This is a genomic window from Nonomuraea sp. NPDC050394 (assembly GCF_044459065.1).
In the GTDB taxonomy this organism is placed as follows: Bacteria; Actinomycetota; Actinomycetes; order Streptosporangiales; family Streptosporangiaceae; genus Nonomuraea.
Window position 1 is genome coordinate 672,289 of sequence record NZ_JBITIO010000004.1, and the last position, 56,665, is coordinate 728,953.

Annotated in this window: 49 protein-coding genes (2 of these 49 running past the window's edge); 21 read left to right on the top strand and 28 right to left on the bottom strand. The window is 71.2% G+C overall.

Features of this window, described 5'->3' with window-relative positions:
* From ACIBKY_RS20605 to fxsT, 3 genes are all read right to left on the bottom strand, one after another.
* On the bottom strand, window positions 1–881 hold the 5' portion of the coding sequence (locus ACIBKY_RS20605) for a cytochrome P450 (protein ID WP_397098303.1). It extends 280 nt beyond the left edge of the window; the window shows 881 of its 1,161 coding nt (coding positions 1–881); the start codon lies at window positions 879–881; its stop codon lies beyond the left edge, outside the window.
* 120 nt (window positions 882–1,001) lie between these two features.
* Window positions 1,002–1,844 (bottom strand): RimK family alpha-L-glutamate ligase, encoded by an 843-nt coding sequence (locus tag ACIBKY_RS20610; RefSeq protein WP_397098305.1) that lies wholly within the window; start codon window positions 1,842–1,844, stop codon window positions 1,002–1,004.
* Window positions 1,845–1,991: 147 nt separating this feature from the next.
* On the bottom strand, window positions 1,992–4,475 hold the full coding sequence (fxsT, locus tag ACIBKY_RS20615; protein WP_397098307.1) for an FxSxx-COOH system tetratricopeptide repeat protein: 2,484 nt from the start codon (window positions 4,473–4,475) through the stop codon (window positions 1,992–1,994).
* A 487-nt stretch (window positions 4,476–4,962) separates the two neighbouring features.
* Here fxsT and ACIBKY_RS20620 point away from each other — a divergent pair, with 487 nt between their 5' ends.
* Window positions 4,963–5,868: a class I SAM-dependent methyltransferase gene (locus tag ACIBKY_RS20620; RefSeq protein ID WP_397098309.1), complete on the top strand. Its 906-nt coding sequence runs from the start codon at window positions 4,963–4,965 to the stop codon at window positions 5,866–5,868.
* A 10-nt stretch (window positions 5,869–5,878) separates the two neighbouring features.
* On the opposite strand, the gene ACIBKY_RS20625 is transcribed toward ACIBKY_RS20620, so the two are convergent.
* From ACIBKY_RS20625 to ACIBKY_RS20635, 3 genes are all read right to left on the bottom strand, one after another.
* Window positions 5,879–7,801 carry a PASTA domain-containing protein gene (locus ACIBKY_RS20625; protein ID WP_397098311.1) on the bottom strand — a complete coding sequence of 641 codons (1,923 nt, stop codon included), beginning with the start codon at window positions 7,799–7,801 and terminating at the stop codon, window positions 5,879–5,881.
* A 105-nt stretch (window positions 7,802–7,906) separates the two neighbouring features.
* A complete protein-coding gene (locus ACIBKY_RS20630; RefSeq protein WP_397098313.1) occupies window positions 7,907–9,541 on the bottom strand; it encodes a serine/threonine-protein kinase in 1,635 nt (544 codons plus the stop codon).
* Between the two features lie 9 nt (window positions 9,542–9,550).
* Window positions 9,551–10,366: a TIGR03619 family F420-dependent LLM class oxidoreductase gene (locus tag ACIBKY_RS20635; protein WP_397098315.1), complete on the bottom strand. Its 816-nt coding sequence runs from the start codon at window positions 10,364–10,366 to the stop codon at window positions 9,551–9,553.
* 94 nt (window positions 10,367–10,460) lie between these two features.
* Between ACIBKY_RS20635 and ACIBKY_RS20640 the strand changes: the two genes are divergently transcribed.
* Window positions 10,461–11,708, top strand: a complete 1,248-nt coding sequence (locus ACIBKY_RS20640) for an LLM class flavin-dependent oxidoreductase (RefSeq protein WP_379620565.1) — start codon at window positions 10,461–10,463, stop codon at window positions 11,706–11,708.
* Complete coding sequence (locus ACIBKY_RS20645) at window positions 11,705–12,553, top strand: TIGR03619 family F420-dependent LLM class oxidoreductase (protein WP_397098317.1); 849 nt, start codon at window positions 11,705–11,707, stop codon at window positions 12,551–12,553. Before ACIBKY_RS20640 ends, ACIBKY_RS20645 begins: the two co-directional genes overlap by 4 nt.
* Here ACIBKY_RS20645 and ACIBKY_RS20650 read toward each other — a convergent pair.
* Together ACIBKY_RS20650 and ACIBKY_RS20655 are read right to left on the bottom strand one after the other, a co-directional pair.
* Entirely contained in the window at window positions 12,537–13,073 is a 537-nt protein-coding gene (locus tag ACIBKY_RS20650; RefSeq protein WP_397098319.1) for a hypothetical protein, read from the bottom strand. The genes ACIBKY_RS20645 and ACIBKY_RS20650 overlap by 17 nt on opposite strands.
* Window positions 13,057–13,464 carry a hypothetical protein gene (locus tag ACIBKY_RS20655; protein WP_397098321.1) on the bottom strand — a complete coding sequence of 136 codons (408 nt, stop codon included), beginning with the start codon at window positions 13,462–13,464 and terminating at the stop codon, window positions 13,057–13,059. Before ACIBKY_RS20655 ends, ACIBKY_RS20650 begins: the two co-directional genes overlap by 17 nt.
* Before the next feature lie 64 nt (window positions 13,465–13,528).
* Here ACIBKY_RS20655 and ACIBKY_RS20660 point away from each other — a divergent pair, with 64 nt between their 5' ends.
* The 3 genes from ACIBKY_RS20660 to ACIBKY_RS20670 all read left to right on the top strand — a co-directional run bounded on the left by ACIBKY_RS20660 (window position 13,529) and on the right by ACIBKY_RS20670 (window position 15,544).
* The gene (locus ACIBKY_RS20660; RefSeq protein ID WP_397098323.1) at window positions 13,529–14,068 is read left to right on the top strand and encodes a TetR/AcrR family transcriptional regulator; all 540 of its coding nucleotides are present in this window, start codon (window positions 13,529–13,531) and stop codon (window positions 14,066–14,068) included.
* 274 nt (window positions 14,069–14,342) lie between these two features.
* Window positions 14,343–15,152: a HipA family kinase gene (locus ACIBKY_RS20665; protein ID WP_397098325.1), complete on the top strand. Its 810-nt coding sequence runs from the start codon at window positions 14,343–14,345 to the stop codon at window positions 15,150–15,152.
* Window positions 15,149–15,544, top strand: coding sequence for a DUF3037 domain-containing protein (locus ACIBKY_RS20670; protein ID WP_397098327.1), 396 nt, complete (start codon window positions 15,149–15,151; stop codon window positions 15,542–15,544). Before ACIBKY_RS20665 ends, ACIBKY_RS20670 begins: the two co-directional genes overlap by 4 nt.
* Here ACIBKY_RS20670 and ACIBKY_RS20675 read toward each other — a convergent pair.
* The 4 genes from ACIBKY_RS20675 to ACIBKY_RS20690 form a co-directional block, all read right to left on the bottom strand.
* Window positions 15,530–16,462 (bottom strand): GTP cyclohydrolase, FolE2/MptA family, encoded by a 933-nt coding sequence (locus tag ACIBKY_RS20675; protein ID WP_397098329.1) that lies wholly within the window; start codon window positions 16,460–16,462, stop codon window positions 15,530–15,532. The genes ACIBKY_RS20670 and ACIBKY_RS20675 overlap by 15 nt on opposite strands.
* 25 nt (window positions 16,463–16,487) lie before the next feature.
* Window positions 16,488–17,156, bottom strand: coding sequence for a dihydrofolate reductase family protein (locus tag ACIBKY_RS20680; RefSeq protein ID WP_397098330.1), 669 nt, complete (start codon window positions 17,154–17,156; stop codon window positions 16,488–16,490).
* A 67-nt stretch (window positions 17,157–17,223) separates the two neighbouring features.
* Entirely contained in the window at window positions 17,224–18,075 is an 852-nt protein-coding gene (locus tag ACIBKY_RS20685; RefSeq protein WP_397098332.1) for a TIGR03560 family F420-dependent LLM class oxidoreductase, read from the bottom strand.
* 2 nt (window positions 18,076–18,077) lie between these two features.
* Entirely contained in the window at window positions 18,078–18,449 is a 372-nt protein-coding gene (locus tag ACIBKY_RS20690; RefSeq protein ID WP_397098334.1) for a nuclear transport factor 2 family protein, read from the bottom strand.
* Window positions 18,450–18,533: 84 nt separating this feature from the next.
* Here ACIBKY_RS20690 and ACIBKY_RS20695 point away from each other — a divergent pair, with 84 nt between their 5' ends.
* Entirely contained in the window at window positions 18,534–19,184 is a 651-nt protein-coding gene (locus tag ACIBKY_RS20695; protein WP_397098336.1) for a TetR/AcrR family transcriptional regulator, read from the top strand.
* Here the strand turns inward: ACIBKY_RS20695 and ACIBKY_RS20700 are convergent.
* Genes ACIBKY_RS20700 through ACIBKY_RS20710 form a run of 3 tightly spaced genes read right to left on the bottom strand, consistent with a single transcriptional unit; the run spans window position 19,156 to window position 22,229 of the window.
* Entirely contained in the window at window positions 19,156–19,671 is a 516-nt protein-coding gene (locus ACIBKY_RS20700) for a disulfide bond formation protein DsbA (RefSeq protein WP_397098338.1), read from the bottom strand. The genes ACIBKY_RS20695 and ACIBKY_RS20700 overlap by 29 nt on opposite strands.
* A gap of 50 nt (window positions 19,672–19,721) precedes the next feature.
* The gene (locus ACIBKY_RS20705; RefSeq protein WP_397098432.1) at window positions 19,722–20,564 is read right to left on the bottom strand and encodes a GNAT family N-acetyltransferase; all 843 of its coding nucleotides are present in this window, start codon (window positions 20,562–20,564) and stop codon (window positions 19,722–19,724) included.
* Window positions 20,565–20,600: 36 nt separating this feature from the next.
* Window positions 20,601–22,229, bottom strand: a complete 1,629-nt coding sequence (locus tag ACIBKY_RS20710) for an alpha/beta hydrolase (RefSeq protein WP_397098340.1) — start codon at window positions 22,227–22,229, stop codon at window positions 20,601–20,603.
* A 136-nt stretch (window positions 22,230–22,365) separates the two neighbouring features.
* Between ACIBKY_RS20710 and ACIBKY_RS20715 the strand changes: the two genes are divergently transcribed.
* Window positions 22,366–24,597, top strand: a complete 2,232-nt coding sequence (locus ACIBKY_RS20715; protein WP_397098342.1) for a xanthine dehydrogenase family protein molybdopterin-binding subunit — start codon at window positions 22,366–22,368, stop codon at window positions 24,595–24,597.
* Here the strand turns inward: ACIBKY_RS20715 and ispG are convergent.
* Genes ispG through ACIBKY_RS20730 form a run of 3 tightly spaced genes read right to left on the bottom strand, consistent with a single transcriptional unit; the run spans window position 24,581 to window position 28,173 of the window.
* Window positions 24,581–25,753: a flavodoxin-dependent (E)-4-hydroxy-3-methylbut-2-enyl-diphosphate synthase gene (gene ispG / locus ACIBKY_RS20720; RefSeq protein WP_397098344.1), complete on the bottom strand. Its 1,173-nt coding sequence runs from the start codon at window positions 25,751–25,753 to the stop codon at window positions 24,581–24,583. The two genes, ACIBKY_RS20715 and ispG, sit on opposite strands and share 17 nt — an antisense overlap.
* A gap of 10 nt (window positions 25,754–25,763) precedes the next feature.
* Window positions 25,764–26,996, bottom strand: coding sequence for a 1-deoxy-D-xylulose-5-phosphate reductoisomerase (dxr, locus tag ACIBKY_RS20725; protein ID WP_397098346.1), 1,233 nt, complete (start codon window positions 26,994–26,996; stop codon window positions 25,764–25,766).
* A gap of 34 nt (window positions 26,997–27,030) precedes the next feature.
* Window positions 27,031–28,173 (bottom strand): mandelate racemase/muconate lactonizing enzyme family protein, encoded by a 1,143-nt coding sequence (locus ACIBKY_RS20730; protein WP_397098348.1) that lies wholly within the window; start codon window positions 28,171–28,173, stop codon window positions 27,031–27,033.
* 146 nt (window positions 28,174–28,319) lie between these two features.
* Between ACIBKY_RS20730 and ACIBKY_RS20735 the strand changes: the two genes are divergently transcribed.
* From ACIBKY_RS20735 to ACIBKY_RS20775, 9 genes are all read left to right on the top strand, one after another.
* On the top strand, window positions 28,320–29,291 hold the full coding sequence (locus ACIBKY_RS20735; protein ID WP_397098350.1) for a LacI family DNA-binding transcriptional regulator: 972 nt from the start codon (window positions 28,320–28,322) through the stop codon (window positions 29,289–29,291).
* A 70-nt stretch (window positions 29,292–29,361) separates the two neighbouring features.
* Window positions 29,362–30,720, top strand: a complete 1,359-nt coding sequence (locus ACIBKY_RS20740; RefSeq protein ID WP_397098352.1) for an ABC transporter substrate-binding protein — start codon at window positions 29,362–29,364, stop codon at window positions 30,718–30,720.
* Window positions 30,717–31,583 (top strand): carbohydrate ABC transporter permease, encoded by an 867-nt coding sequence (locus tag ACIBKY_RS20745; RefSeq protein WP_397098354.1) that lies wholly within the window; start codon window positions 30,717–30,719, stop codon window positions 31,581–31,583. The genes ACIBKY_RS20740 and ACIBKY_RS20745 overlap by 4 nt, the downstream gene beginning before the upstream one ends.
* The gene (locus ACIBKY_RS20750; protein ID WP_379620524.1) at window positions 31,580–32,428 is read left to right on the top strand and encodes a carbohydrate ABC transporter permease; all 849 of its coding nucleotides are present in this window, start codon (window positions 31,580–31,582) and stop codon (window positions 32,426–32,428) included. The genes ACIBKY_RS20745 and ACIBKY_RS20750 overlap by 4 nt, the downstream gene beginning before the upstream one ends.
* 21 nt (window positions 32,429–32,449) lie before the next feature.
* Window positions 32,450–34,711: a hypothetical protein gene (locus tag ACIBKY_RS20755; RefSeq protein WP_397098356.1), complete on the top strand. Its 2,262-nt coding sequence runs from the start codon at window positions 32,450–32,452 to the stop codon at window positions 34,709–34,711.
* The gene (locus ACIBKY_RS20760) at window positions 34,711–36,903 is read left to right on the top strand and encodes an FAD-dependent oxidoreductase (protein ID WP_397098357.1); all 2,193 of its coding nucleotides are present in this window, start codon (window positions 34,711–34,713) and stop codon (window positions 36,901–36,903) included. The genes ACIBKY_RS20755 and ACIBKY_RS20760 overlap by 1 nt, the downstream gene beginning before the upstream one ends.
* Complete coding sequence (locus ACIBKY_RS20765) at window positions 36,903–37,775, top strand: NAD-dependent epimerase/dehydratase family protein (protein ID WP_397098359.1); 873 nt, start codon at window positions 36,903–36,905, stop codon at window positions 37,773–37,775. The genes ACIBKY_RS20760 and ACIBKY_RS20765 overlap by 1 nt, the downstream gene beginning before the upstream one ends.
* A 121-nt stretch (window positions 37,776–37,896) precedes the next feature.
* Entirely contained in the window at window positions 37,897–38,886 is a 990-nt protein-coding gene (locus tag ACIBKY_RS20770; RefSeq protein ID WP_397098361.1) for a peptidase, read from the top strand.
* Window positions 38,887–38,941: 55 nt separating this feature from the next.
* On the top strand, window positions 38,942–40,066 hold the full coding sequence (locus ACIBKY_RS20775) for a trypsin-like serine peptidase (protein WP_397098363.1): 1,125 nt from the start codon (window positions 38,942–38,944) through the stop codon (window positions 40,064–40,066).
* A gap of 13 nt (window positions 40,067–40,079) precedes the next feature.
* On the opposite strand, the gene ACIBKY_RS20780 is transcribed toward ACIBKY_RS20775, so the two are convergent.
* Together ACIBKY_RS20780 and ACIBKY_RS20785 are read right to left on the bottom strand one after the other, a co-directional pair.
* The gene (locus ACIBKY_RS20780) at window positions 40,080–40,721 is read right to left on the bottom strand and encodes a DNA alkylation repair protein (RefSeq protein WP_397098434.1); all 642 of its coding nucleotides are present in this window, start codon (window positions 40,719–40,721) and stop codon (window positions 40,080–40,082) included.
* Window positions 40,722–40,777: 56 nt separating this feature from the next.
* Window positions 40,778–41,353 carry a TetR/AcrR family transcriptional regulator gene (locus tag ACIBKY_RS20785; protein WP_397098364.1) on the bottom strand — a complete coding sequence of 192 codons (576 nt, stop codon included), beginning with the start codon at window positions 41,351–41,353 and terminating at the stop codon, window positions 40,778–40,780.
* 127 nt (window positions 41,354–41,480) lie between these two features.
* On the opposite strand from ACIBKY_RS20785, the gene ACIBKY_RS20790 reads away from it, so the two are divergent.
* Entirely contained in the window at window positions 41,481–42,389 is a 909-nt protein-coding gene (locus ACIBKY_RS20790; RefSeq protein ID WP_397098366.1) for an alpha/beta hydrolase family protein, read from the top strand.
* An 8-nt stretch (window positions 42,390–42,397) separates the two neighbouring features.
* Here ACIBKY_RS20790 and ACIBKY_RS20795 read toward each other — a convergent pair whose 3' ends face one another.
* The 4 genes from ACIBKY_RS20795 to ACIBKY_RS20810 all read right to left on the bottom strand — a co-directional run bounded on the left by ACIBKY_RS20795 (window position 42,398) and on the right by ACIBKY_RS20810 (window position 49,087).
* Window positions 42,398–43,018 (bottom strand): LysE family translocator, encoded by a 621-nt coding sequence (locus ACIBKY_RS20795; protein WP_397098367.1) that lies wholly within the window; start codon window positions 43,016–43,018, stop codon window positions 42,398–42,400.
* Window positions 43,018–44,547, bottom strand: coding sequence for a B12-binding domain-containing radical SAM protein (locus ACIBKY_RS20800; RefSeq protein ID WP_397098369.1), 1,530 nt, complete (start codon window positions 44,545–44,547; stop codon window positions 43,018–43,020). Before ACIBKY_RS20800 ends, ACIBKY_RS20795 begins: the two co-directional genes overlap by 1 nt.
* Before the next feature lie 254 nt (window positions 44,548–44,801).
* Entirely contained in the window at window positions 44,802–47,639 is a 2,838-nt protein-coding gene (locus ACIBKY_RS20805; RefSeq protein WP_397098371.1) for an NACHT domain-containing protein, read from the bottom strand.
* Between the two features lie 20 nt (window positions 47,640–47,659).
* Window positions 47,660–49,087 (bottom strand): aldehyde dehydrogenase family protein, encoded by a 1,428-nt coding sequence (locus ACIBKY_RS20810; protein ID WP_397098373.1) that lies wholly within the window; start codon window positions 49,085–49,087, stop codon window positions 47,660–47,662.
* Between the two features lie 398 nt (window positions 49,088–49,485).
* On the opposite strand from ACIBKY_RS20810, the gene ACIBKY_RS20815 reads away from it, so the two are divergent.
* Window positions 49,486–50,118 carry a TetR/AcrR family transcriptional regulator gene (locus ACIBKY_RS20815; protein WP_397098375.1) on the top strand — a complete coding sequence of 211 codons (633 nt, stop codon included), beginning with the start codon at window positions 49,486–49,488 and terminating at the stop codon, window positions 50,116–50,118.
* Here the strand turns inward: ACIBKY_RS20815 and ACIBKY_RS20820 are convergent.
* The gene (locus ACIBKY_RS20820; RefSeq protein ID WP_397098377.1) at window positions 50,108–51,475 is read right to left on the bottom strand and encodes a PucR family transcriptional regulator ligand-binding domain-containing protein; all 1,368 of its coding nucleotides are present in this window, start codon (window positions 51,473–51,475) and stop codon (window positions 50,108–50,110) included. The genes ACIBKY_RS20815 and ACIBKY_RS20820 overlap by 11 nt on opposite strands.
* 119 nt (window positions 51,476–51,594) lie before the next feature.
* On the opposite strand from ACIBKY_RS20820, the gene gabT reads away from it, so the two are divergent.
* Together gabT and ACIBKY_RS20830 are read left to right on the top strand one after the other, a co-directional pair.
* Entirely contained in the window at window positions 51,595–52,911 is a 1,317-nt protein-coding gene (gene gabT, locus ACIBKY_RS20825; RefSeq protein ID WP_397098378.1) for a 4-aminobutyrate--2-oxoglutarate transaminase, read from the top strand.
* Window positions 52,912–53,088: 177 nt separating this feature from the next.
* Window positions 53,089–53,304 carry a hypothetical protein gene (locus ACIBKY_RS20830; protein ID WP_246509588.1) on the top strand — a complete coding sequence of 72 codons (216 nt, stop codon included), beginning with the start codon at window positions 53,089–53,091 and terminating at the stop codon, window positions 53,302–53,304.
* 4 nt (window positions 53,305–53,308) lie between these two features.
* Here the strand turns inward: ACIBKY_RS20830 and ACIBKY_RS20835 are convergent, their stop codons facing one another.
* The 3 genes from ACIBKY_RS20835 to ACIBKY_RS20845 form a co-directional block, all read right to left on the bottom strand.
* A complete protein-coding gene (locus tag ACIBKY_RS20835; protein ID WP_397098380.1) occupies window positions 53,309–54,514 on the bottom strand; it encodes a saccharopine dehydrogenase family protein in 1,206 nt (401 codons plus the stop codon).
* 160 nt (window positions 54,515–54,674) lie between these two features.
* Window positions 54,675–55,799, bottom strand: coding sequence for an extracellular solute-binding protein (locus ACIBKY_RS20840; protein WP_397098382.1), 1,125 nt, complete (start codon window positions 55,797–55,799; stop codon window positions 54,675–54,677).
* Window positions 55,800–55,865: 66 nt separating this feature from the next.
* Window positions 55,866–56,665, bottom strand: the 3' portion of a protein-coding gene (locus tag ACIBKY_RS20845) for a CoA-acylating methylmalonate-semialdehyde dehydrogenase (protein ID WP_397098384.1). It continues 706 nt past the right edge of the window; only the last 800 of its 1,506 coding nucleotides appear in the window; its start codon lies beyond the right edge, outside the window — the gene reads right to left on this strand; its stop codon occupies window positions 55,866–55,868.

Below are 56,665 nucleotides of genomic sequence, written 5' to 3' on the forward strand. Positions count from 1 at the left end.
TCACCCGCGCGGATCCTGGCCGCACCCAGGTCGATGCCGGCCGTCGCGTACCGGGGGATCCAGCTGCCACCCGGCACCGCCACCCGCATGATCTCCTCGACCGTGGAGGGGACCAGGCCGGGATCGCCCACCAGCCGCCGCCGCTGTGCCTGATCGGCCAGCAGGTACAGCAGCCCGTAGCCGATCCGCGCCGCGACCGTCTCGTACTCCACCAGCCCCACGTGGCCGCACAGGACGTCGGTGGCCGCCTCGGTGCCGAGCGCGGCCAGCCGGGTGATCGCGTCCTCACCCGCCCTGCCCCGCTCCCGCTCGACCATCCGGCTCATCGCCGCGCGCACCCCACCGGGCTGTTCCGCCATCCGTCCCGGCGCGCGTAGCCAGTGGGAGCGCCACCGGCAGAGCTCCCACTCCTGTTCCGGTACGCCCACGAAGCCGAAGACCGCCCGCATGGCGTACGGCAACGCCAGTTCCGCGTACAGGTCGGCGGTCGAGTCTCGGGCCACGAGCTTGGACAGGATCTCATCGAGCACGGCCTGGGCCCGCGCCCGCTCCGCGGCCACCCGGCGCCTGCCGTAAGCCGGTAAAAGCAGCGCGCGCAGGCGCCGGTGGTCGGCCATCTCGCCGTGAACGTCGCCCGGCGGGTCGAACAACCGCGCCGGCCACAGGCGCGGGGCGCACGCGGGATCGGGGTGCGCCCGGCCGATGCGCCGGTCGGCGCAGAGCGCGCGCACGTCGGGGTAGCGGGTCACCAGCCAGCCGGCCTGCCCGGCGGCGGTGCGCACGCGGACGGGACCCTCCCGAGCGCGAAGACGCTCGAACTCGGGAGGCTCGGCGAAGGGAGAGGGCGCCGTGAAGGGCATCGGCCCGAACTCCTCTGACACGGCGCGGTCCCCCTGGCTGGAAGATTCCTCTGGCGCGGTCGCTCAGCCCTGTCGCTCAGCTCTGTTGCTCAGCCCTGTCGCTCAGCTCTGTCGCTCAGCTCTGTCGCTCAGCTCTGTCGCTCAGCTCGTACGGCCGCTCCCCGCCGGCCGGAGCGCCTCGGCGACGTCCACGATCGCCTCGACGAACGCGGGAATCGAGTCCTTGTGGAAGCGCAGATAGAGGCCGGGTTCAACCAGTTCGAGCTCGGTCAGGATGGGGTTTCCCGCCGCGTCGTCGGCCATGTCGACCCGGGCGTACAGGAGCTTGTCCGCGTCGGGCACGGTGCTCAGCACCCGGTCGGCGAGATCCCGTTCGGCGGCGGTCGGCTGCCAGGGCTCGGTGCCGGGGTGCGCGTCCCTGGGCTCGTCGTAGCGCAGGCCGGGCGCGAGGACAGCCCGCTTGCGGATGGCGTGAAGGAAGCGGTTGCGGACGAAGACCAGCGCCCGCTCCCCGCTCACGTCGATACGCGAGAGGTACGGCTGGACCATCGCGGTGACCCCGTCTGCATGGATGCGTTCGACGTGGGCGGCGGCGCGGTCCCGATCGGCGGGGGTGTAGCGGGCCGCGAAGCGCGCTCCGGCCCCCACGGCCGGTTTGACCACGAAGTCGTGCCCGGCGGGCAGGTCGGCCGCCGAACCGGGGACCAGGTAGGTGGTCGGCACCACGGGCACCTTCTGCTCACGCAGTTCGAGCAGGTACTCCTTGCGGGCGTTCCAGTGGATGATCTCCGGTGGATTGGCCACGCGGGTGCGCTCCGCGCAGCGGTCGACCCACGCCAGGAACTCGGCCGAACGCCAGGAGTAGTCCCACGGAGAGCGGACGACGGCGAGATCGAAACAGGACCAATCGATTTCTGGATCGTCCCAATGGGTGATTTCCGCTTCGGCTTCGACCTCGTCGAAGGCCGCGTGCAGCAGCGGCATATCCAAATCCGGATTGACTTCTGGTCGCGGTCTGGCGGTCACCAAGGCAATGCGCGCATGAGCCATGTGCACCCGTCCTTTGGAAATCGGCCGCCCTTATAGAACCATGACAATTGGGCGCGGGCAACGATTCTCTAGGGCAGATGTCTATGAGGAATGGCGGAGGGACTCCTGGATGTTAGTAAGGTTTCGGCTCGCGTGCAGGGAGTCCGGATGATGCGCGCCCAAAACCTTGATGCTGCGGTCGCGGGTTTCCTTCTGCAGGCGGAAGGCCTCCTCGGAACGGCCCATCGTGTGGAGGGTCTCGGCCAGGCTCGTGGCCGACTGCAGCGTGTGCGGGTGATCTTCACCGAGTGTCCGGCGCCGGCGGCTCAGCGCCTCGATCTGCAGGGTGTGCGCCCGGTCGTGGTCGCCCAGGGTCCGCAGGTCGACCGCGAGGTTGTTGGCCGAGCGCAGGGTGTCGGGGTGATCGTCGCCCAGCACCTCCCGGTAGCGGGCGTGGGTCTCTTCGTGCAGGTCGCGGGCTTCCTCGAAGCGGCCGAGCGCGTGAAGCGCCACCGCCAGGTGGTTGGCGGAGTGAAGGGTGTGCGGGTGCCTCGGGCCAAGGACGCGCTCATAGCGCTCGAAGGCGTCCTTCTGTAACGCGTAGGCCTCCCGGTCGCGGCCCAGCAGGTGCAGGTTGATCGCGGATCCGTGCTTGAGCCGCAGGGTCAGGGGGTCGTCGGCGCCCAGTTCCGCCTCCGCCTCGTGCGTCGCCTGCCCGTAGAGACGGGCCGCGTCCGCGTAGTCGCCCTGTTCGCGCAGCGCCCTGGCCAGGTCGCGGGCGGCGGCGAGGGTCTGCGCGTGCCGGGGTCCGAGTGTCTTCTGCCACTGCGAGTAGAGCTGGGCGGAGAACCTGGCGCTGGCCTGGGCCTCGCCCCGCTCGATCAGGTACCAGCCGGCGTCGCAGGCCATCTCCCGCAGGTCGTGGTCGCCGGAGGCGTCCGGGGCGACGGCGAACAGGTGCGGAACCATGCGTGACCAGGCGGCCCAGCCGGCGGGATCCTCCGGGTCGCCGGGCCGGTAGCGGGCCAGCAGCGCCCTGGCGTGCTCCAGGACGATCTCCTGCTCGGCAGAGGGCAGGTGGTCGCGGATGATGCTCTGGGTGAGCCGGTGCAGCCGGAGCCCGCCGCGCGCGCCGACCGCCAGGCCGAAGCGGCTCAGCGAGCCGACGCCCCGGCGCAGGGCGAGCGCGTCGTCCTCGGCCGCCGTCAGGCCGTCCAGCGGGCCCTTCCCTGTCGCGGCCGGGTGTGCGCCGACCAGCCATTCCACGGGGATCGTGTCCGGGGCGAGGAAGGAGCAGATCCGGGCCAGCGCCAGGCCGACCGGTTCGTGCCTGGCCAGCCGTTCGATGGTCAGGCCCACGGCCGCGGCCAGTGAGTGCGGGTACTCGCCCGCCGCGCCCTCGCTCAGCACTTCCTTCGGCCGTGAGCGCAGCAGCCCCAGGTAGTCGCCCGGGGCGGTCGCGGTCTCGGCCAGAAAGGTGCCGGCCTGCACCAGCGCGAGCGGGAGGTCGCCGAGTTCGGCGGCCAGCGCCGCCGCCTCGGAACCCCCCAGGTCCGGGCCGTGGCTGCGGATCAGCTGGACCGACTCGGCACGCTCCATCACGTTCACCGGGACGGTGACGGCCAGGTGCTCCCAGCCGCCCACCCGGGAGGTGATCACCACGTGTCCCGGGCCTCCGGGCAGCCACCGGCGGACCAGCCCGGGATCCTCGGCGTTGTCGATCAGCAGCAGCCAGCCGGAGTGCTGGCGCAGGTGCGCCTTGAGCAGGGCGACGGCGCTGCCCGAGTCGACGTCGGGGATCGCCAGCCCCAACTGGACCGACAGCTCCGCCAGTTGCTTGCCGATCAGCATCGGGTCCTCGGCGTCGATCCACCACACGACGGAGTAGTCGGCGGCGAACTGGTGCGCGTACTCGATCGCGATCTGTGTCTTGCCCACGCCGCCCCAGCCGCGCAGCACCTGGACCTTGGCCAGGCCGCCGGTGCGGAAGCGGCGGCCCAGTTCGGCGATGACCTCTTCCCTGCCGGTGAACTCGGGGTTGCGCGGCTCGACGTTCCAGACGGTGGGCAGCATGCCGGTCGCGGGCGGAGCACCGGTGGCGTAGCGGGCGAGCGCGGCCTCCACCGTGGCGGTCATGGGATCGGCGTCGCCGAGCGTCTCCCTGCAGTCGGCCAGCAGTTCCCCCAGCAGCGACGGGGCGGAGGGGGCGCCGCGCCGGGCCAGGATCATCGCCCGCTCGTGTCGCAGGCTCAGGCACGCGGACGACTTGTCGCAGGCGGCGCCCCGGCACAGCTCCACGACACCGCCGGAGACCTGCTCGGCCAGTTCGTGTTGTCCGGACTCGGCGAGGACGGACACCGCCTGATGCAAGATCGGGACAATCTCCTCCAGCCGCGCGCCGTGCTCGGACATCCGCCGCCGTTCCCGGACCAGGTCCTCGCCCAGGCGGTCGGCCAGTTCCCTGGCCTCCCTCAACGGCAGCTCTCCGCCGGCCGCGCGGGCCACGTCCGTGACGGCGCCCGCGTTGTACTCGGCGGCCAGCCGATTCCACACCTGAAGCCAGGTCACCTGCTCGGTGGCCGGCACGTCACAGACGTTGAGAAAGGTAATCAGAAAGGCCTTCGTTGGGAACTTACGCCCGTTGAGTACTTCCCCCAGTGTTGTGCGGGGCAGGGAGCCGCCGGCGGAGACCGCACGTTTCTCCAGATCTCGATAGGCCGGCATATCCGCGCGCGCACGCAGTATCCGCATAAGTCGCGCCAAGTCTTCCTTTGTCGCAACCTTTGTCACGGCGGAGGCAAGGTCGGCCGACTCTTCTCCCATAACGCCTCATTGAGCTGTCCGCGATTGTCCAAGCTTGTCCGCAACAGTACGCGAATTGTCCGCCCATTAGCACCCACTCCACATTTATGTGACCGCTATCGCGGGGAAAAGCCTGACCTATTCTCCGCGAACGCGTCCCCGCGTGTCCTGTCCCATCCGCGAGTGGCGCGGATCCAGCACGATCTTGTCCACCGCTCTGGCGGGACAGTCGCGCGCGAGCGTTCATGGACGCAGGTAAGGAGGTTCCGGGATGGATCTGAAGCACGTGTTCGACGCCCTGGGCGGCAGCTCGGGATATCTGGTCGCGGGGGTCGCCGCCATTGTTCTGGTCGTCCTCGTCGGCGCGTACCGGCAGGGCAGGTCGATCGAGTTCTGGCCGCCGCGGGTGGGACCGCGCGAGGAGGCGCTCGCCCCGGCGGCGGCGAACGACGACGAGGCCGTCCAGCTCTTCGAGACCACGCAGGCGCGCGACTTCTACCAGGCGATCGCCCCCAACTACGACCAGCGCAACTCCGCCAACCTGCTGGAGACCCACCGGGCGGTCATCAGGCTGCTGGTCGGCCTCCGCGACGCCAAGCCCAGCCTCCGCGTCCTCGATCTGGGCGGCGGTTCCGGCAAGAACGTCGCGACGCACTTCTTCCTCGACACCTCGATGCGCTGGACCTACGTGGACTTCTGCCCGGGCATGGCCGAGCAGTTCCAGCGCCATCTGGCGGGTCAGCCGCTCTACGAGCGCACGAAGATCCTCGTCGAGGACATCAACCGGGTCCGCGACCGCATCGCGCCCCGGTCGCAGGATGTGATTCTGCTCAACCTCGTCCTGTCCTCGATGCCGGAAATGCCGGACTTCGGGCGGCTGGCCGGTCTGCTCGCGCCGGGCGGAACGCTGATCGTCTGCGACATCGACCCCGGCTACACCGAGGCTCACCCGCTCTACCAGGCCACTTCCACCAGTGGCGCCAAGGTCGGTCTCCGCACCCGGGCCGTCCCGCCGCTCGCCGTCGGCGCCAGGGCGGACGAGGCCGGACTCCAGCTCAGCGCCATGCGGCAGGTCTACGCCGACCGCCTCTACTCCTTCGTCGCCGTGTTCGTCAACGGCACGCGCGTACGCGGCGGGATCACCGAGCGCCCCGCCGTCGAGGCGCCCGCCTCGTGAGGAGCGGGCGTCATGACGGGGTGGGCGTGGGATCCGGATCGGGTTCGCCCGGATCCGGGCCGGTCTGCCCCTCGACGCCCACGGTGATGACGATCGTCCGGCCGGGCTGGGCACACCGGCCCGCCGGCACGTTCTGCGCCAGCACCGTGTCCACCTCGCCGGGCTCGGTCACGATCTGTACCCGCTGCTCCACGGCGAACCCCGCCGCCTTCAGCCCCGCGACCGCGCTCTCCCTGCCCTTGCCGACCACCGCGGGAACCTCGGCCCCGTGCTGCGTGACGACCAGCGCCACCGCGCTGCCGCCCGCCACCCGGCTGCCCGCGGCGGGCTCCGAGGACAGCACCCGCCCGCCCGGCTGCGCCGAGCAGGCCCGGCTCACCACACCGGTCTCCAGCCCGGCCCGCCCGAGCGCGAGCTCAGCCGCCTTCCTGCTCAACCCCTTCAGCTCCGGTACGGCCAGCCCCGCCGACACGTCCAGATCGACCTCCGCCCCCTTGGCCAGCAACGCACCCGCGGCGGGACGGCTGGCCAGCACGCGGCCGATCCGCTGCTTGGAGTCCACCTCGTTGAACGTCCCCGCGCTGAGCCCGGCCCGCCTGAGCGCCTTCACCGCCGCGGAACGATCCAGCCCCACCACGCTCGGCACCCCCACCCCTACCGGCTCCACCCTCGGCGGTGGTGGAGCCGGTTCGGTGGCGCCCCCTCGTACCTTCTGCTCCTGCCGTTCCCGCGACGGGGAGGGCTCGGCGAGTTGCGGCAGCAGCAGCGCGGGCGCGGAGCCGCTGGGCTGCGCGGCCGCCTGGGGAGCCGGGCCGTCGCCGGAGCGGAAGGCCGGAACCAGCAGCGTCACCAGCACCGCCGCGCTCACCAGCAGCGCGCAGGAGACCGCGAGGCCCGCGCGGTTGGCGGCGCTGGCCCGCCGGCCGGCGCGCACGTCCTGTGTGTCCTGGCTCACCGCCACCGGACCGCTCGCGGCGGCGACCGGCGCGGCGGGCAGGTGGTAGACGGCGGAATCGGCCCCGACGGCCGCCCCCGTCGTCTCGGGCTCGGCCATCGGGACCGCCCCCGAGCGCAGCAGGTGCGGCGGAGGTGAGCGCAGCACCTCCGCCGGCACCTCGTCGGACGCCGGCGCCCCGCCGGAGTCGCCGAGCAGCGCGTACAGCAGGTCGCGGCTCGACGGCCGGTTGCGCGCGTCCTTGTCGAGGCAGGCCGCCACCAGATCGCGCAGGTACCCGTCCAGCCGCCCGAGCTCCGGCGGCGCGGTGAGGATGCGATGCAGCACCGGCGCCACGGAGTCCTGCCCGAACGGCGCGCTGGCGTTGGCCGCGAAGCACATGGTGGCGCCCCACGAGAACACGTCGGCCGCACCGGTGACCAGCGCGGCGGTGATCTGCTCCGGCGCCATGTAGGCGGGCGTGCCCACCCCGCGCCCGCTCTGCGTGGCCGCGGCGTCCAGCACCCGCGCCAGCCCGAAGTCGATCACCCGGGGTCCGTCCGGGCCGAGCAGCACGTTCTGCGGCTTGAAGTCGCGGTGCACGATCCCGGCGCGGTGGATGGCCGCCAGCGCTGTCGCGGTCCCGACCGCGAGCCGCTCCAGCGCGCCGCCGCTCTTGGGCCCGGTGAGCGCGACCTCCCGATACAGCGAAGGACCGTCGACGAACTCACTCACGATGTACGGCCGGCCCTCGTCGAACCCGGCGTCCGCCACCTGGGCGGTGCAGAACCGCGCGACGTGCTTGGCCAGCTCCACCTCGCGTAAGAACGCCGCCTGCTCGTCCCCCACCGGACCGTGGAGCAGTTTGATCGCGTATCGTTCCTCGCCCCTCATCCCGAGGAACACCACGCCCTGGCCGCCTTCGCCCAGCCGGCCGGACAGTGTGTAGTCGCCCAGTTGCCGCGGGTCCCCCGAATTGAGCGGCTGCGTGTCAGGCACAAGGGCCTCCCCTCGCCGCCACCCGGTACTCATTCCACTGAAAGCAACCAATGCCGGACAGTCAACGCGGGGGGCCCAATCGGCACACGACCGTGACACATCCGGTCAGGACGGGCGGCTTACCTTGCCCGAATAGGTGACATCGGTGTCACCACGGCGAGTCACCCTGATCACCGCCTGGTCGGTGTCGCCGCCGCTGGGGAACATCCGGAGGGTGCCGGGGTAGCACTCCTCGCCGCGTACGTTGTCGAGGGTGTAGACCATCGCGCTGGAGGTCCTGGCCAGGCGGCCGGAGCAGCGCAGGTCGGCGCCCCACCGCATGGCGGAGTCGCCCTCGCCCGCCAGCTTGATCTCCACCGGGAACACGCGGCCCGCGCTGGGGTGATCGGCCGACCCGGTCCAGGTGCCCGCCAGCCCGGGACTCTGCGCGCCACGCAGCCACAACCCGAACCCCGCGACCCCGGCCAGCACCCCCAGGACGGCCACGGCGACCTGCCACCTCGCCACCCGCCGCCGGCCACGCCCCTGCCCAGCACCCGCACCCGCACCCGCACCCGCACCCACGACACCGGAACCCGGAACGCCCGCAACCGTCAGCCCCGCACCCTCGATGCCGGAACCCGAAACCCCCGCACTCGGCACCCCCGCACTCGGCACCCCGGCACTCGGCACCCCGGCGCTCGGCAGACCCGCGTTCGGGTGGCCCGCCCCGAGGCCGGGCCGGGGTACATCCCCCGGTCCGGGTGTCGTCGTGGTGGAGTCCTCCGGGCCGGGAGGTCCGGGTGCCGTCGTGGTGGAGTCCTCCGGGCCGATCGGGAGGGTGTCGCCCTCTCCCGTGGCCGAGACGTTCCCCGCGGGCACGCCGGCCCGCGGGTCGGTGGTGTCGACGGCGGCCCTGGCCCCCGAGGTCAGGACGTCCCGGACGTCCAGCCCTTCCTGGTCCAGCAGGAGGCTCAGGACCTCCTCCGCCCGGGGCCGCTCGCCGGGCGATCGGGCCAGGCACGCCTCCACGATCTCGCGCAGCCGCCCGGTCAGCGTGCCCAGGTCGGGCCGGCCGTACAGGATGCGGGCGAGGATCTCCTGGTAGGTGTCGGCGCGGTAGGCGTGGCGGCCGTTGGCGGTGTAGGCGAGGGTGAGGGCCCAGGCGTACAGGTCGGCCGGCGGGCCGGCGGACTCGCCCTCGATGCGCTCGGGCGCCAGGTACGCGGGCGTGCCGACGGGGATCTGGTTGGTGGTGGCGGCGCTGTCCATGAGGCGGGAGACGCCGAAGTCGATGACCCTCGGCCCGTCCAGGCTGAGCAGGACGTTGCCCGGCTTGAAGTCGCGGTGCACGACCCCGGCGCGGTGGATGGCGCTCAGCGCGGTGGCGGTGCCGATGGCCAGCCGGTCGAGCGAGCCGCCGGTCCTCGGCCCCTTGGCCACGACGTGGTCGCGCAGGGACACGCCGTCCACGTACTCGCTGACGATGTACGGCCGGTCGTCCTCAAGGGAGGCGTCGAGCACCTGCGCCGTGCAGAACGGCGCCACCCGGCGCACCGCCTCCACCTCGCCGAGGAAGCGCCGGCGCGCCTCGGGGTCGGCGGCCACGCTGGCGTGCAGCAGCTTGATCGCGACCTGCGCGCCCGCCCGGGTCTGGCCGAGGAAGACGACGCCCTGCCCGCCCTGGCCGAGCCGCCCCGCCAGCAGGTAGGAGCCCAGCCGGCGCGGGTCGCCCGCCCGAAGCTCCGCCAATCGCGACATAGCGCGTAATTATGACAGGAAGCGTTCCGCGTAGGAGTCGAGCACCGGCAGCACCCGGCCGGCCGGACCGCTCGGCAACGTGGCCACAACCTCCTCGATGCCCAGCTCGGCGAAGTAGCCGAGCTTCTCCGGGGTGGGCAGGGTCCCGATCGGGATGACCTCGGCCATGGGACGCCCGGCCTTCTCGCAGGCCTCGCGCAGCGCGGGCAGTGCCGCCTTGATGCCCTTGCCGCCGATCGGCATCCACCCCTCGGCGTACTCGGCGACGTGCGCGAACATCTTTGGCCCCGCCGCGCCGCCCACGTACACGGGCGGCCCCGAGACGGGCTTGGGCCACGACCACGACGCCTCGACCCCCTCGAAGGAGGCCACCTCCTCGCTCCACAGCGCGCGCATCGCCAGCACGTTGCGCCGCGCGACCTCCCGCCTGTCCCGGTACGGCACGCCGTGGTTCTCGATCTCCTCGACGTTCCACCCGAACCCGATCCCGAGCATCACCCGCCCGCCGGACAGGTGGTCGAGCGTGGCCACGGCCTTGGCGGTGACGATCGGCTCGCGCTGGGCGGCGAGCAGGATGGCGGTGCCGAGCCGGATCCGCGTGGTCACCGCGGCCGCGGCGCCGAGGGCGACGAGCGGGTCCACGGTGCGCTTGTACTCCTCCGGCAGCACGGCCTGCCCGCCGGCCGGCGGCGTACGACGCGAGACGGGGATGTGCGTGTGCTCGGGCAGGAGCAGCGAGGCGAAGCCGCGCTCCTCGGCGGCCCGCGCCAGCTCCGGCACCGGCATCGCCAGATCGGTGGAGAACATCGTGACGCCCAGCCGCATTGCCGACCTCCCATGTCAACCAAGCGATTGCTCGGCTAAGATTCTTAGAGTAGCTTGCCGGTCAGAGAAACGCCCCGCGGAAAGAGGACTCCCGGTGAAGTTTTCCATCTTCCTGAACCCGCAGATTCCAGGCTCCGGATATGCCGCCGAGGAGAACGCCAAAGCCAAACGGCCCATCGGACGGGACACCGAGTCATACCAGCGACTGCTGCACGAGGTGCGGGAGATCGCCGTCCACGCCGACCAGATCGGCTTCGACGCGCTCATGATGACCGAGCACCACTTCCATTCGGAGGGGATGGAGTTCTCGGTCAACCCGCTGATGTTCCTCACCGACCTCGCGGCCCGCACCGAACGCATCCTGCTGGCCCCCCTCGGCATGGTCCTGCCCGCCTGGGACCCGATCAGGGCCGCGGAGGACGTGGCGCTGCTCGACCAGTTCTCCAAGGGACGGCTGCGCCTGGGCGTCGCCCGCGGCTACCAGAACCGCTGGATGAACGTCCTGGGCCAGCGCTGGCACGCCGCCGCGGCCCGCTCGGACGGCTCGGCGTCGGACACGCGCAACTTCGACGTGTTCGGCGAGGTCCTGAAGATCATGAAGATGGCCTGGACCCAGGAGACGCTGCGCTACAAGTCCGACGTGCTGGACTACGAGGTGCCCTTCCCCTTCGACGGCATCGAGGGCTGGCCGGCGCAGGAGTGGACGAAGACCTTCGGCGCGCCCGGGGAACTCGACGACGACGGCAAGGTCCAGGCGGTCTCCGTCTGCCCGCGGCCGTACCAGAACCCCCACCCGGAGCTGTGGCAGCCGTTCACGATCTCCGACCGCTCGGTCATCCGCGCCGCCCAGGAGAACATCCTGCCCTGGATGTTCACCCCCAACCCCGACGACCACGCCGCCAAGGCCAAGCTCTACCAGGAGGAGTCCGCCCGGCAGGGCCGCGACTACAAGCTGGGCGAGCACACCGGCATCCTCAAGATCGTCGGCATCGCCGACACGACCGAGGAGGCCATCAACACCTTCGGCCGCAGCATCCCCAAGGACTTCGCCGCCTTCTTCGGCCCCTTCGGCTACCTGGAGGTGCTGCGCAAGAAGGAGGACGAGAAGCACAAGCCCATCTCCCCGGAGAAGGGCGACGCCAAGCGCATGAACGACGTCGAGATGGCCCTGTTCGGCACCCCCGACGACGTCAAGCGCGGCATCCAGCGCATGCTCGACCGGATGCCCGACCTGGAGTGGTTCGGCCTGTACATGCAGGGCCAGCAGGGCGTGCTGCCGCTCGACACGGTCAAGCGCAACCTGGAGATGTTCGCCACCAAGGTCATCCCGGAGTTCCAGTGAGGTTCTGGCTGGGGGCCTCGTTCGTCCCCACCGACCAGTTCGTGGAGCTGGCGCGGGCCGCCGAGCGCTGCGGGTTCGACACGCTGACGCTCTCCGACCATATCTTCTACGCCGACTTCGCCTCGCCGTACCCCTATTCCAAGAGCGGCAGGCCGCGCTGGAACGCCGGCACCCACTGGCCGGACACGTGGGTCACGATCGGCGCGATGGCGGCGGTGACCAGCACGCTGCGCTTCTCCCCCAACGTCTACATCGCGCCGGCCCGCGACCTGTTCACCGTGGCCAAGCAGGTCTCGACGGCGGCGGTGCTGTCGGGCGAGCGGGTGACGTTCGGGGTCGGGGTGGGCTGGTGCAAGGAGGAGTTCCAGGCGACCGGCCAGGACTTCCACACCCGGGGACGGCGGCTGGACGAGATGATCCCGGCCCTGCGGGAGCTGTGGACGGGCTCGGCGGTCAAGCTGGACGGCCTGCCCGAGCTGTCCATCTGCCCGACGCCGTCCGGGAACATCCCGGTCTACGTCGGCGGTGACAGCGAGGCCGCGCTCACCCGCGCCTGCCGGCTCGGCGACGGGTGGATCGGCAACCGGATCTACACCGAGGAACAACTCGACCCCGTCCTGGCCAAGCTGCCGAAGGACCGCCCGTTCGAGGTCGTCGCGCCGCTGGCGGTGATGCCGGACGCCGCCGTCTACCGGCGCTTCGCCGCGAAGGGCGTCACCGCCACCATGGCCGCCCCGTGGTGGCTGGCCACGCCCGAGGAGAAGGCCGAGTACGGCGAAGGCACCCTGGAGCTCAAGATCGCCACCATGGAGCGCTTCGCCGAGGAGGTCATCGCGAAGTTCTAGCCTTGATCGACGACAGGATGGCCCAGCGCACCAGCCCGCTGCCCAGCCGGATCACCGCCCAGTAGCGCAGGAAGGCCCGGCGGGCGTCCGGGCTGGTGGCCGCCACCCTGGTCTCGGTCACCAGCCTGATACGCCCCGGCCCGGCCTCTTCCAGCACGAAGCTGAAGGTGCCCTTCGCGTACCCGGGGCGGTCGAAGGCGGTGAACTCCTCGGCGGTGCCGACCGAGTCGACGCCCTTCGAGCGGCCGAGCCTCCACCACTGGCCGACGGTGCCGAGCACGACCTCGCGGCCCGTCTCCTCCGCGAGCGGTGTGAAGGCGGGCATGTCCCGCTGCTCGTGCCCGTTCAGCAGCCTGGAGACCAGGTTCCGGAGCGCGAACAGCGGTTTCGCCAGGCGGATGTCGGAGGGGTCCGGCCGCCTGATGGCCTCCCACACCCGCTCGCGGGGCGCGGTGATCACGATCGCGTGCCGTTCGGACGCGTCCGGAACCGGGATGAACCCCTCAGCCAGCGTCGGCATGTGCGACCTCGCGCTCAAGGTTGTCGAGAAGCCCTTCGAGCGCCTTGTCGTGATGGCGGCGGATGATCAGCGGCCAGAGCAGCGCGAACATCCCCGACAGCCGCCCCTTGAGGTGATGGCGCACCAGCGTGCCGCCCTCTACCGGGAACAGCTCGAAGCCGTGCCCGCCGCTGATCGTCTTGCCGAGGTCGAACCAGAGCTTGCGGCCGGGCTCGACGACCGCGACCCGGTAGCGGGCACGGTCGTGCCGTACCGGCGCGCCCTCGAAAAGCCCCTCGGGCAGCTCGAACGTCCCGCTGCTCGCCGGGTAGATCCGCCCGACGTCCGCGAGCTTCGCCCACACCTCATCGACCGAGCCGGCGATGACCCGTTCATGCACGTTGTAGACCATGTCACGACCTCCATACGGCTGCGTATGGTGCCGACTATACGCCACCGTATGGCAGGCTGTGCGGGTGGGTAAGTTGAACGCCGACGACTGGGCGCGCGCCGCGCTCGCGGCCCTCGCCGAGGGCGGCCTCGCCGCCGTCGCCGTCGAACCTGTCGCGGTACGGCTGGGCGTCTCCAAAGGCAGCTTCTACTGGCACTTCGCCAACCGGCGGGCCCTGGTCGAGGCGGCGCTCGCCTTCTGGGAACGCGCCACCGAGCAGATCATCCAGGGCCTGGAGAAGATCCCCGATCCACGCGAACGACTCCGGACCCTGCTGGAGCTGGCGTTCGCCGACGCGGCGGAGGCGGCGGTGTCGTTCCGCCTGATCAGCGAGGCCGACGACCCGGCCGTGGCCGAGGTGGCCAGACGGGTGAACGAGCGCCGCCTGGCGTTCATGACGGCGACGGTCGCCCAGACGGGAATCGGCGAGGAGGCCGCGGAACGCCGCGTGCTGGCCGGATACGCGAGCTACCTGGGGGTGGCGGCGCTGCGGCGGCTGGGCATCATGCACGAGGACACGGCGGCCCTGGTCGACCTGGCGCTGGCGGAGTTGCTGGGTGAGTGAAGGATTTCGCCCACGCGTGCCAGGGGCGAGCGATCTTGTGCCGCCGCGTGCCGGGGGCGGAGTCACCGGGCGAGCGATCTTGTGCCGCCGCGTGCCAGGGGCGAAGCTGCCGCCGCGGCGTGCCCAGGGCGGAGTTGTCACGGCGGGCGGCCCGTGAGCCCTCACGACCATCGCTCGACGGGCGCGCGCCGGGGGCGGCGGTGCGGGTGGGCCGGCGGGAGCCGTAACGGATGAGAGGACAGGCACGGACGGAAACAGCGGTAACCTCGATCACGTGCTGGAGAGAGCCACGGCGACGAGGTATGTGACGCCGCTGCGGGAGGGCGGGTCGCTGCCCGGGGTGGTGGAGGCCGACGATCTCGGCACGTATGTCGTCAAGTTCCGCGAAGCCGGTCAGGGCAGGCGGGTTCTGGTAGCCGAGATCATCTGTGCCGAACTGGCCAGGCGGCTCGGGCTGCGTACCCCCGAGCTGAAGCTCATCGACCTCGACCCGCAGTTCGGCGACCGCGAGCCCGACGAGGAGGTCCAGGAGCTGCTGCGCAAGAGCGCCGGGCTCAACCTGGCCGTCGACTTCCTGCCCGGGGCGCTGGGTTTCGAGCCGCTGGCCTGGCCGCCCGACCCCGGGTTCGCCTCGCGCGTGGTCTGGTTCGACGGCCTGATCCACAACATCGACCGCAGCTGGCGCAACCCCAACCTCCTGGTCTGGCACAACACCGTCTGGCTGATCGACCACGGCGCCGCGCTCTGGTTCCACCACAACTGGCGCACCGCCGACCCGCAGCGGCGCTTCGACGCGAGCGACCACGTCCTGGCCGCCTACGCCACCCAGCTCGACGCGGCCGCCGCCGACCTGTCGGCCCGCATCACCCCCGGCCTCCTGCGCGAGGTCACCGCCCTCGTCCCCGACGAGTGGCTGGACGGCGAGCCCGGCTTCGACGCGGCGGCCGACGTCCGCCAGGCCTACGTCGACCACCTCCTCCAGCGCGCCCACGGCCCCGGCACCTGGCTGGTCCGCGGCGAGGAACCCAAGGCGAAGCCCGGCCCCGCCTCGGTCGGCGAGTTCTGGCGAGGAAGCGAACGATGAGCAGGGACGCCTACGAGTACGCCGTCATCCGCGTGATCCCCCGCGTGGAGCGCGGCGAGCAGATCAACGTCGGCGTACTCCTGTACTGCCAGCCCCGCTCCTACCTCTGCGCCCGGATCGACCTGGACGAATCCCGCCTGCACGCCCTGGACCCGTCCGCCGACATCCCCGCCCTCCGCCGGGCGCTGGCCGCCTACCAGCTCACCTGCGACGCCTCCTCCGGCCCCCTGTCCAGCCAGCCCCTGGGCGCCCGCTTCCGCTGGCTGACCGCCCCCAGAAGCACCATCGTCCAGACGGGCCCCGTCCACGCCGGCCTCACCGAAGACCCGGACACCGAACTCGACCGCCTCCTCACCACCTTGGTCCACACCTCCCCCTCACTTCAGCAGTGAGAGGTCGGCGAGCAGGGCGGTCGCCGGGATTCTGAGCCGGGCGCTGATGTCGTGGCCGTGGATCGACTCGTAGCTCTCCGCGGACACGTCCAGTTCGACGCCTTCAAGAACGGCCGCGCTCTGCGCGAGCCCGCGTGCCAGCCCCTCCGCCACGCCGCGCACCACGTCCTCGACGAACTGCGGCCGCAGATGGGAGCGCCGGACGAGGTCGTACTCGTCGGGCCGTTTGAGGAGTTCCTGCGTCAGCGTCGTCTGGCCATCGACAAGGCGGTGGAGGAAGGCGTAGTCGGGCAGCCGGCCGGCGTCCGGCGCGGTGACCTCCACGCGCACCCGTCCCTTCTGGCTGTGCGTGGCGATCGGCACACGCTCCATGAGCCGCCGGCCCTCGTCGGGGCTGAGACCGAGCTCGCCGACCAGCTCGCTCAGCGCGTATCCCTGCATGCAGGGACAGGCGGTGATGTTGGTCGCCGCGAGGGACAGCCCGGCGGACGGCTGCGGCCCGGCGACCGCGACCGCCGCGACCTCGACGGTGTCCGGTGAAGCCAGCCCGGTGACGCGGGTGCGGGTGCGCAGCGGCGCGAACGCCCGCAACGTCACCCGCGCCGACTCCTGCGTCTGCGTGTCGCGGACCTCCCTGGCGATCGCCGAGGCGATCTCCGCCAGCGGCAACGCCCCGGGGGCGTTCACGAACGCGCCCTCGATCCGCGACATGTGGATCCCCCGCTGGCCCGCGGCCAGCGACACCTCCGCCCGCGCGTCGCACAGGAGCTCCCGCACTCCGCCGAACAACTCGTCGGCCACGTCGAGGAGCACGCGCTGGCCGTGGACACCGACCCGGTCCAGCGCGATGCTGACGGCGGGTTTCTGTGCGGGGACATCGTAAAAATCGTCGGCATAGGGGTGCTTCGTCAGGGTCATGCGTGTGCGTCCTCTCGCCGGCGGCCTAGCCGGGAACCGCGCAGGTCGTCCAGACTCGGCCGCTTGGGGTGCGATATCGAAGGAACACTTCCTGATCGGCGGTGGTGGCCGACACCAGTGTGTAGCGCTGCGGCGGCAGCGGCCGCGCGGTGACCGGGGCGGCGTCGCTGCCCATCAGCCACGGCGTGACCGTGTAGAAGAGCTCGTCCACGAGGTCGAGCCGGCACAGCGACGCGTAGAGCCGGCCGCCGCCCTCGTACAGCACCCTGGAGTGGCCGAGCGCGCCCAGCCGGTCGAGCACACCGGGCAGATCCGGCACGTCGGTGATCACCTGGACGTGGCCGGGAATCCCCTCCGTACGCGCCTCGCCCAGGAGGAACAGCGTCTTGTCCGTGGGAGTGGTCCAGAACGGATCCTCCCAGTCGAAGTCCGCCCGGGTGGCCACGACGGCCAGCGGCGGGACGGACCCGCCGCCGCGTTCTGCGTAGTGCGAGCGCAGGTCGGGGAAGGTGAACCGGATGCGCCGCCGGTCGACGCGTACGGTGCCGGCCCCGTAGAGCAGCACGTCCGCCCGGGCCCGCAGCCACTCCAGCATGTACCGGTCGCGCCGGCTGCCGAGGATCGGCTGATCACGGTGCCAGATGTGGCCCGTGAACGAGCCGCCGAAGCTCGCCGCCAGTAAAGGCCTGCGCATGGCTCCCTAAGGGTGGGAAACGGGCTGCCGATCGACTACGAGCATGCCGTCGCCCCGCCCGCCCTGTCTACCGCAACTGCCGGACGGCCGTGGTGAGGGTTTTCAGGTTTGCGGGGGTCCAGGGGCCTGCGGTGATGACGACGGCGTGGTCGATGCCCCATGCGGCCGCCTGTTCGCAGCGGCGGGTGAAGGAGGTTGCGGATTCGCCCGGGTTCAGGCGGGTGGATAGGGTTTTTTCGATCTCTTCGTAGGGGCGGGCTATCTTCTCGCACTCCCTGGCCAGGACGGACAGCTTCCTGCGTACGGTGTGACCGTCGTCGGGGATGTCGAAGACGTTGCACGCGTCGGCGTACCGGGCCACGAGGGGCAGGGTGCGGCGTTCCCCGGTGCCGCCGATCAGTACTCTCGGGCGGGTCTCGGGGCGTGGGTGGCTTGTGGGGCGGGCCAGGTGGTAGTGGGTGCCTTCGTACGGGGACTCGTCGCCGGACCACATGTGCCGGGCGATGCGCAGCGTCTCCTCCAGGCGGTCGAAGCGCTCGGCGACCGGCGGCAGCGGGACGCCCATCGCGTGCGCCTCCTCCTCGTGGTACCCGGCGCCTATGCCCAGCCACGCCCGGCCGCCGGAGAGCGCGTGGACCGTGGTGACCGCCTTGACCAGCAGCGCCGGCTCGCGGAAGGTGACGGCGGTGACCATGGTGCCCAGGCGTACGCGGCCGGTGTGGGCAGCCAGGTAGCCGAGGGTGGTGTAGGCCTCGTACATCTCGCGCTGGTCAGGGGTGGCGGTCGGGTCGGCCTGCAGGAGGTGGTCGGGCACCCAGAGGGTGTCCACACCGCCGTCGTCGGCGGCCTTGGCGACGTCGGCGAGCCGGCCCGGCCCCTCCGGCCACGAGTAGTTGGTCAGCCCGATGCTGACGCGCATGGCTAGCCGCCCATCTGCCGCAGCGGCCCTAGGTGGACGCTCGCGATCCTCCACCCGGCCTCCTGGCGCACGGCCGACAGTGTGAGCCGGAAGCGGCCGGAGTTGTCGCGCCCGCCGAACGTGGTCTCCTGCGCGTCCACGCCGACGACGACCGCGGCGGAACCGTGCTCGTGCACCTGTGGCTCCTCCACCACGAAGGCGCTGTTGACCAGGCCGTTGTCGAACCGGACCAGCCACTGTTCGCGCGTGAGCACGAACCCCAGCGGGCCCACTCCGACGAAGCCGTCGGCCAGGAGCGCGTCGAGGGCCGTGGCGTCGTTGGCCTGCTCGGCGGCGGCCCAGCGGTTCACCAGATCGAGAACTTCCGCGGACATGGTGGTCCTCCTCGCTCGAATCGTGTACTTACTCTCAATCTAGAGTTACTATCGACTTATAGCAACTCTAAGTTTGGAGCGAGGGTGGGGCTGCGGGAGCGCAAGAAGGAGCTGACGCGTCAGCAGATCATGGAGACGGCCTGGCGGCTGTTCTCCGAGCGCGGCTTCGACCGGGTGACGGTCGCGGAGATCGCACGGGAGGCGCAGGTGGGGCCGGCCACCGTCTTCAATTACTTCCCGGGCAAGGAGGACCTTTTCTACTCGGGCCTGGACGAGTTCGGGGCCCGCCTGGTCGCCGCCGTTTCCGGGAGGGCGGCGGGCGAGCCCGTGATCGCGGCCGTGCGGCGCTTCCTGCTGGAGTCCGGCGGCCTGCTGGAGGCCATCGCCGAGGGCGACGAGGAGGCGCTCTCCCGCGCCCGCACCGTCCATCGGGTCATCTCAGAGAGCGCCGCCCTGCAGGCCAGGGAGGCCCAGGCCTTCACCCGGCTCACCGCCGACCTGGCCCGCGCGATCGCCGCCGACACCGGCGACGAGACCACGGCCCGGGTGGCGGCGGGCGCGCTGGTCGGGGTGCACCGGGCGATGGTGGATCTGGCCCGCGTCCGCGTGCTGTCCGACGATCGGGTGCGCGAGCTCGCGGGCGACGTGCGCCGGTACGGCGAGCGCGCCTTCACCCTCCTGGCCCGCGGCCTCCAGGACTACGCGCCTAGATCTCGGCGTGCGGAGCGCCCTTGAGCTCGTGGAAGCCGGGCGTCGCTGCCATGACCACCGCGGCGTCCCACAGGGCTCCGGCGGCCTGTCCCCGCGGGATCTGGGAGATCACGGGGCCGAACCAGGCCGGGCCGTTCTCGACGGCGATGATGGGGGTGCCCACGTGCGGCCCGACCTTCGCCACGCCCTCCGCGGTCGAGGCGCGCAGGTGGTCGTCGTGTTCGGTGCTCTCCGCCGCCGCGGCCAGTTCGGGCGGGAGCCCGGCGGCTTCCAGGGCCGGCGTCCAGTCCCAGCCGTCGAGCTTCCGCATCTCCTCGTAGAAGCGGCCCAGCGCGGCCGAGCCGTGGGCGAGTTCCACGGCGGCGCAGACCCGGGCCGGCAACCACAGGTACCCCTCGGTGTCCCCTTCCGGGTCCACCTCCAGGTGCTCGTTCAGGGCGGCCAGGCTGAGCAGCCGCCAGCGGATGTCGAGCGGGCGCACGTCTGCGGCCTCGACGAGCCACCGGGACACAATCCACGTATACGGACAGCTCGGGTCAAACCAAAAGGACACCAACATAACTAGAAAAGTACCGACATGAAGGTGTCCACTTCGTGGAACCCGACCTTCCGGTACACCGCCCGCGCCGAGCGGTTGAAGTCGTTGACGTACAGCGTCACCACCGGCGCGAAGCAGGCCAGCGCCGCCTCCACCACGGCGGCCATCCCGGCCACCGCGTGCCCCTGCCCCCTGAGCTGCGGGTCCACCCACACGCCCTGGATCTGGCAGGCCTGCGGCGTCACCGCCCCGACCTCCGCCTTGAAGACGACCCGGCCGTCGTCGATCCGGGCGTAGGAGCGCCCGATCCGGATGAGCTCGGCCACCCGGGTGCGGTAGAGGGCGCCCCCGTCACCGGCGTTGGGCGAGACACCCACCTCCTCGGTGAACATCGCCACGCAGGCGGGCAGCAGCCGCTCGAACTGCTCCGGCCGCACCCGCCGTACCAGCGGATCGGCCGGAACCGACGGCTTCTGCGCGGTCGCCATCACCGGCTGCGCCCAGCGGATCGCCCGCGCCCGCCCCCAGTGCGGCTCCAGCCGCTCCCACAGCAGCGACACCGCGCCCTGCGGGCCCACGATGGACGAGCACCGCCGGCCCTGTTTGCGCGCACGGTCCGCGAAGGCGTGCACGGCTTCGGGGCCGGCGTTGACGGGCACCAGGTTGGCACCGGCATAGCAGAGCGAGACGAGACCGCCGCGCGGCCCGAAGCCCCACATCTGACCACCCAGCCGTGCCGGATTGAGTCCGACGGTCCGCACCCGGGAGGCGACGAAGACGTTGGCGACCGGATCGGTGTCCAGGAGGTCGAGCACCTCATCGCGATCGCTGTCATCGAGCACGCGCGACGCCGATGTACGCAGCATCACACGGTCAGACTACGCGAACGCCCCCCGATTGGCTCATCTCGCAATGACGTCGGTGAGCCTTTCGTGACCCTGGGGCAAACCGGACGCCATGCGAGCCGCTGGGCGCGGCGCGGGCAGACTCGGGCAAGTAGCGCCGAACTTGGGCACGGTGGTGTCGGCGAGATACGCGGCCAGTGCCTTGTCCACACAGCGGTTGCCCGCCAGCGAGATGCCGTGGTTGCCGCCGGACTCGGTGAGCATGCGGGCGGTGGGGAAGAGCTTGCGCATGTTCAACGCCCCCACGTACGGCGTGGCCGCGTCGCCCTTCGACTGCAGCATGAGCACCGGCGGCAGTTCCTTGGCCCCCTGGATCCTGGGCGGCTTCCCGCCGGGTACGGACCAGTAGGCGCACGGCGCGTTGTACCAGGCGTTGGGCCAGGTCAGGAACGGCGCCTTGCGGTGCAGCTGGCTCATGTCGGACTGCCACACCTTCCAGTCGCGCGGCCAGGCGGCGTCGCGGCACTGCACACCCAGGTAGACGGCGTAGCCGTTCTCGTCCTCCGCGTCCTTCTCGCCGTGGCGCCTGAACGCCGCGACCAGGTCCTTCGTCTCGCCCTTGCGGACGTAGCTCGCCCAGGCCTGCGCCAGCGAGGGCCAGATGGTGTCGGTGTAGCCGCCGACGGTGAAGATGTCGTCGAGCTCGCTCGGGCCGACGACGCCCCCGGCGGGCCGCCCACGCAGGCGCGAGCGCATCTCGTACCAGGCGAAGCTCGTCTGCTTGGCGGTACGGCCCAGCTTGTACACCTTGTTGTTCTTGGCCGTCCAGGCGAGGAAGTCGCGGTGCCTGCGCTCGAAGCCGCGGTCCTGGGCCAGGTTGGCCTTGTACCAGACGCCGTCGGGGTCGACGCTGCTGTCGAGCACCAGGCGCTTGACCCGCTCGGGGAAGAGCGTGGCGTAGGCGGCGCCGAGGTAGGTGCCGTAGGAGTAGCCGAGGTAGCTGATCTCCTGCTCGTCGAGCGCGGCGCGGATCGTGTCCATGTCGCGGGCGACGTTCTCGGTGGTCATGTGGGGCAGCATCCAGGCCCACAGGTTGCCGCAGCGCTCGGCGTACTCGCGGGCGCGCGCCTGCAGCACGTTCTGGTCCCGGCCGGTACGCGGCACGGCGTCGGGCCGCGGCGGCGCGTAGAACTTGGCCGGGTCGACGCAGCGCAGCGCGGGCTCGCTGGACCCGACACCGCGCGGGTCGAAGCCGATCACGTCGAAGCGCTCGGCGAGCTTGCCCGGCAGCGCGGCGGCGACGTACTCGGCCAGTTCCCGCCCGGAGGCGCCGGGCCCGCCCGGGTTGACCAGGAGCGTGCCAAGGTGATGGTGGTCACGCGAGACGCTGCCCTTGACCCGGTTGAGGGCGATCTTGATGGTCTGTCCCATGGGCTCGCGGTAGTCGAGCGGCACCCGCAGCGTGGCGCACTCGACGCCCGGCCCCGCCGGCTCCTCGTCGACCAGCCCCGTGCCGCCGAGCACGTTCCCGGTGACCGACCCCTGCTTCTTGTTCGCGCACTTCTCCCAGACGATGTCCGCGCGCCCGGAGGACGCCTCGGTGGGCGCGGCCACCGCGCCGCCCATCCCCACGGCCCCCGTGGCCAGCACCGCCAGTCCGGCGACAATCCCGACAACCCGCTTCACCCGGCTGTTCCCCCGCTCTAGTCGTACGGCACTGCGATGGTGCCGCCCGCGGCGGATCCACTACATTCGGTATGGAGAAACTCTTACCATGGTGTAATCGCTTGATTGCCTTCTGTAATCGGCCCAGAATCACGACATGGTCATCGGCTCCAGGACACCCCGCAGGGAAGACGCGCGACTTCTGACGGGCACGGGCCGGTTCGTGGGCGCGGTGCGCCTGCCCGGCATGGTCCACGCGTTCGTGGTCAGGAGTCCGATCGCGCACGGCCGCCTGCTCGGCTGCGCGGCGGACGCGGTGCGCGGCCTCGACGGCGTGCTGGACGTGATCACCGCCCGCGAGGCCCCCGGCGCCACGCTCCCCTGCGTCACCGTCGCCCCCGGCCAGGCCCAGACCAGCTACCCGGTGCTCGACGACACGCTCCGCTACGTCGGCCAGCCGGTGGCCCTGGTCGTGGCCCGGACTCCCGAACTCGCCCGCGACGCCGCCGACCTCATCGACCTGGACCTCGCCGAACTGCCGCCCGTCGTGGACCTCGGCGAGGGCGTGGTGGTCACCGACTTCACGCTGGGTGACGCCGACGCGCTGGAGGCCGAAGCGGCTCACGTCGTGGAGATGTCCTTCCGGTACGGCAGGGCCGCGCCGTACGCCATGGAGCCCCGCGGCGTCGTGGCCCACCACACCGACGGCAACCTCACGCTGTGGACCGCCACCCAGGCCCCGCACCACGTCCGCGACCACGCGGCGCACGCGCTCGGCCTCACGCTCGACCGCATCCGGGTGGTGGCCGGCGACACCGGCGGCGGCTTCGGCTCCAAGGAGCACCTGTACCCGGACGAGGCGCTGGTGTGCCTGGCGGCGATGCGGCTGGGCCGCCCGGTGGCCTGGGCGGAGACACCGGGCGACCGGCTGGTGGCGTCGCTGCCGGCGCGGTCGGCGGCGCACCGGGCCCGGCTGGCCCTGGACGCGGACGGGCGGTTCGTGGCGATCCACGCGGACGTGCTCGGCGACCTGGGCGCGCACCCCTCCAACGTGGGCACCTCGCCGTTCGCGGTGACCGCTTCGATGCTGCCGGGACCGTACCGGTTCGAGCGCGCGGGGGCGCGGCTGCGGTGCGTGCTCACCAACACCGTGCCGACCGGCTCCTACCGCGGCTTCGGCATGCCGGAGGCGGCGATGACCAGGGAGCGGCTGATCGACGAGGCGGCCAGGCGGCTCGGCCTGGACCCCGTCGAGCTGCGGCTGCGCAACCTGATCGGCCCGGAGGAACTGCCCTACACCAGCCGGATGGGCCAGGCCTACGACTCGGGCGACTACCCGGGCGCGCTGCGCGCCCTGTGCGAGCTGGTCGAGGCGCCCGCCAAGGACGACGGGCGGCGGCGCGGCGTCGGGTACTCCTGCCAGGTCGAGGGCACCGGCCTCGGCCCGTCGGAGGCGATGCGGCGGATGGGCATGCGGGCGGGCGGGTTCGAGACCGCGGTGGTGCGCATGGAGCCGGACGCCTCGGTGGTCGTGTCCGCGGGCGTGGCCGGGATGGGACAGGGCATCGAGACGACGCTGGCGCAGATCGCCGCCGAGCGCGTCGGGGTGCCCCTGGCGGGCGTGCGGGTGGTGCTGGGTGACACGGCGGCGACGCCGTACTCGGGGATCGGCTCGATCGCGAGCCGGTCGCTGGTCGTCGGCGGCGGCGCGCTACGGCAGGCGGCCGACCGGCTCAAGGAACGCCTCCTCGCGCTGGCCGCGCACCGGCTGGAGGCGGCGCCGGAGGACCTGGAGCTGGTCGACGCCACGGTGCGGGTGAAGGGCGATCCCCGCGCGGCGCTGACCTTGCGGGAGATCGCCACGCACGCCTGGCGCGGCTGGGACCTGCCGGAGGGCTTCTCGCCCGGCCTGGAGGAGCGTGCGTCCTACGACCCGCCGGACACCACCTACGCCTACGGCGCGCACGCGGCGGCGGTGGCCGTCGACCCGGAGACGGGGAAGGTCGAGGTGGAGGGCTACTGGGCGGTCGCCGACTCCGGTGTGGTCGTCAACCCGGCCATCGTCGAGGGCCAGCTGGCCGGCGGCATCGCGCAGAGCATCGGGATGGCGCTGACCGAGGAGGTCGTCTACACGGCGGACGGGCAGCCGGGCGCCATGTATCTGACGCCGACGGTGCGCGACGTGCCGGACATCACGGTGGTGCTGCGCAGTTCCCCGTCGCCGATCACGCCGGGCGGCATGAAGGGCGCCGGGGAGTCGGGCACGATCGGGCCGCCCGCGGCGATCGCCAACGCGGTCGCCGCGGCACTGCCCGAGGTCGCCGAGCGGGTGACGCGCACCCCGATGACGCCCGAGGTGGTGTGGGGCTGGCTCAGCCCGCCACGGTGACCTGCGGGCCGGGGGCGTCCTCGTCGTCGAGGTCGATCTCGACGCCCATCTCGTCGGCGATGCGCATGGCCTCCTCGATGAGGGTCTCCACGATCTGCGACTCGGGGACGGTCTTGATGACCTCGCCCTTGACGAAGATCTGGCCCTTGCCGTTGCCGGAGGCGACGCCGAGGTCGGCCTCGCGGGCCTCGCCGGGACCGTTGACGACGCAGCCCATGACGGCCACGCGCAGCGGCACCTTCATGCCCTCAAGACCGGCCTGGACCTGCTCGGCCAGCGTGTAGACGTCGACCTGGGCGCGGCCGCAGGACGGGCAGGAGACGATCTCCAGGCCGCGCTCGCGCAGCCCGAGCGACTCCAGGATCTGGGCGCCGACCTTGACCTCCTCGACCGGAGGAGCCGACAGCGAGACGCGGATGGTGTCGCCGATGCCCTCGGCCAGCAGCGCGCCGAAGGCGACCGCCGACTTGATCGTGCCCTGGAAGGCGGGCCCGGCCTCGGTGACGCCGAGGTGGAGCGGGTAGTCGCACCTCTGGGCGAGCAGCCGGTAGGCGTTGATCATCACGACCGGGTCGTTGTGCTTGACCGAGATCTTGATGTCGCGGAAGCCGTGCTCCTCGAACAGTGAGCATTCCCACAGCGCGGACTCGACCAGCGCCTCGGGGGTGGCCTTGCCGTACTTCTGCAGGAGGCGGGGGTCGAGCGAACCGGCGTTGACGCCGATGCGGATCGGGGTGCCCGTCTCGGCGGCGGCCTTGGCGATCTCACCGACCTTGTCGTCGAACTTCTTGATGTTGCCCGGGTTGACGCGCACCGCCGCGCAGCCCGCGTCGATGGCGGCGAAGACGTACTTCGGCTGGAAGTGGATGTCGGCGATGACCGGGATCTGCGACTTCTTGGCGATGATGGGCAGGGCCTCGGCGTCGTCCTGCGACGGCACCGCGACGCGGACGATCTGGCAGCCCGAGGCGGTCAGCTCGGCGATCTGCTGCAGGGTCGCGTTGATGTCGGCGGTGACCGTGGTCGTCATCGACTGCACGGATACCGGCGCGTCGCCGCCCACCGGCACGTTGCCGACCATGATCTGGCGGGAGTGCCGGCGTTCGGCGAGCGGCTTCGGGCGGACCGTCGGAATGCCGAGTGCTACAGAAGTCACGGGACCCAGTCTAGGCAACGCCGGTGAGCTCACCGGCACGTGTACGGGCCCAGGCGTCGGCGGCGAGCACTTCCTCGACCGAGTCGGCCGGGGTGACCTGGTGTTCCGCGACGACGTCGGCCACGGTGTCCACGATCGCCAGGAACGGCAGCGCGCCGCGCATGAAGGCGTCCACGCAGACCTCGTTGGCCGCGTTGTAGACGGCCGGGGCGGTGCCTCCCTCGGTGCCGACGTGCCTGGCCAGCTCGACGCTGGGGAACGCCTCGTTGTCGAGCGGCTCGAAGGTCCAGGTGTGGGCGGTGCTCCAGTCGACCGGCCGGGCGGCGCCGTCGACGCGGTGGGGGTGGCCGAGCGCCAGCGCGATCGGCAGGCGCATGTCGGGCGGGCTGGCCTGGGCGATGGTGGAGCCGTCCACGTACTCGACCATGGAGTGGATGATCGACTGCGGGTGGACGACGACCTCGATGCGCTCGAAGCCGATGTCGAACAGCAGGTGCGCCTCGATGACCTCCAGACCCTTGTTGACCAGGGTCGCGGAGTTGATGGTGATGACCGGCCCCATCGACCAGGTGGGATGGGCGAGGGCCATCTCGGGGGTGACGCCGGTGAGCTCGGCGCGCCGCCTGCCGCGGAACGGCCCGCCGGACGCGGTGACGATGAGCTTGCGGACCGCCTCGGGGTCGTACCCGGAGGGTCCCGAGGCCCACAGCGACTGCTGCAGCGCCGAGTGCTCGGAGTCGACCGGCACGATCTGGCCTGGCTTGGCCCGCCGCTTGACCAGGGGTCCGCCGATGATCAGGGATTCCTTGTTGGCCAGGGCGAGCGTGCGCCCGGCGTCGAGCGCGGCCAGCGTGGAGGTCAGGCCGAGGGCGCCGGTGATGCCGTTGAGCACCAGCGGCGTGGCGCCCGGAGCCCAGGCCGCCCCGGGCAGGTCGCCGGACCCGCTGGGCGTCCAGGTGGCGACCTCGGCGACGCCCTCGGGCCCGGCCAGCACCTCGGGCCGAACGCCGCGCGCCGCCAGCGCCTCCTGCAGCTCCGGTACGGCCGCCGCGTCGGCCACCGCGACCGCCTCGACCCCGAACCGGGCGGCCTGCTCGGCCAGCAGGCCGGCTCTGCCGCCCCCGGCCGCCAGCGCCACCACGTGGAAGCCGGCCGGGTGGGCGGCGATCACGTCGAGCGCTTGGGTGCCGATCGAGCCGGTGGAGCCGAGGACGACGACGGGGCGGGAGATGTCTGCGTGCACGGCTCCATTGTCCCGCCCGGGAGGGCCGCCCCGCTCACCAGTTGGTGAAAGCGCCGTCCGGGCCGCGCAGATGGGGCCGCTCCGCGGCGACGGCCCGGTATCGGCGGGCGGCGTCCCGGTCGATGTCCACCCCGATACCGGGAATTTCGGATATCTCCACGCGGCCGGCGTGGATCTTCGGCCGGGCGGTGAACAGCGCGTCGATCTCGGGCTCCGGCTGCTCCTGGTGCTCCTGGATCGCCGCGTTCGGGCAGGCGAGGTTGAGGTGGAGCGAGGAGGCCGCGGTGACGGGACCGAGCGGGTTGTGGGTGGCGAGCTTGACGTAGTGGGCCTCGCACATGGCCGCGATCTTCTTGGCCTCGGTCAGCCCCGCCGCCACGCCCACGTCGACCCGGGCGTAGTCGATCAGGTCGGCCTCCACCAGGCGCTGGAACTCCCACTTGGAGCCGAACTGCTCGCCGGCCGCGAGCGGCGCCGCCGTACGGGAGCGGAGCATGCGGTAGGCGTCCGGGCCCTCACTGCGCAGCGGGTCCTCCACGAAGTACGGCCGCGCCGCCTCGATCTCCCTGCACAGGGTGAGCGCCTCCGGCGGGTCGAGCCGGGTGTGGACGTCGAGTATGAGCTCCACCTCGTCCCCGACCGCCGCCCTGACCTGGTGGAACAGCTCGATCCCCGCCCGCATGGAGGCGCGCTGGTCCAGGACGCCGTCCGGCGCGTGGGGCACGGCGAAGCGCAGGTGCCCCCAGCCTTCCGCGACCAGGTCCCGGGCCTTGGCCAGGAAGCGCCCGCGGTCGTGGTAGTCGTCGCCCAGGTGGATGTAGGCGGGCACGTGGTCGCGTACGCGGCCGCCGAGCAGTTCGTAGACGGGCACGCCGAGGGCCTTGCCCTTGATGTCCCAGAGCGCCACGTCCACCGCGGCGATGGCCGCCGACACGAAGCGGTCGGCCGGGAAGAAGCCGCGGCGGAACATGACCTGCCAGAGGTGCTCGATCCTGGCCGGGTCCTCGCCGACGAGCAGTTCGCCGAGGTGCTCGATGGCGCCGGCGACGGCCTTCTGGCGCGAGCGGATGCCCACCTCGCCGATGCCGTGCAGGCCCTCGTCGGTATCCAGGACCAGCAGCATCATGCTGTCGCCGTGGTCGGGCAGGGTCAGCACTTCCCAGCCGGTGATCTTCACTCGTGCTCCTATGAAAACGTTCCCGAGAATCTCAAGAACGCATCATGACATCTCCGCTTAATCTGCAAAAGATCTGGATTTATCACTCTTGACGCATGGCGGTAACGTTTGCAAGCATCCTGGCTACCAACGAAGAGGAGGCCGGAGTGGCGGTAACCATCAAGGAAGTGGCGAGCGCCGCCGGGGTCTCCGTCTCGACCGTCTCGCGTGCCTTCACCGCGCCCGACCAGGTGCAGCCACAGACGCTGCAGCGCATCCTCGACGCGGCGTCCAAGCTCGGCTACGCGCCCAACCCGGCCGCCCGCTCCCTTCGCGGCGGCAGGACCGGCTCGCTCGGGCTGATCATCCCCGACATAAACAACCCGTTCTTCCCGCCGATCTTCAAGGCCATGCAGGCCAGGGCCCGGCGCCAGGGGTACACGATCCTGGCCGCCGACACCGACGAGCGGGAGTTCGACGAGCTCGAGACCATCGCCACCGTCTCCAAAAGGGTCGACGGCCTGGTGCTCTGGGCGTCCATGCTCGGCGAGGACCGGCTGCGCGAGCTGGCGGCGGAGATCCCGCTCGTGCTGGTCAACCGGCACGTCGAGGGCATCCCCGAGCTGCGCATCTCGCTGGCGGCCGGCATCTCGCAGGCCGCCGAGCACCTCAAGGCCTACGGCCACACCCGCTGCGTGTTCGTCAACGGCTCGCGACCCGAGCTCGAACGCGGCAAGTCCATCAGGGAGTCGTTCGAGGCGCACGAGCTCTCGCTCGCCGAGCTCGGCCCCTACGAGCCCCGCTTCGAGACCGGCGTGCACGCCGCGACCCTGGTCGCCTCCGGCGACGCCACGGCCGTCGTCGCGCACAACGACCTGGTCGCCCTCGGCGTGCTCCACCAGCTCGCCAAGCTCGACGTCAAGGTCCCCGGCGCCGTCAGCGTGATCGGCATCGACGACACGCTGCTCGCCGCCACGTCCACCCCCTCGCTGACCACGATCAGGATCTCCGCCGACGAGGTCGCCACCCAGGCCGCCGACCTGCTCATCGACACGATCGCGGGCAGGGGCGGGGGGCGCGTGGTGGAGATCGGCTCGCGCCTGATCCCGCGCGCCTCCACGGGGCCCGCCCCGCGCTGAACCCCACCTCCCGGAGGTACGGCGTTCGCCGTACCTCTATCCCCACCTGCCCCAACGCGGGAGAGTCATCATGAAACACACCGCCGCCCTTCTCGGCTGCGCCGTCCTCGCCACGGCGCTCGCGGCGTGCGGATCACCCAGCGCCGACGACGGCGCGGTCGTGATCCGCGTGCAGGGCATGCCGCCCGCCACGGACAAGCCCGGCCTCGCCCAGTTCAAGACGATGGTCGCGGACTTCGAGCGGCAGAACCCCGGCATCAAGGTGCAGGGCTCGACGACCGCCTTCGACCCGCTGACGTTCTCCGCCAAGCTGGCCGGCGGGCGGGCCGAGGAGGTCATCAAGGTCCCCCTGACCGAGCCGCAGGGCCTCATCGCGCGCAGGCAGGTACAGCCGCTGACCGCCGAGCTCGGCAAGTGGGCGCACTACAAGGAGTTCAACCCGCAGGTCCTGCAGCCGCTCAGCGACGGCTCCGGCCAGGTGTACGGCGTGCCGCAGGCCCCCTTCGCCCAGGGCCTGGTCTACAACCGCGAGCTGTTCACCAAGGCCGGGCTCGACCCGGACAAGCCCCCCGCCACCTGGCAGGAGGTACGCGCGGCCGCCAAGCGGATCGCCGGGAAGACGGGCAAGGCCGGCTTCGTCCACGAGTCGAAGAGCAACCAGGGCGGCTGGCAGCTCACGATGCTCACCTACACCCACGGCGGCGAGATCGAGAAGGACAGCGGCGGCAAGTACGTCGCCGCCTTCAACGCCGAGCCCGCGAAGAAGGCGCTGACCCTGCTCAAGGAGATGCGCTGGAGCGACGACTCGATGGGCAGCAACCAGCTCAACGACCAGAACGACGTCATCAAGCGCTTCGCCGCCGGCGAGATCGGCATGTACATGGGCACGCCGGGCACCTACCGCCTGGCCAAGATGACCTACGGCATGGAGAACACCGACGCGTTCGGCATCGGCCCGCTCCCCCAGGCCGGCGGCAAGGCCACGCTGACCGGCGGCGACGTCTACCTGGTGCCCAAGTCGGTGAGCAAGGAGAAGGCCGCGGCGGCGGTGAAGTGGCTGCTGTTCGCCTACGCCCAGCCCGCCTACGACCCGGCCGCGGCGGCGGAGCGGGCCAAGCAGCTCGCCGCCGATCCCGAGTCGGCGGTGGGCGTGCCGACCCTGCCGATGTTCGACGCCGCCCAGCAGGCCAAGATCGACGAGGCGGTCAAGCCGCACGTGAACGTCAAGCTTGAGCACTTCGCGCCCTGGCTGGAGGGCACGCCCGCGCTCACGCTCAAGCCCGAGCCGCCCGTGCAGGCCCAGCAGGTCTACGCGGTGCTCGACACGGTCGTGCAGGCGGTGCTCACCGACAAGGACGCCGACGTCGACGCGCTGCTGGCCAAGGCGGAGACCGACGTGAACGCCAAGCTCGCCGCCGCCCAGCGATGATCCGCAAGAACACGCTCACGGCACTGGTCTTCCTGGTGCCCGCGCTCATCGTCTTCGGCGCCTTCTCCTGGTGGCCGATCGTGCGCGGGCTGCTGATCAGCTTCCAGAGCACCAACCTGGTCGACCCCGCCGAGTGGGTGGGACTGGCCAACTTCACCGCCCTGTTCGCCGACCCGCTGCTGGGCATCTCGATCCGCAACACCCTGCTGTTCGTCGGGCTGGCGCTGCTGATCGGCTTCCCGGCCCCGCTGGTGCTGGCCACGGTCATGGCCACGGTACGGCGGGCGGCCGGCCTCTACCGGTTCCTCGTCTACCTGCCGGTCGTCATCCCCCCGGTGGTGGCGATCCTGCTGTGGAAGTGGTTCTACGACCCCGGGCACGGCCTGTTCAACGAGCTGTTCGGCCTGGTCGGCCTGGGACCGTTCCCGTGGCTGGACTCGCCCGGCAGCGCGATGCTCAGCCTGGTGCTCCAGTCGACGTGGGCGGGGATGGGCGGCGCCGTCCTCATCTACCTGGCGGCCATCGTCGGCATCCCCTCGGAGCTGTACGAGGCCGCCCAGATGGACGGCGCCTCCATCCGCGCCCGGATCTGGCACATCACGCTGCCGCAGCTGCGCCCGGTCATCGGGCTGCTGCTGCTCATGCAGCTCATCACCACCATGCAGGTGTTCACCGAGCCGTACGTCTTCACCGGCGGCGGCCCGGAGAACTCCACCCTGACCGTCCTGCTGCTGATCTTCCGCTACGCCTTCCAGGACGGCGCCTACGGCCAGGCGGCCGCGCTGTCGCTGCTGCTGGCGGTCGTCCTGGGCATCCTGTCCGCGGTCTACCTGCGGGCCACCCGGAGCTGGAGCGCCTCATGATGATCTCGCCGGTGGAGGAGCGGCGGCCGGCCGTACGGGCGGCGCTGCGCTCGATCCAGTGGGTCACGCTCGGCCTGCTGGTGGCGCTGGGGATCGGGCCGCTCTACATGACGGTCAAGGGGGCGATCTCGCCTTCGGCCGACCTGATCGCCAAGCCGCTGGAGTTGTGGCCGGCCGACCCGCGCCCGGAGAACTTCGCCACCGCCTGGGCCGATCTGGGTGTCGGCGGGTACCTGCTCAACACGCTGCAGGTCGTCGGCGGGGCGTGGGCGGTGCAGTTGTTCGTGGCGGTCACCGCCGGGTTCGCGCTGTCGGTGCTGCGGCCCCGGTTCGGCCGGTACGTGTACGGGGCGATCCTGGCCACGATGTTCGTCCCCTACACGGTCTCGATGGTCAGCCTGTTCATGACCGTCATCGACCTGGGGCTGGTCGACACCTACTGGGCCATCTGGCTGCCGGCGGGCGCGAGCGCGTTCAACGTGCTGCTGGCCAAGCGCTTCTTCGACGCGCTGCCCGCCGAGCTGTTCGCGGCGGCGCGCATCGACGGGGCTACCACCTGGCAGCTGCTCACCAAGATCGTGCTGCCGATGAGCCGGCCGATCGTGGCGGTCATCAGCCTGCTGGCCGTCATGCACAGCTGGAAGGACTTCATCTGGCCCCTCGTGGCCATCACCGACCCGGAGAAGCAGCCGATCAGCGTCGCGCTGGCCAACCTGGCCGAGCAGGCGCCGCAGGACGAGCTGATCGCCGCCATGGCGATGGCGCTCGCCCCGCCGGTGCTGGTCTTCCTGGTCTTCCAGAAGTACATCGTCGCCGGTCTGGGATTCACCGGCGTCAAGGGCTGACAACTCGCGAAAGGCACCCCCATGCCGGAAATCTCACCCCTGCCGGAAATCTCACGACGCAACGCCCTGCAGATCGCGGGCGCGGCCGCCATCGCACCCGCCGCCGCCGTCGCACCCGCCCTCGCACCGGCGCCCGCGCGGGCGAGCACCGCGCCGATCACGATCGAGGCCGACGGCATCGCGCTGACCGCCGGGACCGACGGCTCGATCATGGTCAGCGACGGCACCGACCGGATCAAGCTCACCCACTTCATGATCAAGGACAGTGTCTTGGGGCAGCAGCGCACCTTCGGCGGCACGCCCTCCCTGATCACCGTGGACGGTCGGCAGGCCATCCAGATCGCCTACGTCATGTCCGCCTCCGCGCAGGCGGTCACGGTGCGCGGGATCTTCACGGTCGCCGCCCGCCGGGCCCGCCTGCGCTGGGAGGTCTCCGGCACTACCACGCTCACCCCGACCGGCTACATGTTCGCCAGGACCCTGCTGGCGCCCTCCGCGCCCGAGCGCTACGTGCCCGCGACCAAGTGGACGCGCGATCCTCGGGGCGGCGTGCCGTACGAGATCAATGACGGCGCGCTCTACCAGGAGACGTGGAGCGACACGCAGGCCTACTTCCGGCTGGCCAAGACCACGCCCGGCTTCACGAACGCGAGCTGGATCCACGCCCCCGCCGGCGCCGACGGCGCCACCGAGGTCGAGCTGGTGCTCGGCGCGATGCGTCCGGCCGCCGCCAACGCGCTGGGCGCCGGCGCGCCGCTCAGCGTCGACGTCTGGAGCGAACAGCCCTTCGGCCTGTACGGCAGCGCCGCCCCCATGACGCTGAAGGCCCAGGTCGTGAACGGCGCCGCCGTACCACGGCAGGTGACGCTGACCTGGTGGGCCCGCGACTTCGACGGCGGGCAGGCCGGCGGCGGCACCCTGAACAGGACCCTCGCGCCCGGCGCCGTCTGGGACGAGTCGTTCACCGTCGCGGGAGCCCCGCAGGGCATCGTCTTCACCGAGGTTAAGGCGGTCGCCGGGACCGACGAGGTGTTCGCCCGCACCAACCTGGCCACGCTCAAGGATCACACCTACCGGCCCGAGGGCCGCTTCGGCATCGCGAACTACACGTGGATGCTCGTCCCGGACAAGGCGGCGGTCGGGCAGCTGATGAAGAAGATCGGCGTCAAGTCGGTGCGCATCGCCTACGACGGCGCGCCCGGCCTGTCCCCCGCCGAGCTCGACGCCCTCGGCATCCCGCACAACGTGCAACTCGGCGGCGTCATCTTCAACGGCACGCCCGAACAGATCACCAAGTGGGCCGACGAGAAGGCGGCGATCGCCCGCGCCTCCGGCGCCCGCTACTTCGAGGTGGCCAACGAGCTCAACCAGCCGTGGATGTCCGGCCAGAAGGCGGCCGAGTACGTGCGCGACGGGCTCAAGCCGATCCACGACCGCCTGAACGGCTCCGGCATCAAGCTCATGAACTGCGGCCTCGGCGGCATGGACGTCAACTGGACCGCGAACTTCCACAAGGCGGGCGGCTGGCCGCTCATCGACGTCTTCGCCTTCCACCCGGGGCGCGGCAACTTCACCCCGGACTACGCGCCGCCGCCGTCGGAGTGGCAGCAGGGCGAGAACGGTACGTACTGGAACTTCCTCGGCGCGCTGCGCGAGGCGCGCAGGACCGTCGACGCGCACGGCGGCGGCAAGGAGCTCTGGCTGACCGAGGCGTACGCCTGCACCCGGCCCAACCGCTGGTGGAACGACAACCACCGGCAGGCGGCCGAGAACACGCTGCTCACGCTGGCCCTGGCGGTCTCGGAGGGGGTGGACGGCGTGAACTGGTACCAGCCCCACGACAGCACGATCCACCACCCGCAGGAGGCCGACCCGAACAACGCCGAGTACCACTTCGGCCTCATGAACCGCGACACCAGCGTCAAGGCGGCCCTGCTGGCCTACGCCACCGCCACCAGGACGCTGGAGGGCGCCAGGTTCGTCAAGTGGATGACGTTCAAGGACAACCAGGTCAAGGGCCTGCGGTTCGACGGGTTCGCCATCCTGTGGACCCGCAAGGACGGCTACCACCTGAACGCCGACCACGGCCCCGACCAGTGGTACCCGCACAAGGAGGCGTGGGTGGACCACTGGCCGACCAAGACGCGGCTCACCGTGGCGGCCAAGGGGGCGCACGTGCGCGTCGTGGACTGCATCGGCCGCGAGAGCCGGGTCCCGGTGAAGAACGGCAAGGTGACGCTGACCCTGGACGGCGCGCCCCGCATCTACTACGGATTGTGCTAATGCGACAAGAAACCATAAAAGCTGACATCACGGTGATCGGCGGAGGACTGGCCGGAACCTGCGCCGCCATCGCCGCCGCCCGCCTCGGCCGCACCGTCGCCCTGGTCAACAACCGGCCGGTGCTCGGCGGCAACTCCAGCAGCGAGGTCCGCGTCTGGGTCTGCGGCGCCACCGGCCACGGCAAGAACCACCACGCCCGCGAGGGCGGCATCATGGGCGAGTTGTTCGTCGAGAACCAGTACCGCAACCCGCACGGCAACCCCTACTTCTGGGACACCACGATCCTCGACGCCGTCCGCGCCGAGCCGAACCTCTCGGTCTTCCTCAACACCGACGTGCGCCACGTCACCGCAAGCCCCGGCGGCATCGCGTCGGTCACCGGCTGGATGATGGGCTCGGAGCGGGAGATCACCTTCGACTCCGGGCTCTTCCTCGACTGCACCGGCGACGGCCTGGTCGGCCACCTCGCCGGCGCGAGCCACCGCATCGGACGCGAGGGCCGCGAGGAGTACGGCGAGCCGTGGGCACCCGAGGTCCCCGACGACATCACGCTCGGCAGCACGCTGCTCTTCTACACCAAGGACGCGGGCGAGCCCGTCCGCTACGTCCCGCCGGACTTCGCCAAGGACATCACCCAGACCTCCATCCCCGAGCGCCGCATCATCAAGGCCGGCGACAACGGCTGCGCCTACTGGTGGATCGAGTTCGGCGGCGAACTCGACACCGTCCACGACAACGACCGCATCCGCGACGAGCTCTGGTCGGTCATCTACGGCATCTGGGACCACATCAAGAACTCGGGCCAGTTCGACGCCGACACGATGACGCTCGAATGGGTGGGCGCGCTGCCGGGCAAGCGCGAGTACCGCCGCCTGCTCGGCGACTACGTGCTCACCCAGCACGACGTGCTCGGCCAGACGCCGTTCGATGATCGCGTCGCCTTCGGCGGCTGGTCCATCGACCTGCACCCGCCGCAGGGCATGTACGCCGCCGAGGCCGGGGCCAGGCAGCAGTACGCCGACGGTATCTACCACATCCCCTACCGCTCGCTCTACTCGGCCGACGTGCCCAACCTGCTCATGGCCGGCCGCAACATCTCCGCCTCGCACGTGGCCTTCGGCTCCACCCGCGTCATGGCCACCTGCGCGACGATCGGCCAGGCGGCGGGCACCGCCGCCGCCCTGTGCGCGGCGACGGGCGCGCGACCGCGCGACCTGCCGGTCGCCGACCTGCAGCGCACCCTGCTGCGCGAGGACGCCTCCGTCGTCGGCCTGCGCTACGACGATCCGGCCGACCTCTGCGGTACGGCCGCCGCCACCGCGTCCGGCACCCTCACGCGGCTCGTGGCCGACACGCCCCAGGAGGCGTGGCGGCTCGACGCCGACGCCGGGATCGTGCTGCCGGTGGACCCGTCGCTCACCGGCGTACGGCTGCTACTCGACGCCGACGGGGACACCACGCTCACCGTCGAGCTGCACGACCCGGTGCTCGGCCAGAACTACGTGCCGCGCGAGCTGGTCGCCACCCGGGAGATCGCGCTCGCCGCGGGCGAGAAGCAGTGGGCGGAGCTGGGCCTGGACTGGCAGCCAGGGACAGCGCGCAACGCGTTCCTGCTGGTCAAGGCCAATCCGCTGGTGTCCCTGCACGTGGCGGACCAGGCCACGCCCGGCGTGCTGTGCTTCACGCGGGTACCGCTGCCGCCCCACGCCGAGTCGCCGCAGCCGCTGCGGGAGTGGAGTGATCGCGGGTTGCTGCGCCGTACCTTCTGCCTGGAGACGGGGACGACGCGGGCCTTCGCGCCGGACAAGGCGCTCGACGGCTACCAGCGCCCCTACGCCGGGCCGCACATGTGGGTCTCGGCCACGCTGCCCGCCGAGCTGGAGCTGCGCTGGCCGGAGCCGGTGACGATCGCGCGGGTGGAGGTCATCGCCGACGACGACGTCAACGAGGATCTGATCAACCTGCATCATCACCGCACGCCGTTCGAGATCATCCCGACGCTCGTGCGCGACTACCGCGTCGAGGCGCTCGTCGGCGGGCAGTGGCGGCAGGTCGCCGAGACCCGCGGCAACCGCCGCAGGCGGATCGCGCACCCGCTGCCCGAGCCCGTGACGGCGGAGGGGCTGCGGATCGTCGTCGAGGCGTCGAACGGGGCGCCCTCGGCGCACCTGATCGCGGTCAGGGCCTACTGATGAAGGGCCCGCTGATGGAGGGCAAGCTGATGGAGCGTGTGCTGGTGACCGGCGCCGCGGGGCGGATCGGGCGGTCGGTGCTCGGCCTGCTGGAGTCGCGGGGGGTCGAGGCGGTCGCGCTGGAACGTTCGGACCCCGGCGACCTGCCCGCCGCGCGGGTGGTGACCGGCGACGCGACCGATCCCGCGGCGGTCGGGCAGGCGCTGGACGGCGTGGACGCGGTGATCCACCTCGCCGCCATCGCCACGCCGGAGTGGCTGCCCGCCGAGCAGGTGTTCGGGCTGAACACGCTGGCCACCTTCACCGTGCTGGAGCAGGCCGGGCTGGCGGGGGTGCGCCGGGTGTGCCTGGCCAGCTCGATGGCGGCCGACGGGGTGCCGTTCGCGGCGCGTGAGCTGCATCCGGCCTATGTGCCGGTGGACGAGCGGCTGCCGTCGCAGTCCGAGGACCCCTACGCGCTGTCCAAGCAGGTGGACGAGCTGACCGCGGCGACGATGGCGCGGCGGCACGGGATGGGGATCGTGGCGTTGCGCCTGCCGTACGTGGGCGGGTTCGATGAGCGGCTCGACGCGTTCGCCGCGCGCTGCGCCGCCGACCCCGGCGCGCACGCCCGCGGCTACTGGGCCTACCTGGAGACGCGCGACGCCGCCCGCGCGTGCGTGCTGGCCCTGGGGGTGCCGGGTCCCGGCGTGGAGGTGGTGAACGTCTGCGCGCCCGAGACGATGGCGAAGGAGCCGACCGAGGACCTGCTGCGCCGCTACCACCCCGACGCGGAGGTACGCGCTCCGCTGCCCGGCCGGACGGTCCCGGTGGACCTGTCGAGGGCGGAGCGGCTGCTGGGTTTCACGGCCGAATACCGGCTACAGATGTGACACCAGATAATAGACGGCATTAATGCCCGAATATCGCTATATCTGTTCGCGTAAATCTTGAGAAATAGTGATATTGGCACCGCTACCTTCCAACCCCAGGTCCGGTTTCGGGAGGTACGTAATGCACCGCAGAGTCGCTCTGCTTTCCCTCGTCACCCTCACGGCCGGGAGCTTCCTGCTCCCGGCCGGGGCGGCGCAGGCCGCGGCGGGCCCCAAGCCCGCGGCCAAGGCCGCCGCAGACAGCAAGTCCGAGCAGCGCGAGGTCCTGTCCTACTGGACCCCGCAGAAGATGGAGGACGCGCAGCCGCTCACTCCCCCCGCGCCCAAGGCCAACGCCAAGCACGGCCCCGGCACCCCCGGCGAGCCCACCACGGGCAACCCCTGGGGCGTCCCGCCCACCGGCACCCCCCAGCAGCAGGCCCAGGCCAGCGGCGGCGCCCCGTGGACCCGCGGCGGCGCCGTCGTGCGGACCACCGGCCGGGTCTTCTTCACCTACCAGGGCCGCAACGCCTCCTGCTCGGGTTCGGCCGTGACCAGCGCCAACGAGAGCGTCGTCATCACCGCCGGGCACTGCGTCAAGATGGGGGGCGCCTTCCACACCAACTGGGTCTTCGTGCCCGGCTACAACGCCGGACAGCGGCCCCACGGCACCTGGCCGGCCACCAAGCTGCTCACCACACCGCAGTGGAACGCCCGCGAGGACATCAACTTCGACATGGCCGCGGCGGTCGTCGCGCCCCTGTCGGGCAAGACCCTGACGGACGTGGTGGGCGGGCAGGGCGTCTCCTTCAACCAGGGCCGGAGGGTGCAGATGCACGCGTTCGGCTACCCGGCGGCGGCGCCGTACGACGGGTCGAGGCTGATCTACTGCGCCGGGCGGACCTTCGACGACTTCCTGCTCTCCCGCGACCACGGCCTGACATGTAACATGACCGGTGGTTCGAGCGGCGGTCCATGGTTCCAGAGTTTCAACGAGAGTTCCGGGCTGGGCACGCTCAACTCCGTCAACAGCTTCAAATACAACTTCGCCCCCAACTGGATGTTCGGCCCATATTTCGGGGCAGAGGTCCAGGCCGTCTACAACTCCGCCCAGAGCACCGACGCCCTCTGACGCATTTACCGAAAGTAGTCACAAGAACACCCGTCGTAGTGCACACTCGGGGTTCATGACCCTGAGCACCCCCCTGCTTGCGGCGGCACCGCTCGTCGCGGGGCTGGTGGGACCGGCACTCATCGGCGCGACGGCGCTCGCGCCCGCCCTGCAGCCAGCCGACCGCCCGTCCGTCACCAGCGTCGAGCGCGCGGCACCCCGCGCCGAGGTCGTCGAGCACGTCGCCGCCCGCACCCCCGCGGACCAGCGGCGCGTGCTCGGCTACTGGACGCCTCGGCGGATGGCCGGAGCCCTGCCGATCGACCTGCTCGGCATCGTCGGGAAGAACGGCGGGCTGCTCAGCGGGCTGTCGAGCGAGTCCGGCGTCGGCACGGCACCCGAGGTGGCCGGGGGCACGGCCAAGATCGTCACCCGTGAGCTGCCCGGCAGGGCGGCGGTCCCCGGACCGGCGGGCGGCGCGACTCCCCGGCACCAGTCGGCCAGGCCCCAGGCCACGACCTCCGGCTCCCGCTGGGTGACCGGCGGCCTGGTGTCCAAGACCACCGGCCGGGTCTTCCTCACCGTGGGCGGCGTCGACTTCGTGTGCTCCGCCGGCACCGTCAGGAGCGCCAACCGCGACGTCGTCGTCACGGCCGGCCACTGCGTGAAGGACGGGGCCGGGGAATGGGCGGACAACTGGACGTTCGTCCCCGGGTACCAGGAGGGTGGGGGCCAGCCGTACGGGGCGTACACGGCCAGGCGGATGTTCGTCGCCGGCCCGTGGTCCCGCAGCGGCGACGACAGCTACGACGTGGGCATGGTCGCCCTGAACACCTCGCGGGGCAGGCACGTGGCCGACGTGGTCGGCACCCAGGAGATCGCCTTCAACGGCGGCAGAGGCGGCCAGGCCTACGGCTTCGGCTACCCGGCCGACCCCCCGTACGACGGCGAGCGCCTGTTCTACTGCGCCGGCCGCCTGCGCAACGACCCCTACGGCCAGACCCGCGACCAGGGCCTGGGCTGCGACATGACGGCGGGCTCAAGCGGCGGCCCGTGGCTGACCCGCTTCGACGCGGCCACCGGCAAGGGCACGGTGACCTCGGTCAGCAGCTTCAAGTACTCCGACGACCAGGGCACCATGTACGGTCCCTACTTCGGCGACTCGGCCCGGGCCCTGTTCACCACCGCCCAGAACGCCTGACGGCCTCGCCCGGCTAGGCGTGCTGGCGGCGCACCATTTCGGCGATCCAGACGGGCGCGAACGGGGACGTGCAACCCGGGGCGGTCGGGTAGTCCTTGAGCACCTCCAGGCGTTCGCCGATGCCGACGGCGCGGGCGCGGTGTTCCGCGTGCTCGATTCCGATCTGCGCCAGGCAGTGGTTCATCGCCCACTGCAGGCGATCCGGGGCGCCCTTCATCTCCGCCTCGATGACGTCGAGCAGGTCCGCCAGGTCGAGGACGCCCGGCTGCTTGGCCACCCGTTCGGTGGTCAGTGCCCAGCCCGCGCTCGCCACGACCGGATCCGGATCGGCGAACCAGGCCACGCGCAGCTCTTCGGCGTGCGGGTTCTTCTTCACCACGTAGTTCACGAGCCAGTCGTGCACCTTGGGCGTGCCGGCCTCGCGCACCATGGCGTCCAGTTCGTCACGCTCGAACGCCTTCGGGCGGCAGATCAGCAGCGCGAGCAGCCGCGCCGCGGTGTCGCCCGTCTTCCACAGCTCGCGTGCCAGTTCGTGCTGTGTCTTCAACCGCTTGGCGACCGCGCGCAACTTGGTGAGGTTCACGCCGTGGTCGTCACCGTGTCGCTCGTTCACCTCGCGGATCTTCGGGTCCTCGAGTGCGGCCAGCTCGGCCATCACCTCGGCCACCGTGGTCTCGGCCACCCCAACCTCCTGTCCCTGACGTGCGGGACTCAGCCTACGCGCCGGCGCAGCCCCTCGACCAAGAGCGCGACCAGGCGGCGGGCGTCGTAGCGGGGGTCGGTCTCGGCGCCGACGCAGAGGTTTCCGATGCCACGCATGAGCTGGTACGCGTCGAGGTCGGACCGGATCTCGCCGGAGGCGGCGGCGGCTTCGAGAAGCTGGGCGCACACCGGCAGGAGGCGGTCGAGGAAGTAGGCGTGCAGGGTTTCGAAGCCGGTGCCGTCGTTCCGCATCGCGGCGGCGAGGCCGTGCTTGGTCACCAGGAAGTCCACGAAGAGGCCGACCCAGCTTTCGAGGGCGGCGTGCGGGGTCGGGCTGGATGCCAGCAGGGCCGGGCCGGCTTCGGCGCAGGCGTCGACCTGGTGCCGGTACACGGCGATGACGAGGTCCGCCCGGGTGGGGAAATGGCGGTAGATCGTGCCGATTCCCACCCCAGCCTTGGCCGCGATGTCGCGCACCGGTGCTTCCACTCCCGCGGTGACGAAGACCGCGGCGGCCGCGTCCAGCAGGGCCTGCTGGTTGCGGCGGGCGTCCTTGCGCTTGGACCCGGTCGCGCTGTCGTTCACGGCGGACTCCTTCCAGAGGCACTTGCAAAGCGGAACCGTGTTCCGTATCGTTAGCGGAGCAGCGTTCCGTTTCGCTCATGATGGCAGATCAGAGGCCTTCCGGCCAACCCCAAGGGAGAGCACTTCCATGTCCCACCCGAACACCACGGTGGTATCCGCGCACCCGGTCGTCCTGCCCGTCCCCGGCCGCGGCGAGGACCTGCGGGTCCGCGTCTCGGCCCCCGCCACCGGCAGCGGCCTGCCCGTCATCGTCTTCTCGCACGGCTTCGGCTCGTCGATGAACGGCTACGCCCCGCTGGCCGACCACTGGGCCGCCGGCGGCTTCGTCGTCCTGCAGCCCACCCACCTCGACTCCAGAACGCTCGGGCTCGCGGCCGACGACCCCAGGACGCCGGACATCTGGCGCATCCGCATCCACGACCTGACCCGCGTCCTGGACGGGCTCGACATCCTCGAAGCCTCCGTGCCGGGTCTCGGCGGCCGCGTCGACCGCGACAGCGTCGCCGTGGCCGGACACTCCTGGGGAGCGCAGACGGCGAGCACGCTCCTGGGCGCGCGCGTCCTGGACTCCGCCGGCGTCCCCGGCGAGGACCTGTCCGACCCCCGGGTCAAGGCGGGAGTACTGCTCGCGCTGACCGGCCTGGGCGACGACCTGGTCCCGTTCGCCGCCGAGCACTTCCCCTTCATGAGGCCGTCCTTCGCCGGCATGACCGCACCGGCCCTCATCGTCGCCGGCGACAACGACCAGTCCCACCTGTCCACCCGCGGACCGGACTGGTTCGTCGACCCCTTCCTCCACAGCCCGGCGGACAAGAGCCTCCTCACGCTGTTCGGAGCGGAGCACTCGCTCGGCGGCATCGCCGGCTACGAGGCGGCCGAGACGACCGACGAGAACCCCGCACGCGTCGCGCTGATCCAGCGGCTCACCACGGCCTTCCTCCGCAGCGCACTCCACCCGGAGGACACCGCGTGGAAGGAGGCGGCCACCGCCCTGGAGCAGGACCCCAACCCGCTGGGTGCGCTGCGGAGCAAGTAGCGGACCTCTCACCACCGGAGCAACAGGTGGATGAGAGACCAGGCGGCGAAGCCGAAGAAGACCAGCGCCACCAGCCGGCCGATCGTGGGGGCCGCCCTGCCGTACGCGTGCCGCAACGCGGGAAGGCCGGAGATCCACGACAGCAGCGCGCCCGAGGCCAGGCAGCCGAGGAGACCGGCGGCGAGGAAGAGCGGGATCGTGGCCACGGTGAGCAGTTCGATGCGGTCGCCGAGCACCGCGGTGAAGACGGCGAGGGTCACCGGGTAGCTCTTGGGGTTGGTGATGCCGAAGGCGGCGCCCTGCAGCATCGCCCGCCCGCCGGTGAAGGCCGCCGCCCGCTGCGGGGCGCTCGCTGAGGTCAGGGCCCGGATGCCCAGGTAGATCAGGTAGAGGGCGCTGGCCACGGTCAGGGCGGCGAAGAAGACGGGCGAGATCAGCCGCACCCATCGCAGCGCCACCAGTGCCAGCGCCGACCACACCAGGTCGCCGGCCAGGTGTCCCAGCACGAAGACGAAGCTGGAGCGGCGGCCGCCACTGGCCCCGAGGTGAAGCACCATCAGCACGCCCGGCCCGGGGGTCAGGACGACGAGGGCGCAGGACAGGACAGTGGCGGCCAGCAGCGAGAGCACTAGAACGATCCGAGGGTGGCCTGGGTGATGCGGCCGGAGCCGGTGACGGTGCCGACCCGTTCCGCGTAGGAGCGGATGGAGTGGGTGGCGTCGATGAGCTCGTCCCAGGTCGAGTGGCTGAAGATCTTGCACCAGTCCTTGGAGACCTCATCGAAGTCCACGATGTCGCTCGTGCCGTACTTGTCGGGCATGAGGTCGAGCAGTTCCTCGTCGTAGATCTCGAAACCCCGCTCCTTGGCGACCTGCCTGGCGAGGTCGGGGTTCATCATCCATTTGCCGGTCAGGGCGCCGAAGTCGGGATAGAGCGGCTGGGCTTCCAGCGAGGCCATCATCCCGTTGTCGATCAGCCAGCGCCCGAACCGGACCGTGTTCTCCAGGCTTTCCTCGTTCTCGCCGGGTCCGCCCAGGACCAGCGAGCCGTGGATCAGGATTCCGGCGTCCTGGAACAGGTGGCAGGCCCGCTGGTTGTTCTCCAGGCTGTCGCGCGGGCCCTTGAGTACCTTGAGCATTCTGGTGTCGCCCGCCTCCAGGCCCATGTTCACCCGGTAGACGCCGAGCTTCCGGTAGAGCTCGACCAGGCGCGGGGTGGTCTCGGCGGCCTGCGTGTACACGAAGAACTTCGGGTCGCCGATGTCGTCCGGCTTGGCGTCGACCACGGCCTTGATCCAGCGCGGTGAGCTGCTCATGCTGTCGAACGCCTCGTAGAAGATCGAGGCCGAGATCTGCTCCTGAGCGGTGCGCACGTCGTTCCAGAACATCTCAGGGGAGGAGAAGCGCAGGCTCAGGTCCATGATGCCGCAGAAATGGCAGGGCGCCTTCACCCGTGCGCAACCCCGGGCGCGGTTCATGGTGGTGACGCCGGTGACCTCCTCGTCGTCGTGGAACCCGCCGTACCGGTTCAGGTAGTTGTCCAGATAGCGCTCCCAGTTGTTGTCCGGCATCAACGTGCGGTCGGGCACGGGGATGGCGTCCAGGATCATGGTCTTGAACGCCCCTCCGCCGCCCTTGATCACGTCAGGGGGAATCTCCGGCAGGCGGTTGTGGGCGAGCCCGTCGGGCGTGCGGTAGAGGAGTTCGGGCACGGAGTCGATCGGGCGCTCCCCCTTCACCGCGCCCACCAGGGCGGACAGGGCGAACTCTCCGACGTCGGCCGCGCACACGTAGTCCACGACCTCGCGGTGCTTCAGGATCCGCTCGGCCATGGCCGTGGCCTGGTCGTTGCCGAAGACCGTGACGGCCCCGGCGTTCTTGCCGAGTTCGGCCAGCCGCAGCGCGTTGCCGTAGGACGTGGCCAGCACGCCCACGCCGAGGATGTCGGGGTCGAGGTCCCTGACGAGTTGTTCGATCTCCGCCATGGGCGTGATCTGGCCGTCGACGGCGATCACGTCCAGGTCGGGGTGATCGCGTCGCAGCACGGTCGCCAGTGAGACGACGCCGAGAGCGGGGAACGTGCCGTCGTTCGCGATCGAGGAGACATCAGCGTCGCTGCCGGCATTGACGAGCAGGACACTCTGTACCTTCTTGGTCATCGAGTACCTCTCAGCGGGTTCCAGGCCGACGTGCCGGTCCAGCCAGTACGGGCAGGCAACCCCGCGGGCACACACATCGAGGCCGGACCGTTTCACACGGTCAACGGCTTCCCCCAGGCCAGAGCGCGCGGCTGTCCGACCACGACGGCTCCATGCGCTCACTGTCGCCCACGATCGCGGGCAGGCTCAATGCTCCGGACAGATAGAGTTGACAGCAGTCATCCGCTATTGACATCCCTTATGCCCTAGGTGTATTAGCGGGAATGCAGGCGCAGGATCCGGCTCATCAGCCGCTGTCCGGCGATCGATCCGCGCGAGACCTCGTCGACCACCTCGCTCACCTGGTTGTCCGCCAGCGTGGCCATGTCCCCGGCGATCGCCCTGGTGACGGCCTCGGTGATCACGTGGTCGCTGAGGTAGTGCACGTACTCGGCCAGTGCCAGGTAGGAGCGGGCGCGGCCGTCCCCGTTCGGGCCGCGCAGGACCAGAATCTCCAGGATCTCGCGCAGCAGCGACTTGCCACCGTTCCAGGACAGGGCGGCGCCGAGCACGGGTTCCAGCGCGTGCAGGAAGAGCGTCTCGTGCGGCAGGAACGAGAACAGCACACCCTGGCGGGCCCGCAGGTACGCGCCGCTGTCGGGCGGGGCGATCCAGGAGGTGTCCATCGGGGTGAGGTCCCAGGTGGATCCGGTGTCCAGGGCGAGCTCCAGGTCGGCGGCCCCGCCGACGGACGTGGCCCGCACCACCCTGATCAGGCTGTCCCACTCCTCGTTGGCCAGCTGGGAACGCCACAGCAGCGCGAAGCGCCGCCACTCGGTGAGGGGGTCCTCGTGGCCGGGCCGTACCCGGGACCAGAGGAGGCGGGCGGGGTCGCAGGCGAGGGCGACCTTCAGCAGGTTGGCCGTGTAGTAGGCGTTGCGGCGGGCGGGTCCGGCGGTCCAGGGGCGGTAGGCCGGGTGGGCGAGCTGGTCGCGCAGGTCGGCCAGCGCGAACAGGCGGGTGGCCAGCCCCCGCCAGGCCGGGTCGGCGGACTCGCGCAGAAACGAGATCACGGGCGGCCTCGTGGAGAGCGTCGACCAGGACAGCAACGTGCCGAGCATGCCGTCGCTGACCTCCTCCACGACCAGGCGCGACTCCTGGACCAGCATGTCGTCCAGGAGCCTGCCGATCAGCCGGGCGATCAGGAACTCGCCGAACGTGGCGTGGAGAAACTCGTAGGTCTGCAGGATCTCGCCGCCGTCGCGGGTGGCCTGGGCCTGGTGGACGAAGAAGAAGCGGCCGAACGCCTGCTCACCGGCGGTCAGCGGGGTGGCCAGCGAGGTGGGCCGGCGGGCGGACAGGCGCAGCGCCTCCAGGTCGGCGTCCACCTCGGCGGCGGTCGCCCACTGACGGCCCCGGTTGAACATCGCGAACGCGACGATGCCCAGCAGCAGCAGTTCCTTCTCGACCAGGGCCGGGATCCGCTCACGCGGGTGACTCTTCTCCAGTTCCCGCTCGGCGAAGGCGCGCATGAGGCGCTCGTAGAGCTCGGCCTCGCCGATGCGGTCGGCGAGGTTCCTGCGCAGGGCGTTGCCGTAGGCGTCGTAGAGGGCCAGCATGAGCAGGAGCAGCGGCTGCTCGGCCAGGTTCCGCTGCGCGCGGGCGACCTCCATCGACAGCGGCCGCAGTCCCGCCCCGTCGAAGTAGGCGGCGTTGGCGTGGTTCCACACCTCCAGCCACTGCTCGATCTCCTCCAGGTCGAACGGCTCCAGCCGGGTCACCAGCGAGCCCTCGGGGTAGTCGACGCGGTCGGCCACCGCCGTACGGGAGGTCACGATCACCGCGACGGCGCGTCCCGCGTCGAGCTCGCGCTGCTGGAAGCGGGCCACCTTGGCCAGGTAGTCGGACTGCCGCACGCCGGTGGCCTGCAGGAGTTCGTCGAAGCCGTCGAGTATCACGACGGGCAGCGCGCCGTCGGCCGCCCTCGCCAGGTCGGGCCAGTGCAGCCGCTCGCCGCTGAGCTGGTAGACGGCCTGTTCGATCTGTTCCTGGACGTCCGCGCCGGCCGCCACGTCGCGCAGCGGCACCCGGACGGGCACGAAGTCGGCGGGCAGGCGGGCGGCGAGCACCTTGGTCAGCACCGACTTGCCCGCCCCCGGCTGGCCCAGGACCATGAGCGGCGTCCTGCCCGCCTCCGGCGAGGTGAGGTAGCCGGCGAGGAAGCGCGGCAGGCCGTCGCGCACCTCACGCTCGCTCCACCACGCCTCCTGGCTGGGGTCTTCCGCGCGCTCCGGCCGGCCCGAGCGGAAGCGCGGGGTGACGTAGGCGTCGCCCAGGCTGGGCAGCGCCAGCCCGGCGGGCACGTCTCCGGTCTCGGCGACCGGGCGGCGCAGCGCCGCCTGGTGCAGTCTGCCCAGCGCCGCCAGCCGGGCGTCCTGCGCGCGGGCCGGGGCCAGGCCGTCGAGCAGCCGTTCCAGGTCGGCCAGCCGCGCCCGGGTGGCCTGGTGCTCGACCATCGCCGACCAGAACCCGAACTCCGGCACGTCCATGGCCAGCCGGCGGTAGCCGTCCTCGTACCTGCGGATGGCCGCCGTGGCGAGCGAGCTGTCGAAGACCCACTCCCGCTGGTGCTCCTGCAGCCGTTCCCAGAGGCTCAGCCCTTCGGCGAAGCTCCGCAGCGCGCCGCGCAGCCGCTCGTACCGCACGAGGATGACGCTCTTGGCCTCCTCGAACGGCAGTTGCGGCGAGGGGCAGACCGGGCTGCCCAGATCTACCCCGCGCAGCAGCGTGACCTGCTCCGTCTTGCTCATCCGCAGTTCACGGGCGCTGAACGGCAGTTCGATCCCGTCCAGCGCCTCGAAGAACGCGGTGAGCACCAGGATGGTGTGCGCGGCTTCGATGCGGTCCGTACGGCCGCGCCACTCCTTGCCCGCCCGCCAGTCGCGCCACCGCCCGAGAAGGTCGTTGCCGACCCGGATCAGCTCGCCCTTGGCGTCGATCAGGTCCCAGAGCCCCAGAGTGGCGGCCCCGAGAACCGTGTCGAGCGCCCGGACCGCAGGGTCGTCGCCGCCCAGTAACCGCACGGCGTCGGCATACCGGTACTCCCTCGCCATGCCGCCGATTATTGCGGGATTTAGAGGGTCAGCCCCGTCAGAACCATCACCTTCTCGTAGGTGTAGTCCTCCATCGCCGAGTGCAGGCCCTCGCGGCCGATGCCCGAGTCCTTCACCCCGCCGTACGGCATCTGGTCGGCCCGGTAGGAGGGGACGTCGCCGATGATGACGCCTCCGACCTCCAGCTCCCGGTTGGCCCGGAAGGCGGCGTCCAGCGACCGGGTGAACACGCCGGCCTGCAGGCCGTACTTGGAGTCGTTGACCAGCGCGTACGCCTCGTCGATCGAGGCGGCCCGCTGCAGGATCATGACCGGGCCGAAGACCTCCTCGACGTTGACCTTGGCGTCGTGCGGGACGTCGGCCAGCACCGTCGGCGTGACCGTGGCGCCGTCGCGGGTGCCGCCGGCCAGCAGCCGGGCGCCGCTCGTGACGGCCTCCCGGACCCACTGCTCGACGCGCTCGGCGGCGGCCAGTGAGACCAGCGGGCCCACCTGGGTCTTCTCGTCGGCCGGGTCACCGGTGACCAGGTCGCCGACGGCGGGCAGGAGGCGCTCGACGAAGGCGTCGTACACGGGCTGCTCGACGATCACCCGCTGGACGGCGATGCAGCTCTGGCCGGCCTGGTAGTTGGAGAACAGGGCGATGCGCCGGGCGGCCCAGTCGAGGTCGGCGTCGGCCAGCACGACGGCGGCCGCGTTGCCGCCCAGCTCCAGCGTGACGTGCTTGCGCGGGATCTGGTCGGCGATGGAGTAGCCGACCGGGGCGGAGCCGGTGAACGACACCACGGGCAGGCGCGGGTCGTCGACCAGGGACGAGGCGCGCTCGTTCTCGATGGGGAGCACGGAGAACATGCCCGCCGGCAGGTCGGTCTCGGCCAGGATGTCGCCGAGCACGAGCGAGGACAGCGGAGTGGCGGGGGCGGGCTTGACGATGACCGGCGCGCCGACCGCGATGGCGGGGGCGACCTTGTGGGCGACGAGGTTCAGCGGGAAGTTGAACGGCGTGATCGCCAGCACGGGCCCCTTGGGCACGCGCGTGACGTAGGCGAGCCGGCCGGCGGCGGCGGGTTCGGTGTCGAGCCGCTGCGTCGTGCCGGACCAGCGGCGGGTCTCCTCGGCGGCGAAGCGGAAGGTGGCGACGGCCCGGCTGACCTCGCCGCGGGCCCACATGATCGGCTTGCCGTTCTCCGACATGATCAGATGGGCGATCTCGTCGGCCCGCTCGGCCAGGCGGCGCGAGACATGGGCCAGGGCTTCCGCGCGCACGTGGACGGGCAGCGCGGCGGCCTGCCCGGCCACCGCGGCGGCGGCCGCCACGGCCTCCTCGACCTGCGCGGCGGTCGGCACCGAATATCGCCCGACCTCGCGACCGTCGTGGGGATTGGTCACGGTGAGCTCGGCGTCCCCGGTGGCGGGGCGCCCTGCGAGCCAGAAGGTACGCACGTCCATACCCATGACGTTATGCCACCGGGAAGATCGGAGACTTACACCGGGGTGCACAAGACCACCTCCGGCCTCCGCCGTTACGTACAACCCCCGGCACCGCCGGATCACCGCCTCGACGTGGAGCTCCGGGCGAAGTCCGGCCGGCGTCGCCCGAGTCTCGGAGAGTGCCCTGGGTAAGATCTCTAATCCCACGTCCGGGTAAGGCCTGCTCCCTGATCGACGCCCCGGGCTTGGCGTCACTGTTGCCACGTGGCCCTCATGTTTACCCGCTGTGTAACAGAAGTAGTACTAAATCGGGATGTTTACCGTGTGGAGCGGTTTGAACGATCGCCGCCATGGCTAAGTCATCGTGTGCGGGTCTCCAGCGCGGCGGGCCCCCGAGCTAGAAAGGCGTGGGCCCCGTGACCGAGCAGCATGCTTCGGCTCCGCTCGGGCTTCAGGGTGCCTACCTTCTGGGCGAGCGGGCCGGGCAGGACGAGCTGCGTTCGCGCCTGCTCGACGTGGCCGTCGCCCTGCTCGACAGCGACGGCCCGGAAAGCCTGAACATGCGCAGGATCGCCACCGAGGCGGGCTGCACCACCACCGTCATCTACACGATGTTCGGCAACCGGGAGGGCCTGGCCGAGGCGCTTTACCTGGAGGGGTTCGAACGCTTCCGCCGCTTTCTGGACGCGGTGCCGCACCGGCGCGATCCCTTCGAATACCTCACCGCGCTCGGCCCCGCCTACCGCCAGGCGTGTCATGCCGAGCCCGGCTACTACTCGCTGATGTTCGAGCGTGCCATCCCCGGCTTCGAGCCCAGCGAACGCGCCCGTACGCTGGCCCGCGCGGCGCTCAACATCCTCGACCGGGTGATCTCCGACTGCATCGCCCAGGGCTACCTCGTCCCGACCCAGCCCAGGAAGATCGCCGACGCGCTGTGGGCCGCCGCCCAGGGCGCCATCAGCCTGGAGCGGGCGGGTCACCTACGCGACGGCCGCACCTACGAAGCGGTCACCACGGCCACCATCTGCTGCTACCTGGTCAACAAGTAGCTTCCAGGGCGATCCAGAGCTCCGCGCGCACCCCCGGGTCGTCCAGGTCGCGGCCGAGGAGTTCGGCGACGCGTTTCATCCGGTAGCGCAGGGTGTGGCGGTGGATGCCCAGGCGCTGGGCGGCCGCGTCCCAGTGGCCGTTGCTGGCCAGGTAGGCGCGCAAAGACGCGATGAGGTCGGCGCGGGAGCCGTACTGGCTGAGGGGGGCGAGCAGCGCGGCCGAGAACGCCTGGGCGGCGGCGGGATCCAGCAGGGCGAGCAGCCCTTGCCCGGCCAGGTCGGCGAAGCGGACCGGCGCGCCCGTGCTGGCCTGCAGCGCGCGCCGCGCCTGGTCGAGCCCGCCGCGCAGGTCCCGGTACGGGCCCGGCCCGCTGACCCCCACTCTCCCGGACACCGGGCCGGCCGCCTGCGCCGTGACCACCGCGACCGCGGCGCCGTCGTGGAGGGCCGTGAAGCCGTGGGGTTCGAGGAGGTCCAGGGCGTCGGGAGCGGCGGCGAGGACCACGACCGGCTCGTCCGGCAGGTGGGCGCCGATCGGAGCGAGCACCGCGCGCGCCGCACCCTCCAGCCCCGCCAGCAGCAGTTCCAGTACGGCGCCGCGCACCCGCCGCTCAGCCTCCCGATGCGCGCCCCCTTGCTCGACGGCCAGCGTCAGCAGGGAGCCGGCCGCGTTGATCACGGTATGCGTGACCGGGGAGAACGCCTGCCCGGTCCCCACGGCGAAGAACCCGCGCGGCCTGGCCCCGCCGCCAAGCGGCTGCACGACCACCTGCCCGTCGGGTCCTGACATGGCCACACTCGCCGGAAACCGCCCGCCCCTGCGCCGGAGCGCCGACTCCACCTGGTCCGTCCGTGTCCCGGCGGTGGCGTGCAAGATCTCCCCCGTCTCGGACACCAGAGCCGCCCACCCGCCCACCTCCTTGGCCAGGCGGTCGATCACCGCGTGCATGCCCTCGGGCCGGAGCGCCGCCCGGGTCAGGCGCCCCTGGGCGGCGAAGGCACGGGTGATCTCCTCGTACTGCTCGGCGGCCAGCAGTTCGCTGACGACCTTGCCGATGGCGATGAACGGCGTCTCGCGGGGCACCTCCAGCAGCGGCAGCCCGGCGGCGGCAGCGGCGGCCACCAGCTCGGCCGGAACCTCGTCGTGGGTCAGCCCGACACCGAACCCCAGTCCCGCGACGCCCCGCGTCACGAGCCGCCCGACATATCCGGGAAAGTCGCCTGCGCCACTCAGCCGCATCCCCGTGGTGAGCACCAGCTCGGCGCCCTCCAGAAACGGTGTGGGGTCCTCGAGTTCGCTGACCGCGACCCACCGCACGTCCGAGTCCAGCGACCCGGCCAGGGGCCGAAGGCCCATCCGTCGCACCACGGTTCCCAGAGAAGGCGGCATTTTGTCCAGTCCGGCAGATTAAGACCCCTCAAGTGTGACATATCGACGTATCGGCGCAGGTCATCACCCGCCGTACCGTCAAGAGCATGAGCATTCCGCAGGAGCGTCGTCTCGTCACCGCCATCCCGGGGCCGAAGTCCCAGGAACTGCTGGCCCGCAAGCAGGCCGCCGTGCCCCCCGGCATCGGCACCACACTGCCCGTCTTCGTGACGCGCGCGGGCGGGGGCGTGGTCGAGGACGCCGACGGCAATTCGCTCATCGACTTCGGCTCCGGCATCGCCGTGACCAGCGTCGGCAACGCCGCTCCGCGCGTGGTCGAGCGGGTGAGCAAGCAGGTGGCCGACTTCACCCACACCTGTTTCATGGTCACGCCGTACGAGTCGTACGTGGAGGTCTGCGAGAAGCTCAACCAGATCACCCCGGGCGAGCACGACAAGCGCACGTTCCTGGTCAACTCCGGCGCCGAGGCCGTCGAGAACGCCATCAAGGTCGCCCGCCACGCCACCGGCCGCCAGGCCGTCGTGGTGTTCGACCACGGCTACCACGGCCGCACCCTGCTGACGATGACCCTGACGGCCAAGAACATGCCGTACAAGCAGGGCTTCGGCCCCTACGCGCCCGAGGTGTACCGGGTGCCGCTGGCCTATCCGTTCCGCTGGCCCGGCGAGAACCCGGCCGACGAGGCGTACGCCCAGGCCGTGGACATGATCGAGAAGCAGGTGGGCGCGCGGAACGTGGCCGCCGTGGTCATCGAGCCGATCGCCGGAGAGGGCGGCTTCATCGAGCCCGCCAAGGGCTTCCTGCCGAGGATCGCGGAGTACTGCCGCGCCAACGGCATCGTCTTCGTGGCCGACGAGGTGCAGACGGGCTTCGCGCGTACCGGGGACATGTTCGCCTGCGAGGACGAGGGCGTGGTCCCCGACATCATCTGCACCGCCAAGGGCATCGCGGGCGGCCTGCCGCTCGCCGGGGTCACCGGCCGCGCCGAGCTCATGGACAAGGTGCACGTGGGCGGCCTCGGCGGCACGTACGGCGGCAACCCGCTGGCCTGCGAGGCGGCGCTCGCCGTGCTGGAGACCATCGAGCAGGACGACCTGGTCGCCAAGGCCCGCCGGATCGGCGAGGTCATGCTCCCCCGCCTCAGGGCGCTGCAGGAGCGCTTCCCGATCATCGGCGACGTCCGCGGACGCGGCGCCATGATCGCCATCGAACTGGTCGAGCCCGGGACGAAGAACCCGAACCCGGCCGCCGTCCAGGAGATCGTCAAGCGCTGCCACGCCGAGGGCCTGATCATCCTCACGGCCGGAACCTACGGCAACGTGCTGCGTTTCCTGCCGCCGCTGGTCATGCCCGAGCACCTGCTGGAGGAGGGCCTCGGCATCCTGGAAAAGGCGTTCTCCTAGAAGAACCCCCACAGAACGGGCCATCCACCTTGATGGGGATGGCCCTGTTTTGTTGGTGTACCGCACGCCAACCGGCAGTGATTTCACCTGAGCTTGACGCTGCACTAGCCGATCGGCGGCGCGACCGGGGCTATAACGGATCCGGTATAGGGGTGGGCGAACGCCTGGGGGAGAGTGATGGACTGGGGTTCGATGCTGACGTTCGACCCTGACGGCCTGAGCTGGGCCCAGCGTGACGGGGACGCCTGCGTGGTCTGCCACAAGAGGTGGCCGCGTCCCCGGGTGCGGGTGGGCCGCTTCCCCGACGACACCGCTGTGCTGGCCTGCCACGACTGCGCGGAGGCGCTGCGGCCCGCGCCGCTGGCCACCGTGGTGGCCTTCCGGGCCCGATGAGGCCTCAGGCCGCCTGACGCATCCCCCACGGCGAGCCGTACTCCGTGAGCAGGTCGAGGAACGGCACCGCGTCGAACGCCTCGGGACCGAGCACACCCGTCCCCTTCCAGGCCCCGGCGGCCAGCAGTTCCAGCGCGACGACCGGGTGGATGGCGGTCTGCCAGACGACGGCCTGCGAGCCGTACTCGCGCATCGACCACTCGTTGTCCACCACGTGGTACAGGTAGACCTCGCGCGGCGCGCCGTCCTTGCCCGTGCCCTTCACCCACGTCCCCGCGCAGGTCTTGCCGCGCATGCGCGAGCCCAGCGTGGCCGGGTCGGGCAGGCTCGCGGCCACGAGGTCGCGCGGCGCGACCTCGGCCGTGCCCACCTTCACCTTGTCGGCGCTGTCGAGCCCCAGCTTGTGCAGGGTCTTGAGGACGCCGATGAACTCCTCGCCGAGCCCGTACTTGAACGTCACCCGCCGGGCGTCGATCCAGCGCGGCACGAGCAGCACCTCTTCGTGCTCGACGTTGACGCATTCGACCGGCCCGATCCCCTCGGGGAAGTCGAACACCTCCGGCTCGCTGAACGGCTCGGTCGTGCGCCACTCGCCGTCCTCCCAGACGACGGGCGGATTGAGGCACTCCTCGATCGTGGTCCAGATCGAGAACGTCGGCGCGAAGTCGTAGCCGTCCACGACCAGGTTGGAGCCGTCACGCACGCCGATCTCGTCGATGCGCGCGAACAGGTGGTCGGCGGCGTAGCGGGCGAACACGTCGGCCAGCCCCGGCTCCACCCCCATCCCGACCAGCGCGAGCTGCCCGCCCTCACGCCAGCGCGGGTCGAGCTCGAACTGCCGGTCGCCGAGCTTCACCCCCGTCTTCGTGTACGGCTCGCGCGGATGCGGCTGCGACAGCGACATCGCCATGTCGAGGTAGTGCGCCCCGGCCTCCAGCGCCGCCTCGAACAGCGGCATGGTGAAGCGCGGATCGACGGCGTTGAACAGCACGTCACAGTCGTGGGCGCGCAGCGCCTCGGCGACCTGCGCCCGGTCGGCGGCGTCGAGCTGGATGGCGCTGAACCGGGGGTCGTCGACCTGGGCGACCGCTCGCGCGGCCCGGTCCTGTTTGGAGTCGGCCACCACGATGTGTTGGAAGAAATCTCGGCGGGCCGCGATGGGCACGACGGCGGATCCGACGCCTCCGGCGCCGACAAGGAGGATTCTCATGCCCGAACTCTTTCACTGACTGGCCATTCAGTCAATTCCAGGGCCAAAGGGGAGGCGTCCCGGGTCGGGGGGAACGCCCGGGACGCCTCAGGCAGGCGATGCCCAGCGGGGGGACGGGCACGCCCGCAGCATGTGCGAGCGGGCCCCCGAATTCACCCGCTCAGCTCACAAGATCGGTCCACCTGTCTTCCCAGGTGTCGTAGTCAGTGCATTCCCGCTCCTGCGGACGGCAATCCCCCGGTGGCCGAACGGCAAAGGCGATCCGGTCGAGCCGCGACTTCTTGCCCACCCCGTACGCCTCGCAGACCCGCCTGGCCTTCCCCTTGCACGCCTTGTCGTTGGCCGGGGCCAGCCCTGCCCACGCCGCCGCGGCGCGCTGCGTATCGGCCGAAGCCGTCCAGCTCAGCCACCGGTAGGCACAGTCGAGATTCGCCCCGGACGCGCCCAGCATCCACGAGTCCACCCACCCCGTGCTCCGCGCGGACGGCACCGTCTTCACCGGCTTGCCCGCCGTCTGCAACAGCAGCCGCAGGTACGGCGTGGCCTGCGCGAAGTCCAGCCGCCCCGTCGCGAACCCGGTCACCACGTCCAGCGGATCGTCCCAGTAGACGCGCTCGTCCTGCCGCCCGAGCATCTCCATCGCCTTGTCCAGCTCGGCCTCGGTTAGCGAGAACGGGCCGCCGGACTTCCCGGCCGCCAGCGCCGCGTCCGCGATCGTCAGCGGGTCGTCCCTGAGCGCCGCCTTGGGCGAGGCGAAGACCTGGTCCATGGCGGGCGCCTTGATCCGGCTCGCGTCGTAGAGGTACTCGTGGGCGCCCCACAGGTACGGCACGCCGTAGACCTTGCCGCCGGAGGTGGTGAGGTCGCGCAGCGACTTGCCCAGCTCGGCGTACCCGTCGACCTTGGCCAGTTCGATCGGCAGCACCTGCTTGTCCGCGATGAGGCTCCCGGCCAGCCCGGGACCGGCCGAGACCACGTCGTAGGCACGTTCCCTGAGCCGGGTGGCCATCTCCCCGGGGGTCTGGACCTGGTCGAGCCGGGCGATGCGGCAGCCGGTGGCCTTCTCGAAGGTGCCGGTCCAGTTGACCTTGGGGCTCGTGCCACCGTACTCGGCGTAGCCACGGTAGGTGAGGATCTGGAGCGTGCCGTCGCTCTGGGTGGGAGTGGGCGTCGGCTTCGCGGTGGTGGGGGTGGGTTTGGGGGTGGGGCTCGCCTGCGCGGCACCTGCCGAGGACACCACCACGGCCAGCGCCGCCAGCGCCAGGGCGGGTGTGCGGCGGTTCAACAGGATGCCCCCTTCTCGTTGCGGTCTGCGCTGGAGTTTACCCGGGCGGACCGCAACGGGAGGGTGTCACCTGTTCGTCGGGAAGCCCAGGTTGACGCCACCGTGGGACGGGTCGAGCCAGCGCGAGGTGACGACCTTGCCGCGGGTGTAGAAGTGCACGCCCTCGGTGCCGTGCACGTGCGTGTCGCCGAACAGCGACGACTTCCAGCCGCCGAAGCTGTAGAACGCCATCGGCACCGGGATCGGCACGTTGATGCCGACCATGCCGACCTCCACCTCGTTCTGGAAGCGCCGTGCCGCGCCGCCGTCGTTGGTGAAGACGGCGGTGCCGTTGCCGAACTCGAGCCCGTTGATCAGCTCAAGCCCCTCCTCGTAGGAGGACACGCGCACGATCGACAGCACCGGGCCGAAGATCTCCTCGGTGTGGACCCGCGAGCCTGCGGGGACGTTGTCGAGCACGGTCGGGCCGAGCCAGAATCCGGGCGTCTCGGCCGCCGGCGTGCCGCCGAGCACCTCCGTCCGCCGCCCGTCCACGACCAGCGTGGCGCCTTCGGAGACACCGAGGTCCAGGTAGGAGGCGACCTTGTCGCGGTGCGGACCCGTCACCAGCGGGCCCATCTCCGAGCGCGGGTCGTCGCCGGGGCCGATCACGAGCTTGTCCACCCGCTCGACGATCTTCTTGACCAGGTCGTCGCCGACGGGGTCCACGGCCAGCACGACCGAGATCGCCATGCAGCGCTCGCCGGCCGAGCCGAACCCGGCCGAGACCGCCGAGTCGGCCACCAGGTCGAGGTCGGCGTCGGGCAGCACCAGCATGTGGTTCTTGGCCCCGCCCAGCGCCTGGACGCGCTTGCCGTGCGCGGTGC

Bases quoted from the DNA above. Each gene is read 5' to 3' on its own strand.
- ACIBKY_RS20610 (WP_397098305.1), bottom strand. From the start codon at position 1,844: ATGCCGCTGCTGCACGCGGCCTTCGACGAGGTCGAAGCCGAAGCGGAA.
- ACIBKY_RS20620 (WP_397098309.1), top strand. From the start codon at position 4,963: ATGGATCTGAAGCACGTGTTCGACGCCCTGGGCGGCAGCTCGGGATAT.
- ACIBKY_RS20630 (WP_397098313.1), bottom strand. From the start codon at position 9,541: ATGTCGCGATTGGCGGAGCTTCGGGCGGGCGACCCGCGCCGGCTGGGC.
- ACIBKY_RS20635 (WP_397098315.1), bottom strand. From the start codon at position 10,366: ATGCGGCTGGGCGTCACGATGTTCTCCACCGATCTGGCGATGCCGGTG.
- ACIBKY_RS20650 (WP_397098319.1), bottom strand. From the start codon at position 13,073: ATGCCGACGCTGGCTGAGGGGTTCATCCCGGTTCCGGACGCGTCCGAA.
- ACIBKY_RS20655 (WP_397098321.1), bottom strand. From the start codon at position 13,464: ATGGTCTACAACGTGCATGAACGGGTCATCGCCGGCTCGGTCGATGAG.
- ACIBKY_RS20670 (WP_397098327.1), top strand. From the start codon at position 15,149: ATGAGCAGGGACGCCTACGAGTACGCCGTCATCCGCGTGATCCCCCGC.
- ACIBKY_RS20675 (WP_397098329.1), bottom strand. From the start codon at position 16,462: ATGACCCTGACGAAGCACCCCTATGCCGACGATTTTTACGATGTCCCC.
- ACIBKY_RS20680 (WP_397098330.1), bottom strand. From the start codon at position 17,156: ATGCGCAGGCCTTTACTGGCGGCGAGCTTCGGCGGCTCGTTCACGGGC.
- ACIBKY_RS20685 (WP_397098332.1), bottom strand. From the start codon at position 18,075: ATGCGCGTCAGCATCGGGCTGACCAACTACTCGTGGCCGGAGGGGCCG.
- ACIBKY_RS20690 (WP_397098334.1), bottom strand. From the start codon at position 18,449: ATGTCCGCGGAAGTTCTCGATCTGGTGAACCGCTGGGCCGCCGCCGAG.
- ACIBKY_RS20705 (WP_397098432.1), bottom strand. From the start codon at position 20,564: ATGCTGCGTACATCGGCGTCGCGCGTGCTCGATGACAGCGATCGCGAT.
- ACIBKY_RS20715 (WP_397098342.1), top strand. From the start codon at position 22,366: ATGGTCATCGGCTCCAGGACACCCCGCAGGGAAGACGCGCGACTTCTG.
- ACIBKY_RS20740 (WP_397098352.1), top strand. From the start codon at position 29,362: ATGAAACACACCGCCGCCCTTCTCGGCTGCGCCGTCCTCGCCACGGCG.
- ACIBKY_RS20745 (WP_397098354.1), top strand. From the start codon at position 30,717: ATGATCCGCAAGAACACGCTCACGGCACTGGTCTTCCTGGTGCCCGCG.
- ACIBKY_RS20750 (WP_379620524.1), top strand. From the start codon at position 31,580: ATGATGATCTCGCCGGTGGAGGAGCGGCGGCCGGCCGTACGGGCGGCG.
- ACIBKY_RS20755 (WP_397098356.1), top strand. From the start codon at position 32,450: ATGCCGGAAATCTCACCCCTGCCGGAAATCTCACGACGCAACGCCCTG.
- ACIBKY_RS20760 (WP_397098357.1), top strand. From the start codon at position 34,711: ATGCGACAAGAAACCATAAAAGCTGACATCACGGTGATCGGCGGAGGA.
- ACIBKY_RS20765 (WP_397098359.1), top strand. From the start codon at position 36,903: ATGAAGGGCCCGCTGATGGAGGGCAAGCTGATGGAGCGTGTGCTGGTG.
- ACIBKY_RS20770 (WP_397098361.1), top strand. From the start codon at position 37,897: ATGCACCGCAGAGTCGCTCTGCTTTCCCTCGTCACCCTCACGGCCGGG.
- ACIBKY_RS20775 (WP_397098363.1), top strand. From the start codon at position 38,942: ATGACCCTGAGCACCCCCCTGCTTGCGGCGGCACCGCTCGTCGCGGGG.
- ACIBKY_RS20780 (WP_397098434.1), bottom strand. From the start codon at position 40,721: ATGGCCGAGCTGGCCGCACTCGAGGACCCGAAGATCCGCGAGGTGAAC.
- ACIBKY_RS20790 (WP_397098366.1), top strand. From the start codon at position 41,481: ATGTCCCACCCGAACACCACGGTGGTATCCGCGCACCCGGTCGTCCTG.
- ACIBKY_RS20800 (WP_397098369.1), bottom strand. From the start codon at position 44,547: ATGACCAAGAAGGTACAGAGTGTCCTGCTCGTCAATGCCGGCAGCGAC.
- ACIBKY_RS20805 (WP_397098371.1), bottom strand. From the start codon at position 47,639: ATGGCGAGGGAGTACCGGTATGCCGACGCCGTGCGGTTACTGGGCGGC.
- ACIBKY_RS20810 (WP_397098373.1), bottom strand. From the start codon at position 49,087: ATGGACGTGCGTACCTTCTGGCTCGCAGGGCGCCCCGCCACCGGGGAC.
- ACIBKY_RS20820 (WP_397098377.1), bottom strand. From the start codon at position 51,475: ATGGGCCTTCGGCCCCTGGCCGGGTCGCTGGACTCGGACGTGCGGTGG.
- gabT (WP_397098378.1), top strand. From the start codon at position 51,595: ATGAGCATTCCGCAGGAGCGTCGTCTCGTCACCGCCATCCCGGGGCCG.
- ACIBKY_RS20830 (WP_246509588.1), top strand. From the start codon at position 53,089: ATGGACTGGGGTTCGATGCTGACGTTCGACCCTGACGGCCTGAGCTGG.
- ACIBKY_RS20835 (WP_397098380.1), bottom strand. From the start codon at position 54,514: ATGAGAATCCTCCTTGTCGGCGCCGGAGGCGTCGGATCCGCCGTCGTG.